The organism is Bacteroidota bacterium, assembly GCA_016720935.1.
Classification (GTDB): Bacteria; Bacteroidota; Bacteroidia; order AKYH767-A; family 2013-40CM-41-45; genus JADKJP01.
In genome coordinates this window covers 173,015-230,685 of record JADKJP010000003.1, presented here as the reverse complement: position 1 = coordinate 230,685, position 57,671 = coordinate 173,015, and the positions used below count along the sequence as shown (strand labels likewise).

General features: G+C 41.5%; 41 protein-coding genes (2 of these 41 running past the window's edge). 14 read left to right on the top strand and 27 right to left on the bottom strand.

Annotated elements, in window-relative coordinates; genetic code table 11:
• The 3 genes in view from yidD to IPP86_03430 are tightly spaced (at most 19 nt apart) and all read left to right on the top strand, a layout consistent with a single transcriptional unit that may run on beyond the window.
• Positions 1–144: the 3' portion of a membrane protein insertion efficiency factor YidD gene (yidD, locus tag IPP86_03440; protein ID MBL0137570.1), read on the top strand. It extends 81 nt beyond the left edge of the window; 144 of the gene's 225 nt are visible here — the last part of the coding sequence; the start codon falls outside the window, past its left edge; it ends in the stop codon at positions 142–144.
• Between the two features lie 18 nt (positions 145–162).
• Complete coding sequence (locus IPP86_03435) at positions 163–1,848, top strand: PDZ domain-containing protein (protein ID MBL0137569.1); 1,686 nt, start codon at positions 163–165, stop codon at positions 1,846–1,848.
• Between the two features lie 19 nt (positions 1,849–1,867).
• Positions 1,868–3,472: an O-antigen ligase family protein gene (locus tag IPP86_03430; protein MBL0137568.1), complete on the top strand. Its 1,605-nt coding sequence runs from the start codon at positions 1,868–1,870 to the stop codon at positions 3,470–3,472.
• Positions 3,473–3,478: 6 nt separating this feature from the next.
• Here the strand turns inward: IPP86_03430 and IPP86_03425 are convergent, their stop codons facing one another.
• On the bottom strand, positions 3,479–4,237 hold the full coding sequence (locus IPP86_03425; GenBank protein ID MBL0137567.1) for a glycosyltransferase family 2 protein: 759 nt from the start codon (positions 4,235–4,237) through the stop codon (positions 3,479–3,481).
• A gap of 133 nt (positions 4,238–4,370) precedes the next feature.
• Here IPP86_03425 and meaB point away from each other — a divergent pair, with 133 nt between their 5' ends.
• Genes meaB through IPP86_03410 form a run of 3 tightly spaced genes read left to right on the top strand, consistent with a single transcriptional unit; the run spans position 4,371 to position 8,427 of the window.
• A complete protein-coding gene (gene meaB, locus IPP86_03420; GenBank protein MBL0137566.1) occupies positions 4,371–5,246 on the top strand; it encodes a methylmalonyl Co-A mutase-associated GTPase MeaB in 876 nt (291 codons plus the stop codon).
• A 51-nt stretch (positions 5,247–5,297) separates the two neighbouring features.
• Positions 5,298–7,355, top strand: a complete 2,058-nt coding sequence (locus IPP86_03415; GenBank protein MBL0137565.1) for a gliding motility-associated C-terminal domain-containing protein — start codon at positions 5,298–5,300, stop codon at positions 7,353–7,355.
• A 22-nt stretch (positions 7,356–7,377) separates the two neighbouring features.
• Positions 7,378–8,427 (top strand): PorP/SprF family type IX secretion system membrane protein, encoded by a 1,050-nt coding sequence (locus IPP86_03410; GenBank protein MBL0137564.1) that lies wholly within the window; start codon positions 7,378–7,380, stop codon positions 8,425–8,427.
• Between the two features lie 6 nt (positions 8,428–8,433).
• Here the strand turns inward: IPP86_03410 and IPP86_03405 are convergent, their stop codons facing one another.
• Together IPP86_03405 and IPP86_03400 are read right to left on the bottom strand one after the other, a co-directional pair.
• Positions 8,434–10,917 (bottom strand): bifunctional UDP-N-acetylmuramoyl-tripeptide:D-alanyl-D-alanine ligase/alanine racemase, encoded by a 2,484-nt coding sequence (locus tag IPP86_03405; protein MBL0137563.1) that lies wholly within the window; start codon positions 10,915–10,917, stop codon positions 8,434–8,436.
• A 14-nt stretch (positions 10,918–10,931) separates the two neighbouring features.
• A complete protein-coding gene (locus tag IPP86_03400; protein ID MBL0137562.1) occupies positions 10,932–11,516 on the bottom strand; it encodes a thymidine kinase in 585 nt (194 codons plus the stop codon).
• Positions 11,517–11,898: 382 nt separating this feature from the next.
• Between IPP86_03400 and IPP86_03395 the strand changes: the two genes are divergently transcribed.
• The 3 genes from IPP86_03395 to IPP86_03385 all read left to right on the top strand — a co-directional run bounded on the left by IPP86_03395 (position 11,899) and on the right by IPP86_03385 (position 14,744).
• On the top strand, positions 11,899–12,735 hold the full coding sequence (locus tag IPP86_03395) for a hypothetical protein (GenBank protein MBL0137561.1): 837 nt from the start codon (positions 11,899–11,901) through the stop codon (positions 12,733–12,735).
• 9 nt (positions 12,736–12,744) lie between these two features.
• Positions 12,745–13,437, top strand: a complete 693-nt coding sequence (rsmI, locus tag IPP86_03390) for a 16S rRNA (cytidine(1402)-2'-O)-methyltransferase (protein ID MBL0137560.1) — start codon at positions 12,745–12,747, stop codon at positions 13,435–13,437.
• Positions 13,438–13,514: 77 nt separating this feature from the next.
• The gene (locus IPP86_03385) at positions 13,515–14,744 is read left to right on the top strand and encodes a T9SS type A sorting domain-containing protein (GenBank protein MBL0137559.1); all 1,230 of its coding nucleotides are present in this window, start codon (positions 13,515–13,517) and stop codon (positions 14,742–14,744) included.
• A 45-nt stretch (positions 14,745–14,789) separates the two neighbouring features.
• On the opposite strand, the gene hemW is transcribed toward IPP86_03385, so the two are convergent.
• The 9 genes from hemW to IPP86_03340 form a co-directional block, all read right to left on the bottom strand.
• Entirely contained in the window at positions 14,790–15,914 is a 1,125-nt protein-coding gene (gene hemW / locus IPP86_03380; protein ID MBL0137558.1) for a radical SAM family heme chaperone HemW, read from the bottom strand.
• A gap of 151 nt (positions 15,915–16,065) precedes the next feature.
• Positions 16,066–17,214 carry a HAMP domain-containing histidine kinase gene (locus tag IPP86_03375; GenBank protein MBL0137557.1) on the bottom strand — a complete coding sequence of 383 codons (1,149 nt, stop codon included), beginning with the start codon at positions 17,212–17,214 and terminating at the stop codon, positions 16,066–16,068.
• Positions 17,215–17,455: 241 nt separating this feature from the next.
• Positions 17,456–19,987 carry a hypothetical protein gene (locus IPP86_03370; GenBank protein MBL0137556.1) on the bottom strand — a complete coding sequence of 844 codons (2,532 nt, stop codon included), beginning with the start codon at positions 19,985–19,987 and terminating at the stop codon, positions 17,456–17,458.
• Positions 19,988–20,210: 223 nt separating this feature from the next.
• Entirely contained in the window at positions 20,211–21,212 is a 1,002-nt protein-coding gene (locus tag IPP86_03365) for a DUF288 domain-containing protein (protein ID MBL0137555.1), read from the bottom strand.
• Between the two features lie 4 nt (positions 21,213–21,216).
• Positions 21,217–21,912 (bottom strand): glycosyltransferase, encoded by a 696-nt coding sequence (locus tag IPP86_03360; GenBank protein ID MBL0137554.1) that lies wholly within the window; start codon positions 21,910–21,912, stop codon positions 21,217–21,219.
• 185 nt (positions 21,913–22,097) lie between these two features.
• A complete protein-coding gene (locus IPP86_03355; GenBank protein ID MBL0137553.1) occupies positions 22,098–22,712 on the bottom strand; it encodes a superoxide dismutase in 615 nt (204 codons plus the stop codon).
• A 79-nt stretch (positions 22,713–22,791) separates the two neighbouring features.
• Positions 22,792–23,523: a phosphatase PAP2 family protein gene (locus tag IPP86_03350; protein ID MBL0137552.1), complete on the bottom strand. Its 732-nt coding sequence runs from the start codon at positions 23,521–23,523 to the stop codon at positions 22,792–22,794.
• A gap of 34 nt (positions 23,524–23,557) precedes the next feature.
• Positions 23,558–25,183 carry a S41 family peptidase gene (locus IPP86_03345; GenBank protein ID MBL0137551.1) on the bottom strand — a complete coding sequence of 542 codons (1,626 nt, stop codon included), beginning with the start codon at positions 25,181–25,183 and terminating at the stop codon, positions 23,558–23,560.
• 136 nt (positions 25,184–25,319) lie between these two features.
• A complete protein-coding gene (locus tag IPP86_03340; GenBank protein MBL0137550.1) occupies positions 25,320–25,787 on the bottom strand; it encodes a dCMP deaminase family protein in 468 nt (155 codons plus the stop codon).
• Positions 25,788–26,100: 313 nt separating this feature from the next.
• On the opposite strand from IPP86_03340, the gene IPP86_03335 reads away from it, so the two are divergent.
• Both IPP86_03335 and IPP86_03330 read left to right on the top strand, forming a co-directional pair.
• Positions 26,101–26,961, top strand: coding sequence for a hypothetical protein (locus tag IPP86_03335; protein MBL0137549.1), 861 nt, complete (start codon positions 26,101–26,103; stop codon positions 26,959–26,961).
• Positions 26,962–27,152: 191 nt separating this feature from the next.
• Entirely contained in the window at positions 27,153–30,203 is a 3,051-nt protein-coding gene (locus IPP86_03330) for an ATP-binding cassette domain-containing protein (GenBank protein MBL0137548.1), read from the top strand.
• A 189-nt stretch (positions 30,204–30,392) separates the two neighbouring features.
• Here IPP86_03330 and IPP86_03325 read toward each other — a convergent pair whose 3' ends face one another.
• Entirely contained in the window at positions 30,393–30,770 is a 378-nt protein-coding gene (locus tag IPP86_03325) for a DUF1987 domain-containing protein (protein MBL0137547.1), read from the bottom strand.
• A gap of 15 nt (positions 30,771–30,785) precedes the next feature.
• The gene (locus IPP86_03320; protein ID MBL0137546.1) at positions 30,786–31,340 is read right to left on the bottom strand and encodes a hypothetical protein; all 555 of its coding nucleotides are present in this window, start codon (positions 31,338–31,340) and stop codon (positions 30,786–30,788) included.
• 389 nt (positions 31,341–31,729) lie between these two features.
• Between IPP86_03320 and IPP86_03315 the strand changes: the two genes are divergently transcribed.
• Entirely contained in the window at positions 31,730–32,740 is a 1,011-nt protein-coding gene (locus tag IPP86_03315) for a SpoIIE family protein phosphatase (protein ID MBL0137545.1), read from the top strand.
• 24 nt (positions 32,741–32,764) lie between these two features.
• Here IPP86_03315 and IPP86_03310 read toward each other — a convergent pair whose 3' ends face one another.
• The 6 genes from IPP86_03310 to IPP86_03285 form a co-directional block, all read right to left on the bottom strand.
• Entirely contained in the window at positions 32,765–33,406 is a 642-nt protein-coding gene (locus IPP86_03310; GenBank protein MBL0137544.1) for a hypothetical protein, read from the bottom strand.
• 352 nt (positions 33,407–33,758) lie between these two features.
• The gene (locus IPP86_03305; protein MBL0137543.1) at positions 33,759–34,214 is read right to left on the bottom strand and encodes a 3-oxoacyl-ACP synthase; all 456 of its coding nucleotides are present in this window, start codon (positions 34,212–34,214) and stop codon (positions 33,759–33,761) included.
• A 46-nt stretch (positions 34,215–34,260) separates the two neighbouring features.
• Positions 34,261–35,601: an amino acid permease gene (locus tag IPP86_03300; protein ID MBL0137542.1), complete on the bottom strand. Its 1,341-nt coding sequence runs from the start codon at positions 35,599–35,601 to the stop codon at positions 34,261–34,263.
• 162 nt (positions 35,602–35,763) lie between these two features.
• Positions 35,764–36,111 carry a hypothetical protein gene (locus IPP86_03295; protein ID MBL0137541.1) on the bottom strand — a complete coding sequence of 116 codons (348 nt, stop codon included), beginning with the start codon at positions 36,109–36,111 and terminating at the stop codon, positions 35,764–35,766.
• Complete coding sequence (locus IPP86_03290) at positions 36,112–37,302, bottom strand: molybdopterin-dependent oxidoreductase (GenBank protein MBL0137540.1); 1,191 nt, start codon at positions 37,300–37,302, stop codon at positions 36,112–36,114.
• A 148-nt stretch (positions 37,303–37,450) separates the two neighbouring features.
• The gene (locus IPP86_03285) at positions 37,451–38,944 is read right to left on the bottom strand and encodes a pyruvate kinase (GenBank protein MBL0137539.1); all 1,494 of its coding nucleotides are present in this window, start codon (positions 38,942–38,944) and stop codon (positions 37,451–37,453) included.
• Between the two features lie 640 nt (positions 38,945–39,584).
• On the opposite strand from IPP86_03285, the gene IPP86_03280 reads away from it, so the two are divergent.
• Positions 39,585–46,673, top strand: a complete 7,089-nt coding sequence (locus IPP86_03280; protein ID MBL0137538.1) for a T9SS type A sorting domain-containing protein — start codon at positions 39,585–39,587, stop codon at positions 46,671–46,673.
• Positions 46,674–46,844: 171 nt separating this feature from the next.
• The gene (locus IPP86_03275; GenBank protein MBL0137537.1) at positions 46,845–48,068 is read left to right on the top strand and encodes a DUF2029 domain-containing protein; all 1,224 of its coding nucleotides are present in this window, start codon (positions 46,845–46,847) and stop codon (positions 48,066–48,068) included.
• A gap of 44 nt (positions 48,069–48,112) precedes the next feature.
• Here the strand turns inward: IPP86_03275 and IPP86_03270 are convergent, their stop codons facing one another.
• The 7 genes from IPP86_03270 to IPP86_03240 form a co-directional block, all read right to left on the bottom strand.
• Entirely contained in the window at positions 48,113–50,476 is a 2,364-nt protein-coding gene (locus IPP86_03270) for a TonB-dependent receptor (GenBank protein ID MBL0137536.1), read from the bottom strand.
• Positions 50,477–50,603: 127 nt separating this feature from the next.
• Positions 50,604–51,317 carry a DUF2807 domain-containing protein gene (locus IPP86_03265; protein MBL0137535.1) on the bottom strand — a complete coding sequence of 238 codons (714 nt, stop codon included), beginning with the start codon at positions 51,315–51,317 and terminating at the stop codon, positions 50,604–50,606.
• 78 nt (positions 51,318–51,395) lie between these two features.
• Entirely contained in the window at positions 51,396–53,216 is a 1,821-nt protein-coding gene (locus IPP86_03260) for a hypothetical protein (protein MBL0137534.1), read from the bottom strand.
• Positions 53,203–54,207, bottom strand: coding sequence for a FecR domain-containing protein (locus tag IPP86_03255; protein MBL0137533.1), 1,005 nt, complete (start codon positions 54,205–54,207; stop codon positions 53,203–53,205). Before IPP86_03255 ends, IPP86_03260 begins: the two co-directional genes overlap by 14 nt.
• A 6-nt stretch (positions 54,208–54,213) precedes the next feature.
• Positions 54,214–54,786 carry an RNA polymerase sigma-70 factor gene (locus IPP86_03250; GenBank protein ID MBL0137532.1) on the bottom strand — a complete coding sequence of 191 codons (573 nt, stop codon included), beginning with the start codon at positions 54,784–54,786 and terminating at the stop codon, positions 54,214–54,216.
• Between the two features lie 225 nt (positions 54,787–55,011).
• Positions 55,012–55,602 carry an outer membrane beta-barrel protein gene (locus tag IPP86_03245; protein MBL0137531.1) on the bottom strand — a complete coding sequence of 197 codons (591 nt, stop codon included), beginning with the start codon at positions 55,600–55,602 and terminating at the stop codon, positions 55,012–55,014.
• 28 nt (positions 55,603–55,630) lie between these two features.
• Positions 55,631–57,671 carry the 3' portion of a T9SS type A sorting domain-containing protein gene (locus IPP86_03240; GenBank protein MBL0137530.1) on the bottom strand. Its footprint extends 161 nt past the window's final position, so the window shows 2,041 of its 2,202 coding nt (coding positions 162–2,202); its start codon lies off the right edge, out of view; it ends in the stop codon at positions 55,631–55,633.

Genomic DNA, 57,671 nt, shown 5'->3' with positions numbered 1-57,671 from the left:
TCCTGCCGTTTTACTCCTACATGTTCTGAATACGGTAAACAGGCGATTCGTAAATATGGACCCTTTAAAGGTGGCTATCTCACGCTTCGCAGAATCTCTCGTTGTCATCCCTGGGGTGGTCATGGATATGATCCTGTTCCCTGAATGATTTAAAAAAATATGATGAAAAAATTTCTGAGCAAATACAAATTAGGGCTCGTAATTGTCGGGACCGCTTTTACGACGATGATCAGCTTCAGCTTTGTTGATGATTACTTCGAAATCTCCAAAAACCTCGATATTTTCTCCGGGATTTACCGGGAAGTAAACATGTATTATGTTGATTCAACTGATCCCGGCAAGCTGATGAAAAAAGGGATAGATTCAATGCTTGAGTCACTTGATCCTTATACCAATTACATTCCGGAATCTGATATTGAAGACTATCGTTTTCTCACTACAGGACAATATGGAGGGATAGGAGCATTGATAAAGCAGCGTGGCGACAATGTTGTCATCAGTGATCCTTACGAAGGTTATCCGGCACAGAAGGCGGGTTTACTTGCGGGCGATATTATTCTTGAAATTGACGGCAAAGTGGTCAGAAATAAAAAGACCGACGACATCAGTCGTTTGTTGAAAGGTTCTCCAAAAACACAGGTGAAATTATTAATCCAAAGGGAAGGTGAACCTGCTCCTTTTGAAAAAGTACTTACACGGGAAGAGATCAAAGTAAAAAGTGTTCCATACTATGGCATGGTTACGGACAACATCGGATATGTACGTTTAAACAGTTTTACTGAAAATGCCGGTCGTGATGTTGCAAACGCGATCAAAGAATTAAAAGCGAAAAATAATTTACAGGGGTTGGTTTTTGATCTTAGAAACAATCCGGGTGGACTGTTGAACGAAGCGGTGAATATCTCGAATCTTTTTGTAGACCGGGGACAGGATATCGTGAGCACCAAGGGAAGATTAAAAGACCTCAACAAAACGTATAAAGCTTTGAACGAAGCAGTAGACGCGAACATTCCGTTGGCTGTTCTCGTGAATAGTGGCTCGGCCTCCGCTTCGGAAATTGTGTCCGGTTCGCTTCAGGATCTGGACCGTGGTGTTATTGTCGGCCAAAGAACTTTTGGTAAAGGACTTGTGCAAACCACTCGTCCATTATCCTACAATACACAACTGAAGATTACTACTTCAAAATATTACATCCCAAGTGGAAGGTGTATCCAGGCACTGGATTATTCGCATCGAAATGAAGATGGCAGTGTAGGTAAGGTACCGGATTCCCTCGTAACAGAATTCAACACACGCGCGGGTCGAAAAGTTTTTGATGGTGGCGGAATATTGCCGGACATCAAACTGGATCCCGTTAAACTCAGTAATATCAGTCAAAGTCTGATCGGTAAAAATCTCATCTTTGATTTTGCCACCCGTTATCGCAAAGAACACGCGACGATTTCAGCATCCAAAGACTTTAAATTAACCGATGCCGATTTCCAGCAGTTCGTCTCTTATATCAACGATAAAGATTACGACTATACCACGAAGAGCGAGAAAGCGATGGAAGATTTGAAAAAGAACAGTGAAGAGGAGAAATATTTCCAGGACATACACAATGAATACGATGCCCTGAAAAACAAGCTTGCACATAACAAGCAAGCTGATGTAGAGAAAAATAAAACTGAAATCCTGCAGTTGCTGGAAGAAGAAATTATTTCACGTTATTATTTTCAGAGTGGACGAATCGAAACCGCGCTACAGCACGATCCGGAATTGAAAAGAGCGATTGATGTGCTGGGAAACAAGGAAGAATATTCCTCTCTGTTAAAAGGACCTCTGAAAGCAGATGCCGGAAAAAAATAAAAAGAATCTTTCGGAATCGATGATTTCTTTTTTACGACAGCGTAATTCAAATTATCTTTTATTCTTCGGGCTTTGCCTGTTGGTTACAGGATTGCCGCTATCTTTATTTCTGACCAGTCTTTCACAATTTTTTATTGTCGGTTCATTTTTCCTGGAAGGAAATTTCAAAGAAAAAACAAGGCGATTCATTAACAGTAAAGCAGCAGTCCTGATGGTTGGCTTCTGGTTATTGCATGTGATTGGATTACTATGGACGCAGGATTTTCATGAAGGAATAAAAGATGTCCGTATCAAACTACCCATTCTGTTTTTACCAATTGTCTTGAGCGGCTCCGGGGCATTACAGCCAAAACAATTTAAAACACTCTTGTGGCTGTTTATCCTGGCAGTCTTTTCAGGTTCCCTTGTCTCCATGGCGGTATTGAAAGGATTCATTCATACTCGTGTACCGATGTATGACATCCGGGAAATTTTCATTCTGGGAGTTTCACATATTCGCTTTGCGTTGTTTACCTGTCTGGCGGTCATCGTCTCTGTCTGGTTATTGAATTCAAGAACTAATCCATTGGCTCCATGGATAAAATTCATCCTTGTATTAATGATCTTATGGCTTGTGTTGTTCTTGTTTATTATTGAGTCGGTTACCGGAATCTCCGTATTACTCTTCATCCTTATTGCATTTTTATTATCTATAGCTTTTCGCCACCACAGTGTTTTCGTTCGTACTTTATCAATTGCTCTACTCGTTGCAATACCAACAACTCTTTTCATTTTTCTAAAGGGATTCGTACAAAAATATTCCGTCACACCTATTGAGGTTTTGCAATTTGACAAAAAAACAAAATTGGGAAACTCCTATTTCTTTGATACCACCAACACACAAATTGAAAATGGATACCGGGTATATTTTTATATATGCGATTCGGAGCTGCGAACAGAATGGAACAAACGAAGTAAGATTCCATTTGATTCACTGGATGAACGCAAGCAACCTCTAAAATCTACCTTGATTCGTTTTTTAACATCAAAGGGAGAATACAAGGATGCTGAATCGGTATCCAGGTTGAAAGAGGAAGAAATTCAATCGATTGAACACGGTATCGCGAATGTATATTACCAGCATCTATCGAGTATTAAAAGCCGGATGCTCCAGATTTTATGGGAGTATAAGGAATATCAAAGAGGGGGAGATCCCAGTGGTCATTCGGTCACGCAACGTATTGAATTCTGGAAAGCCGCTCTGCAAATTATTCTTGAGCATCCTTTAACAGGAGTTGGAACAGGAGACATGCCTGCGGCTTATCGTGAGGCCTATAGGAAGATGAATACCAAGCTGATGGAGAAGTACCGGTTGCGCGCGCACAATCAATACCTGGCCATCGGTGTCGGACTCGGAATTCCTGTGCTACTGTATTTTCTTTTTACTTTGATTTACCCTCTCGCGGAAAGAATTCGTAAACGTGATATTCTGTTTCTGTCCTTCTGGCTCATTTTTTTCATTTCAATGTTTACAGAAGACACTCTCGAAACTCAAGCGGGAGCTACCTTTGCGGCATTGTTTTGGTCACTGTTTTTATTCTCAGGAGAAAATCGATTTTCACAAACTGCAAATAAAATCAGGTAAACCGGGTCAGGATTTTTTCCTGCCCAACTCTCTCAATTTGGCATATTTCAGAAAGGTAGCCTGAGCCGTTATTCGTGCAATCAGGTAACCATAATATCCATCCAGAAACCCACCCAATAAAATAAAATCACGGAAAAATCGAAATGCAGGACGCCAGATGAGGGTGAAAAATGTCGCGCTTTTCCCTTTTTCAAACGCGGCCTTTGCTCCTATTTCAGAGAATTTATTTCCCTGAGCAATATGTTCCTGAATAGCATAATAAGAATAATGAAGGATGTCGCCTTTGATGCGTTTCACTTTGTCGGGCGAAGTCGGAAGAAAGCGATCATGCGGATTCATTCCACCCCATTGTCCGGATTTTCTACTAAACAATCTTACTTTTCTGTCGGGATACCAGGCACCGTGACGAATCCAATGACCGCAGTAATTGGTCAGCCGGTTCATTTCATAGGCATCTGCCTGCCATGTTGATTTTATCTGAAGAATACTTTCTTTCAATTGAGGGCTTAGGGCTTCGTCGGCATCAAGAGATAAAATGCAATCATTTTTTGCCTGGCTTAATGCGAAATTCTTTTGTTCAATATATCCGGCAAAAGGATGCTGAATAAAACGGGCACCAAATCGTTCGCTGATGGAAGCTGTTGCATCAGTGGAATAAGAATCGACGATTACGATTTCATCGGCTATTCCGCGAATGGATTCCAGGCAACGAGCCAGGTTGCGTTCTTCATTATAGGTAATTATGACAACGGAAAGCTGTACCATAACTTTTCAACGTGTGCAAGTTAGGTATATTTCCTGTTTCCATTTTGATTCGCGTCCTGATTCTCGTTTCTTTGTTGGAACAATAACTCAATAACAGCCATTGAACGCAGGTCCTGAACTTTTACAAAAACTGATGCAAGGTGATCGCAAGGCACTTGCCCGCGCAATCACTATGGTTGAAAATGATCAGGATGGATACAGGGAATTATTATTGGCACTGCCTGCAGGAAATAAAATACCGATAACAGGTATTACAGGTCCTCCCGGTGCCGGCAAGAGTACCCTCATCAATGCTTTACTAAAGCAACTGACGGAAGCAGGAAAGAAGGTTGCAGTTATCGCTGTTGATCCTACTTCCCCTTTTAATTATGGATCACTTCTTGGTGACCGACTAAGAATGTCCGAACATTTTACAAATCCTAACGTATTTATTCGCTCTCTGGCAACACGAGGATCGCTTGGAGGACTCTCCGAGAAGATCATTGAAATTGTGGATGTCATGAGGGTTGCGGATTTCGATATGATCCTTGTAGAAACTGTAGGTGTTGGTCAGAGCGAAGTTGAAATAGCCGGTTTAGCTGATACCACCATTGTTGTTGTTGTTCCGGAATCAGGGGATGAAGTACAGACATTGAAATCGGGCATTATGGAAATAGCCGATATTTTTGTTGTGAATAAATCGGACCGTGAAGGAGCCGATCATCTCCGTCAAAATCTGAACAAGCTCATGTCCCATCCGAAACCTGGAGGATGGAATGTTCCGGTGATCAAATGTGCCGCAACAAAAAATGAAGGCATAGAAGATATCATTAGGGAAATAAGCAACCATCAGCAATCCGCTTCGTTTGACGAGAAGAAAACATACCTGCTTACTGAAAAAGCTTATCGGCTGATTCAACAAAAAAGGATGAAAAATATCCATAAAAGGGATTTATCCAAAGCTTTGTCAAAAGTGGCCACTGATCCCGGGTTCAACCTGTATCAGTTTGCAGATCAATTCAATAACTGAATAATTGCGATATTCCAAAATAGTTGTAAATTGACTCGCTTTTTAAATCGTATGACCAATCAGTACGACGACGGATTTTTAATCAAATTTACAAGACGCTTGTTCATTTCCTGCTGTCTGCTGCTCAGCATAGGGCTGCAGCATGCCAGTGCACAAGCTTTTTGGGTTGAAGACTTTGGCAATTCCGCAGCCGGAAATTGTGAACAGGGAACGCTTGCCGGAGGCTTTAATTCTGCACAGGGAACCTGGACAGTTACAGCTTTGGGTCCGGAAGATCCTGATGCGAACCGTTGGTACATCAGTCCGACAGAACCAGGACTACCTGCCGGTGATTGTTCTACTCAAGGTTGTTATATTAATTCACAATATACGGACCGGACTTTGCACATTGGAAATGTGTCCACTTCTCCGAACGCTTTAACATTATGTCCTACCGGAGATTGCGGTGCTGTGTATGATGCGGGAGGATTTCAAACTGCAGTTCAGACTAACTCAAGAGTTGAATCACCTGTAATCAATTGCACCGGACAATATGGAATCATTCTGTATTTTAATTATTTCATGAATGCGGATGACCCAAGTGGTAATGATAATCTTGCTGTTGAATATTTTGATGGGACCACATGGAATACCATTGCAGATCCTCCAATGACGGATCCAATGTGTGGACAAGGATTTGGATTGTGGACAAGATATGCTGTCGCTCTTGGATTCAGTGCCGACAACAATGCGGGAATCAAAATCGGCTTTACCTGGAAAAATGATAATGGCGGTGTGGGTGTGAATCCATCTGTCGCGATTGATAGCATTGCATTACTTGGAACATTACAGCCTGTTGCGGATTTTGAAGCAAGTGACACAGTACTTTGTACTGGTGATTGTATTGATTTCACAGACCTGAGTCAGAATTTCCCGAATGCATGGTCATGGAGTTTTATTGGCGGTACTCCTGCCACTTCCTCAACACAAGACCCAAGCAGTGTGTGTTTCCTCAATCCCGGAAGTTACACTGTTCAGCTGATCGTTTCAAATAGTTCCGGAAGTGACACACTCACAAAAGTTGACTACATCACTGTAAATGCATGTACTCCACCAACTGCAGGATTTGCAGCGGATAGCACGAATATTTGTGAGCGCACCTGTATCAATTTTACAGATCAGAGTATTAATGGAGCAAGTGGCTGGAAATGGTTGTTCCCGGGTGGTACACCTTCAACTTCCACAGATCAGAACCCACAGCAGATTTGTTACTACACTCCCGGTGTATATCCTGTCACTCAAATTGTTTACAATCAATTTGGGTCTGACACCCTGGTGCTACCGGATTACATCAAAGTAAATACCTGTCCGCTGCCCGTTGCAGATTTCGCTACTTTCACTCCGGCGATTTGTTCAAATACCTGTATTAATTTCTTTGATCAATCCACCTTTGGGCCAACCAGTTGGAGCTGGTATTTCCCCGGTGCAACACCGGATACATCCACAGCTCAAAATCCTGTTGGTATCTGTTATCCTACTGATGGTTTTTATGATGTTCAGTTAATCGTAACCAACGGATATGGTTCCGATACAACCATCAAGTATTCCTATGTGCATGTGGAGAGTGTTCCGAATTCATTTGTAAGTCCGGATACAGCCATGTATTCCGGAAGTTCATACCAGTTGATTGCCGGAGGAGGTGCTACCTATTCCTGGTCACCTGCTTATGGATTGGACACTACCGGAGGCAGCAATCCGATTGCTACGCCACAGGAAACTACGACCTATACAGTAAACATCACGGATGTTACCGGTTGTTCGGCTACCCGTCAGGTGACCGTTACCGTTTTGCACAATAACAATTTCTTTGTACCGAATAGTTTTTCACCTAACAACGACGGTTACAACGATTATTTATTTGTGAGAGGAAACAATTTGTATGGAATTCGTTTCACAGTATTTGACCGCTGGGGAGAAAAAGTTTGGGAGACGACCAACCAAACAGAAGGTTGGGACGGCCGTTACAAAGGAAAAGAATTAGATCCGGCTGTTTTCACATATGTGTTGACAATCATTTATGACGACGGTAAAAACCTTACACAGACGGGAACAATAACCCTGCTCCGTTAAGGAAATAGAGAGTATGATAGCGATGAGAAAGTGTTTACATACCTGTCTTTTAGTGCTGCTGGTTTTGAGCGGAGAATGGCTCTATTCCCAGGACGCTCATTTCTCTCAATTCTATTCTACTCCTCTGCAAGTGAACCCGGCGATGACCGGTGTTTATGATGGTAAATTACGGTTTACCAACAATTACAGAACACAATGGACTTCAATTGGAAAAGGATATAAAACAATCCATACCTCTCTGGATGTTCCTGTGGGGAAGACCGATGTAAAAAATAATTATTTCGGTGTCGGCGCGATGATTTATCAGGACAAAGCAGGCGATGCAGGTTTTACTTCGACTGTCATTGAAGGAAGTCTTTCGTATGTCACTGCAATGGATGATGTAGGTGATCATTATTTTTCCATCGGGTTTCAGGGTGGTCTGAATCAAAACAGTCTGGATCTTTCGAAAACGACCTGGGACTCACAATGGAACGGAGATACTTACGATCCGGCTCTTCCTACATTTGAGTCGATTCAGTTGCAACAGTTCGCTTACCTTGATTTCAATGCCGGTTTAATGTATTTCTATGTTCCGGATGGTAATAATTCATTGGCTCTTGGCGCAAGTATGTCGCATGTCGGAAGCCCGAACGTCAGTTTCATCATTCGTCAGGAAGCTCCATTGCGCAGTAAATTCAACATTCATGGAAGCGGAGACCTTTCAGTGAATAAGGAAAATATGACCTGGATACAACCACGGTTTCTGGTGAGCTTGCAAGGCAAACAAAAAGAGATTGTCGCTGGTGGATTTTTGAAGAACAAAGTTCAGTTCAAATCTCGTTACACGAATTACAAGAAAGAAGCATACTTCCTTATTGGTGGCTTCTATCGTTATAAAGACGCGGCAATTCTTGCTGCTCGTTTTGAATACAATACTGTAGGTCTTGGTATCAGCTATGATCTGAACACATCGAACTTGTCAAACCTTGCCGGTTCAGCGAGTGCTTTTGAAATTAATTTATCGTATGTGATGTATGTGAAACGTGGTGAGCGGGCAAAGAATTTCAACAAAATGCCACGCTTCCTCTGATCATTTCTATTCCTGATAATATATCCTTTTCACACGCTGGGATACTCCGGCAAGAACTTCATAGGGAATAGTTCCGAGTGCAGTAGCCATTTCAATCACCGGCAAATCCGTTCCAAAAACAATTACCTCATCACCTTCTCTTGCTGGAATGTCAGTAATATCGAGCATGCACATATCCATACAAACACTACCGACAATCGGTGCCCGTTTTCCGTTTACCAGCATAGAACCGGTTCCATTGCCTAAGCGACGATTGATTCCATCCGCGTAACCAATGGCAACTGTCGCAATGATAGAATCACGGGTGAGTTTGCCTCTCCGGCTATAACCGATGGTCTCATTCGCGGGGACGTTTTTAATTTGTGATATTGTGGTTTTCAGTGTGGCCACATGTTGCAATTGCTGCTGCTCATTATTTGTCGCCGCGAATCCATACAAACCGATACCGAGACGAACCATGTCAAATTGAGCCTCACTAAACCGAAGTATACCGGATGAATTCAGGATGTGCCTGTTGATAGGATATTCAAATTCCTGCTGGATATCTTTACTCATTCGGGTAAATCTATCCAACTGGATACGTGTGAAACCGTCATGTTCAGCTTCATCGCTCGCGGCCAGATGAGAAAAAACAGATTCAACACGAATGTTTTTATTATTTCTCAAACGAACAACCAGTTCGTTGATGTCTCCTTCTTCAAAACCCAGTCTCCTCATTCCGGTATCCAGTTTAATATGGATTCTGAATGGATCACCATCGTGTTTGCGCAGCACTTCATTCAGCTGATTGAGTAATCTGAAATTATAGATCTCCGGTTCCAGGCGATAACGAATCATTGCTTCAAAACTCTGTACCTCCGGGTTCATGACCATTATCGGGAGAGTGATCCCGGCTTTTCTTAATTCAACTCCTTCATCGCTATAGGCGACTGCGAGGTAATCCACATGGTGGAACTGCAGGATATTCGCGATTTCAAAGCTGCCGCTTCCATAAGACATGGCTTTGACCATGGCCATCATCTTGGTTGTAGGCTTCACCCTCGACCGATAATAATTCAGGTTGTGAACAAGTGCATTCAGATTGATTTCCATCACCGTTTCATGCGCCTTTTGCTGGAGCATTTTCCCTATTTTCTCAAAGCCAAATGGACGGGCTCCTTTGAGCAAAATAGTTTCATCACGAAAATCGGAGATGGATGCTTCCCTGAGAAAGTCATCTGTCGTGGCATAAAATTTTGCAGGGATGCCGAAAAGTTGTTGTTGTCTGTGAATAGCGTCACCGATACCGATCATTTTATCGACACCTTTTGCAAGCAGCAGCTGAGCTACTTCCCGGTAGAGACTTTCTTCGTTCCTTCCGCTTTGAAGGATATCTGAAAGGATCACTGTTCTGGTGTTATGCTGTTTTTGCTGATTCAGAAAATCCAGGGCGATGGTTAGTGAGCCTACATCGGAATTATAACTGTCGTTTATTACAGAAGTATTGTTGATTCCGTTTTTCATCTCCAGCCGCATGGCGACAGGATTGAGGAAATGCATGCGTTCACTGATGATGTCCTGTGCATATCCAAGCACGATCATCAGTGACCAGCAATGAATGGCATTGTCAACAGACGCATCATCAGTAAATGGAATTCGGATTTTATGGAACTGATTATTGTATACGGCCTGAATTTCTGTTTCGTCAGTGCCTTTGGTAATTCTTCCTATCTGGAGATCCGCCTTTGCTTTTCGTGACCAGGTGAAACAACGAATTTTTTCATGGTCGAATAAAGTTCGTTGAACTGTATCGTGAATGATCGCGAAGTCCCTGCAGTAAATAAGATTCTCGACCCCGAGAAAAAGTTTCATCTTCTCATCTACCTTCTGCTGAGGTCCCTGAAAATTTTCATCGTGAGCGGTTCCAATATTTGTGAATATTCCGATGGTCGGACGAATCATGTTTTGCAATTTCTCCATTTCACCCGGGCGCGAGATTCCGGCTTCAATCAGAGCCAGCTGATGTTCTTCATTCATCAGCCATAATGAGAGTGGAACACCGACCTGGGAATTAAAACTTTTCGGACTTCGAACGATGTTTTTGTCGGCACGGAGTAATTGATACAACCATTCTTTGACAATGGTTTTACCATTACTTCCTGTTATTCCCAGCACCGGGAAATGGAAACGTTGTCTGTGAAACGCTGCAAGCATTTGCATTGCAACCAGTGCTTCAGGAACTATAATAAAATTTGCTCTGAGGGCTGAAAAACTTTCCGGATAATCCGAAACAATAAAATTCCTGACACCCTGAACAATTAATTCGGGAATGAACCGATGTCCATCGTGACGTTCTCCTTTAATTGCAAAAAAGAGAGATGTTTCAGGATGAATGATTTTACGGCTGTCGGTAAGGAGGTCAACAATCCGGTGATCATCAGGATCGTTGATGACAAGTTTTCCGCCGACAATTTCAGCGATTTGTTCAATGGAATAAACAGATTCAGCCATTTTGGAATCGTGGATCACGATGATTTTTCTCTCTCTTCATTGAAGCATGCACGACAAAGCGGAACATAGCTTTCCTGTTCACCTAAAAGTATTCTTGATGAGTTTGCTACTGTACGGTGGGAATAATTCGCCAGGTTGCCACATTTCATGCAGATGGCATGAACTTTCGTAACGAACTCCGCAATTGCAACCAGACCGGGAATCGGACCAAAAGGTTTTCCAAGATAATCCATGTCCAGTCCGGCAACCATTACACGAATTCCGCGGTTGGCAAGTTTTTCGCAAACCGATGGCAATTCCTCATCAAAGAATTGCGCTTCGTCAATTCCAACAACCTCCACATCATTCGCTAACAAAAGAATTTGCGAAGCTGAATCAACAGGCGTACTTGGAATAAAATTGGCATCATGAGAAACAACATTTTCTTCATGATAGCGGGTATCTACTTTGGGTTTGAATATCTCAACTTTCTGCTTTGCGATACGTGCACGTTTTAAACGACGGATCAATTCTTCCGTTTTACCTGAAAACATGGACCCACAAATTACTTCGATATGTCCACGATGGGGATCATTGGAAGCTAAATTCTCTAAAAACATACGGGATTCAATTTCTAAAGCAAAGTTATGAGTTTTGAAGGGATTTGAAACCCTGAAAACAGGTCAATAATCCATGAAGATGAGAATAATGTCATTCATTTTCAAATTCATCCATTTTAGCTGTTTTGAATTTAAATTTCGAAGAATTGGGATGGTATTGAGTTCTAAATGCACTCCGGTTTTCAGGTAAAAAAGCCCGGGCAAGACGAGAACATTAATGGGCTTTTTCTCAGAACCGAAAAGCAATAATTTTATTGGTTAAAGGGTGTTGATTTCTTACAACATTTTTACAGAAGCTCCGTTGAAAGAGCATATGGCAACCCACGAATTACACCAACAAATTGATTCCCGATTAAAACAGCTGCTTGATTTGCACCGGGAAATGCAACAGCATTCGTCATCTGTACCTTATGCTGAAATTGATCTTTTTTTACAAAAAGTCCGACAGTTGTATGAGGCTTCCCTCCTGCTCCATCATCACAATGCCCTGAAGACGATGGAAGAACTGGAAGCTGCCATTGCCGAACGTTACGCGAAGTCTGAGCCAAGAATGTATGTTCCTTCCCCTGAAGCCATAAAATCAGTCGTGTCGGAAAATCCTTTGCAAACTTCACCTGTTGCTGAGACTCCGGTTTCCACTACTGAATCTTCTGTACCTGAAATTCCTGTGATTGCAGAACAAAAAAATGAAGCGGTTCAGGCAGAAAAGGAAATTCCATCTGTTGAGAAAATACAAGAACCATCGCAGGAACCGGTTCGGCATTCTTTCGAAGAGTTGCTTGCCCAAACATCTGTCAGAACAGAAAATTCAGTGCAGCCTAACACAATGGCTAAACCGAAAAAAGGAAGCGGAGATCTTCATGAAATGTTTGACGAAGTTCCAACGCTTGCAGGAAAATTTGAAGAAATCGAAACTCTGGGGGAACGCATTGCCACGCATCAATCACCGACACGTATCGGAGAAAAACTTCAGCGTAAACCGGTAAAGGATTTGAAAGTTGCGATTGGTATCAATGAAAAATTCCAATTCATTAATCAACTATTCAGCGGAGATTCCTCCACTTACCACAGTGCAGTGGAACATTTAAATAACTGCCAAAGTTATGAAGCAGCTTCCGGTTATGTGAACAATAATCTTGTTCCAAAATACAATTGGGATCTCACATCCACTCCTGCTGCAATATTCATTGACCTCGTGGAGCGCAGGTTCATCGCCTAATTTCTGATCATGTCTCATCTTTACCTGGTTCCAACTCCTATCGGAAATCTGGAGGACATCACTTTACGTGCTATCCGGATCCTGAAGGAAGTTGATCTGATCCTGGCTGAAGATACCCGCACCAGTGGTTTTCTGCTCAAACACCTCGGCATCGAGAAACGTATGCAATCCTACCATGCTCATAATGAGCATAAGGTTGTAGAAGATATTGTAGCCCGAATCGCCGCAGGTGAAAAAATTGCCCTGATCACTGATGCCGGCACCCCGGGAATTTCCGATCCCGGCTTTTTGATTGTCCGGGAGTGTGTCAGGAACAATGTTCCTATCGAAACACTTCCCGGAGCAACAGCATTGATTCCGGCTCTGGTCAATTCAGGTTTACCCTGCGACCGTTTTTGCTTCGAAGGCTTTTTACCCCAGAAAAAAGGCCGTCACACACGGTTGACAAACCTGAAAGAAGAAACCAGAACCATGATTTTTTATGAATCTCCTTTCAGATTGGTCAAAACGCTGGAACAGTTTAGCGAGTATTTCGGGGCAGACCGTCAGGCTTCGGTTTCCAGGGAATTGAGTAAACTCCATGAGGAGAATTTTCATGGAACGCTGAAGGAATGTCACTTACATTTCTCCTCCAAAACAGTAAAAGGAGAAATTGTCATTGTTCTTGCCGGAAAAGGAAATGATGTTCCAGAGGAAGAATAAGAATCATCAGCTTTTTTCTTCGTTTCTTCACAGCATGTCCAATATTATTTCTGATCTTCATGGGTCAATTTTGATCCATGAGATTTCTGGCCGGACTTCTTTTCCTTATGAATTTCATTTCCTTCCCGGGGATTTCGCAGAACCTATGTACCAACGGAAATTTTGACTCCTTCACAACATTACCCAACAATTACGCGCAAGTATGTTATGCCAATGGCTGGACCAGCCCCAGCGGAGTCTGTGCGTTGGTAGTCGGCACAGGTAGCCCTGATTACTACAATACTGGAGGAACCGGAGGTTGCAAACCACCTGCCACCTGGTGGGCGACTGTTTCTCCTCACAGTGGAGCCGGTATGGAAGGTTTCGCCGCCTGGTATTCGGGAAATTACAGGGAATACATTTCCAGACAGCTTAGCAACCCTCTTACAGTTGGTCAGGTATATACAATTTCCTTATGGTATACCAATGGAGTGAGCACTATTCACGGATATGGATGTAATAACCTGGGAATCGCGTTTTCTTCCGCTCCATTGACTCAAACAGGCGGAGCACCGATTTCCTATGTCCCGCAGCTTGAATCAAGTGCCGTGCTTTATTCGACCACCTGGCAACAACTTAGTTTTGTCTACACACCTACCAGTCCTGATCAGTACATTACCATTGGTAATTTTCGCAACAATGCTGCAACTACTATCACCCTACTTGGAACAGGTACAACTGGCGCATATTATTATGTTGACGATATTTCTGTTACTCCCGGTACCACTTTGCCGGTAGAATTGATTTCATTTACTGCTGAAGAAAAGGAAAATCAGATCGAATTGAAATGGACTACCGAATCAGAAACAAACAATGCGTATTTCTCTATTCAACATGCCGACAATGAATACAATTTTCATGAAATTGGAAGAATTGAAGGCGCCGGGAACAGCACCGTGCTGAACGAATACAAGTTCACTGACGAACACCCGGCGAATGACATCAACTATTATCGTTTGCAACAAAATGATTTTGATGGAACATTAACCTACAGTCAGACCATTGCTTGCAGGAAAAACAAAAGATCCGATTTTAACTGGCTTTATAACAGTGGATCCAATAAACTGACAGTTATTTTTAAAGATACTCCCGGACCACATCAAGTGATTCATTTACATTCGATGGAGGGAAGAACTATTTTTCAATCAGATAATATTCGCGAAAAAGAAGTGGATATTTCCACAGAGAATATTCCGGATGGAATTTATGCTTTGGAAATTGAAGACGATGATTCCCGATCCACCATTAAAGTAGCTTTGTTCCACTGATCATGGAAAAGGGTTGTTAATTGGAAAGAATTAATTCTTGTCCTTTCAGAGAAAAAGATCGGAAGCAATTCGATCTGCGAAAAATTTTCCTCTTCTGGTAAGCACAAGATTTTCTCCCTGCAGCTCGATTTGTTCATCATCGAGAAGAGGAATAATATTTCGTTGAAATTCCATGGCAGACTTTTCACCAAATTCAAGAAAGAGTTTTCGCAAACTAATTCCCCAAATTGTTCTCAAAGATGTGAGTACATACTCATTGAATTTCTCCTCATTACTCAGGTCTTCTCGCTCGAAAGGAACAATATTCTCATCAATGGAGCGGATGTACTGTGGATTATTTGAGATATTCCACTGACGGCTGACTTTATTGTAAGAATGAGCGGAAGGCCCGATCCCTAGGTACGGCTCTCCACTCCAGTAAGAGGTATTGTGTTTGGAATAATTGCCGGGTTTGGCAAAATTCGAAATTTCGTAATGTTCAAAACCGGCCCAGGCAGCGCGATCCATCAGCATTGCAAAATGAATGGCTGACATTTCCTCATCCACTTCCTGAACTTTACGGTCACGGATTAATTTGGCCAAAGCTGTTCTGGGCTCAACTGTAAGCGAGTAACAGGAAAGATGTTTAACGCCTAAAGTAAAAGCCGTTTCCATATTTTTTTCCCATTGTTCCTCAGAGAGTGTAGGAATACCGTAGATGAGATCGATGGAGATATTGTCAAAGCCTTTGTCCTGAGCAAGACGAACAGCATCATAGGCTTGCATTGCATTGTGCGCACGATTCATGTATTTAAGATCCTCATCGGAGAAACTCTGGATACCAATACTCAAACGATTGACACCGGCTGCACGAATTTCATCAAGTCGTTCGGCTGTCAGGTCGTCCGGGTTTGCTTCGAGAGTGATTTCCGCATCCGAATCGACAGAAAAATTTCTGTTGATGGTTTCAAAGATTCCTTTGAGTTCATCACCTGTCAGCAATGAAGGTGTTCCGCCGCCAAAATAAATTGTACTGAGCTGGTTGGTACCGAGATAATCACTCCGAAGTCCGATTTCCTTCCGCATCGCTTCCAGCATTGCGGATTTTGTGTTGTGAGTAGTGGAAAAATGAAAATCGCAGTAATTGCAAGCTTGCTTGCAGAATGGGATGTGAAGATAGAGACCGGGCATGGTTGCAGTGTTTCTTGCTCGTTTACTTTGATAAAGATAATATTTATCCCCAATTGGCAAGATGAAATACGGAGGATTCTGTTCGCAGCAGGTAATCCACCTTGCTTTTGGGCGTAATGGTGTATGTCAAACCGGAGAGAGAGGCCCCGGGTTATTTCTTTAAAACGATGCGGAATGTCGTTCCTTTGCCAATTTCCGAGCTTTTTACGAAAATCTGGCCGTCATGGTAATCTTCGATAATCCGCTTGCTGAGTGACAATCCGAGGCCCCATCCCCTGCTTTTGGTGGTGTAACCGGGCTTGAAGATGGTCTTATAAGACGACTTCGGAATGCCTTTTCCGGAGTCTGTAATGTCCATGTATACGAATTGTTGCTGATCTGTAATTGCAATGCTAATGGCACCTGCTCCACTCATCGCGTCCAATGCATTCTTCAGGATATTTTCAATTACCCATTCAAACAGCGGAACGTTCATCGGAGCAAAAATCTCGTGATGTGGTTTATCGATGTGAAAATTCACCTGATCAGAAGTGCGGTTACGAATATAATCTACCGAATGTCGGAGCACATCGTACACATCTTCTTTTTTCAAGGCCGGTGCAGCTCCAATTTTTGAGAACCTGTCTGTTATGGTTTGAAGCCGGTGCAAATCCTTTTCTATTTCACTGGTATATTCCGGATTTGTCCCTTTCATTTTTAACAATTCCAACCAGGCAAGCAGACTAGATAAAGGAGTTCCAAGTTGATGCGCGGTTTCTTTTGCCATACCAACCCATACCTGATTTTGTTCCGCCTTCCGTGATGTACTGAATGCGAGGTAAGAAACAAAGAGGAACAATGCGATAACTGCCAGCTGGAAATAAGGATAATAACGGAGCCTTACCAGTAATTCAGAATCCTTGTAGAGGATGTATTGCTTAAAATTCTGGGCTATCTTTATTTCGATCGGCTCATGCTGGGAGCGCATGATTGCAACCTGGTTTTTCAGATACGTTGAATCCAAAGCGCGGAGAGAATCCAGGTTTCGGGATGAAATGACTTTAAAATTTTCATCCGCCCAGATTACAGGGATAGTGTTGTTATTACTGATGACACTGGAGAGAAAATTAATATCGGTATTGACTTCCGAAACATCCGCAAGCCTTTTTGTCGCCTCCGCCCAGAGTTCAATCTTTTTATGCTCTTCATCAGCCAGCTTGTTCACCAGTTTATTGGTATACCACAGCGAAGCTGCTCCTATCAACAAGGCTGCAAGCAGGAGCAGAAGTTTCCAACGTTGTTTTTGGGTGTAAATATTCACCTCAGGTTGTGTGTTTTAGGAAAAATGCAGGATTTCAATAAAATTTCCTGCTCTGATGAGTACAAAGATGGAAGATTTCCTTGAAATGGGAAATTAGATTCTGTACTAATTTGGAAAATTTTCCGGCAGATGGTCTAAAAAAGAAGAGCATCCCGGAGGATGCCCAAAATCATCGGAAAAGCCTAATTGCCAGGTGATTTCAACTTTCCGATTTGATGGATCGGAAAGCCCTGTCAGGTGCTTATTCACTACTGCTCCAATCAATTTGCAGTTCTTCCTTTTTCTTTCTGGTTTCAATACGGTTTGTGTCCTTTTTGAACATCCCGAATTCTTCCTTCAATATTCCTTTCAGATTTTGCTTTTCACGGACTATATCTGTTTTAATTTTTTCCTTCACTCCATTATGGTCATAACTAAATTTAGGATTATCAACAGGTCCTTTCATGCTCAGCAACAATTGTGTCCTGCCCAGTCCATCGTCTTCGATTTCTCCAAACTCCGAATTGGTTTGAACCTTCTTTCCCAAAACATCTGTAAGCAAAAGCTTGAGACGATAATCAACGATGTTGTCGAAATTATGTGTACCACTTGCAGTGATATTCATCGCTGAAGAATTGATCGCCATGCTTGGAATGGAGATCAACTCATTGGCAATATAAATTTGATTTTTCAGCGTAGAGAAGCGGATATGATTCAGGTCCGGAACTTTCAGGTAGCGTGACAAAGCAAGAATCGGTGTGAAATTGATTAACTCACCGTTTTCAATGGTGATATCACAGGTAGATCTGACTTTACGTGAATCAATATTCAGATCAATCGACCATGCTGAATTGAACTGAACATCCGCACTCACCCGACCCTTTACGTTTTTATCCGTCATGGTAGTCTGACCGAAATTTTCCATTTGTGTGAATAATTTGGTCACATCCAGACGGGCAATTTTAGAATCAAAATTCATGAAGACGCTGTCCTTGCGTGACGCATTGATCGTCGCATCCATATACACCATCCCATCCATGGCAGCGAAAGTCAGTCCGCGTCCGGTGATAACCTGGTGATCAAGGTGAATTTGTCCCTGCATACGTGATGCTCTGAATTGACGGAAACGGATGTTGCCAACTGTCACATCCAGATTGCTCACCAATCGCGGATTGAATTTCAGAATATACGATGTGTCCCCTTGTGTGGTCGCGACTTTGTTCGACATCAATTCATCCAGATCAAGAAGTGAGCTGTTCAATTTCGCGTCAAACAAAGCAGGCTGATTTGGTATCAGAATAAAATTGACAAAATTGTTGAATCGGCCGCTCAGGCGAAGGTCACTGGAAGAAATATTTCCGGTCAGGAGGTTTACAGCAATATCGTTGTCCTGCAAAGTGAAATTCCCGTTGATATTTTTAAACTCCAGGGGATTTCTTTTCAACTGGAAAGCCACATTTTTTAAATCAATGGTACCGGATGCCTGCACTTTGTATAGCTGTCCTGAATTCAGACTCGGCAGATCCTTGACTTTGCCGGCGAAGGCAATTTTCAGATTCATACTCCCTGAAAGTGATTCCAGTGTATCTTTCTTGATGAAATGCTGTAATTGAGACAAATCCAGATCGGCAGCGGCACGGAGTGAAAGAAATGGATTTGCAAGATCCGTCAGTCTTAAATCACCTTTCACTGCATGTCCTCCGAGTGAAGCTGAAATCGAGGGAATCACCAGTTCATCTTTGCCATTTGCAGCATGATTGAGATAAGTACCGGTAAGATTCAGGCTTTGAAGGGAGATATCCTGATCTTTGGGTGTTACAGATCCATCTCTGACTGAAAAGGCGATCGCTACTTCCGGATTTTTTGTGTGACTGACAGGCCCTTTTATTGTTGATTTGAAAATAAATTTTCCTGTGCTTTTAAATGACTCCAGATAATGGACATAAGACGGTGGCAGCATGCTGATGAATGAAGCCAAATCGGCTTCATGCGAAGCAATGCTGAGATCAAGTCCTGTCGATGTTTTTGTGCTGCTGACATTTCCTTCCACGTCAAAAAGGAAATCCGCGACCTGAACGGTGCTTTTCCCAAACCGGTATAAACCGTTAGCATTATCAACCGCCAGTCCTGAGTGAATAAGAACTTTCTTACCGTTAACATAATTGATCTTGTTCACGAAAAAATGATCGACGAACAAATCCGCATTTGTATTCAGTGTGAATTGTCCTGCTGAAAATTTCCCGCTGAGTACAGAAGTATTGGATGTAAAAAGATAATCCTGATTATCGTGTTCATTGAAATACCTGATCCGGACATTCTTCAGGCTGATCAGATGAACGTCAACCGTTGATGATTCCGCAGTGGTATCTTCAGAAGTTTTCCAGAAATGATAGTTATTCTTTCCGTTGGCATCAATATGAATATTGGCCATTCCGTCTTTCACCAACACTTTTTTGATGGAAATATTTTTGTCAAATACTCCCATGATGTTAAAGAGGAAAGAAATATTTTTCGCATACAATAAAGTGTCTTTTTCTTCCCGATCACAAACTTCTTTGGTCATCACTTCTTCCATGTCGAAGGATGCATACGGAAAATGACGGAGTACAGAAAAGTTGAATTCTTTGACTTTGATTTCAGTGGCGAGATGCTGATTGAGCTGGGCCAACATCATCTTCTTAATTTCAGAACCGTAAAAAAAACCGATGATTAGTCCAAGGGAAACAAAACCAAGCAAAACCACTCCTGTTATTTTCAGGAAAAACAATAAAGTACGTTTGACTTGGGATGACATGGTTCTGGTTAACGGGAGAAGCATTTCATTTATTGCAAGACTGAAAGAATTCAATCATTCAGTTGATTTGCAGATATATTTACGTGTAAGAAAGCCGATATGTTGCTGAACCAAAAGATTGTTTTTTTGGCTGTCAGAATGAAAAAAATCGAAATGACCGCGCTTAACGCAGAATCACAAAACAGGTTCCGTCAAATGAAAAATAAAATATAAAACAGTGTGTTTATTGTCCCAGATCCCTGAGCCAGGCTTCCACCAGAGGAATTTCTTTCGCGTCAACAAGGTTCAGTCCGACCATGGCTTCATAACACCGGTGCAAATTTCCACCGAGATTATTGAGTCCGGATTTCAGATCCAGCTTTTCGAGAGTTTCGGCGATACGGAGGTTGTTGGTGTAACCTGAAATTTCATCAGCAAAATCCCGCATCAGGTTGTGCATATTCCTTTCCTGCCAAACGGTTGCAGGATGAAAAAGAATGCTCCAGTTATTTTCCCAGGCGATACGTTGGGCGATAAAACTTCTCCAAATATCGGTCATCCGGAAACTGCAATAAGAGGGAAGATACATTAATGGAAAAGCATCTTTGAACCAGGTTGTGTTCTGGCTATTGAACGGGCACCAGGTTTTATTTCCCAATGCAATTTTCGCATCACCTTCAAAATTCAAAGGCAAAGGAAGGATCAGACGATAAATCGCGTCCACATCCGGGTTTTCATTGGCTAATCCCTGCTGAATGGGACAATCACAATCTTTTACATTGAAATCACTGAGTGGAGGCAATGCATCCTGCAATTTTTCGAGGGCAAATCCTCTTGGCCAGATCCGCGCCTTGGTGTAGTATTCATAGACATTCACCCAACCTTTTTCCTGAAGCGGGTGGGCTGGAACAATTCTGTTTCTTTCTGCCCAGAACTCGGGATGAGCATAATTGTCATCATCTGTTTCAAGAATTTGTTTTGCACCATTTCGTATTGCCAGGAGATATCCGATATTTTTTCTTCCATAATGTTTTTCGGGCAATAGTTTAACGATGGATAAATCAAGCTGACGCTGGCGTTCGAGGCTGTAAAAATCACAGCCTTCCAGGATAAAATCAGATGGAGAAGCTTTGTCGCCAATCATGTAAAAAGGAATGCCGGCTTTTTTACAATGGGAAGCATAAGCATTCAGGACAGGATGGCCGGAAGCAGCGATTGAAGTGATTACCAAAGCAGTATCCATCATGAACTCAAAGAGATTTGGCCTGAAAAGTCAGGCGTTGAACAAAATAAAACCAAAGCACCTGGATCGAATTCAGGATTGCTTTCCGAGAGACACTTGGAGAGGGTGCCCTGTAGTGTATTGGAACTTCAATGTATCTTTTTTTACGAAGTAAATAACGGACTTCTGTCTGATAAAAATGAGCCTTCGACTTTAAAGGATAAGCAAGAAGTTCTTTGACAACGGAACTGTGAAATCCCTGAAATCCGGATGTCATGTCTTTCATGCGTGAACCCAGAAGAATATTGGACAAAATTGTTCCCATCCGGGAAAGAAATATTCTTTTAAAAGAAGATTGCCAGATGGAACCACCGTTCATAAACCGGCTTCCGAACGCGCATTCATTTCCTTCGTTAAGTACTCTCAGGAACATGGGTATGGCCCGTGGGTCATGAGACAATCCGGCATCCATTTCAATTACAAAATCATGATGGGGACAAGCCTCACGGTATCCGCGAATATAGGCGTCGACAACATTTTTATTTTCAGGAGCCCAGACTGTAACAAACCGAGCGTCTTTTTCGGAAAGTGCTGTACACAAATCTCTCGTTTTATCTTTTGAAACCTCATCCACCACAAAATAGACTTTCCCGGATTGCAAAAAGTCAAGTACTTGTGTAAGAGCTTCAACAAATGGAAAAAAATCAGGTTCTTCATTCGCCATCGGAATAACAACAGCGAAGTTGTATGCTCTTAAATAATATAAATTCGGATGCGTACTGATTTTATCCGTCCCGAATGATTCCATGAGGGGCAAGATACGAAGCGAAAAGGTTATGGCAAAAAATTGAAACAAAGCCCGGATATGAAAACATACCCGGGCTCTGCTCAATAGAAAAAGCTTGTTCCTTATTTGATCGCGGCTGCATACAACCGGGAAACTTCATCCCAATTGACAAGATTCCACCAGGCAGCGATATAATCAGGGCGACGGTTTTGATAGTTCAGATAATAAGCATGTTCCCAAACATCCAGTGCCATGATCGGACTGCCTTTCACTTCAGCAATGTCCATCAGGGGATTGTCCTGATTTGGAGTAGAGCTTACAACCAGTTTTTTATCTGCACCAACGGTGAGCCATGCCCAACCGCTTCCGAAACGAGTAGTTCCTGCGGCATTGAATTTTGTTTTCAGTTCATCGAAATTCCCAAACGCGGAATTGATGGCTTCAGCAAGAGCTCCTGTCGGAGTGCCGCCGCCACCCTGCTTCATGAGTGTCCAGAACAGACTGTGGTTATAGTGACCACCTCCGTTGTTACGAACAGGCATTGGGTATTTGGAAATATTTTTACAAATATCTTCAATAGACATCTTCTCGGCATCTGTACCTGCAATGGCATTGTTCAGATTGGTAACATAAGCCTGGTGATGTTTGGTATGATGGATTTCCATCGTGCGCGCATCAATATGCGGTTCCAACGCATTGTATGCGTAGAGTAGTTTTGGGAGTTCGAATGACATGATATGTAGATTTAAATAGTAAAACTGTGCAAAGTTAGGGTTTTATTTTTTGCACAAAAAAAACAGGTTAATCCTGTCAGTTTCATCGTTTATGCAATTGTGGAATCAGGATACCATTCAAACTGCCAATTAAAAGGCCTGCAAGGACATCAGATGGAAAATGTTTACCGGCTCTGTAACGAAAATAACCGGTAGCAATTGGTAGTGCTGCCGCGCCTGCCCAAATCCAGGGATCACGAGAGCGGTTTGGATGGGTAGAGGTGTAAACTGATGCCGTATACATCGCGGCTGTGGCTGTTAATGCAGTATGTCCTGAGAAAAATGACGCGGTTGCATCAGGTTTTCTCTTTTCTGAAAGTGGGGCTGATGGATTGTAGACAAAAGGCCGTTTGCGCTTTACCAGACCTTTGACAAGTTGAACTTCTGCAGCAGTGAGCAGAATGGACTCAATGGCCATCACCGAAACGGCAAGATCATCATGACGAAATTCTTTTCCGAAAAATAAAGTTGTCGGAGTCACGAGACCCAGAAAAAGCAGGTCATCACTTATCTGCGCGGATGTTCTACTATAACGAAGTGTCGCAGGACGGTCGAAAGTATTTATCGATGAATTGTTCAGTCTGGAAATTTCATCAGGCGATAAACCGGATTTGTGTTTGTACAGAATGTTTCCGCCAATATTAAAACCGATTAAACCTCCGGCGGTAATGTACTCTTCGGGCGAATGAAGACGGTATGGGATCTGAGCAAGACAGTTGTGATGACCATCAATCAGCAACAGTAAAAGCAAGGGTGCAAAAATTCTTTTCACCATTGTTCCCGTCAAATATCGGCGCGAAAGAAAACCATCAATCACCTTTGACTGCCACTTGTTTGTGCTCGACCATGTCAATGGCTTTTTTCAATGCTACATCCAGTGTATGTACCACAGGATAAAAACCATCGTTCTTCCAGATCTGTCTTGCAATTAAGGCTTTAATCTGAACACGAATAATTCCACCGGAAATGCGAGAACCTTTTTCATCGACAGGAACACCGCTCTTTACAGCAAATTCAAGGAACTGATTGTATATCTGGTCAGTCGTATTGAATGCTGCATTAAACGCTTCGAATGATTTGAATTTTTCAAAATCAGCCCGGTTTTTATCAAGGTAATTGTATGCAAACTGATTGATTAATCCTTTGCTATTTACATCACCATAATAGGCTGAACTTCCGGTAGTATCCATTGCTACAAATTCATCGGGCATGATACCACCACCACCATAGACAATTTTCCCGCCCGGAGTTTTGAATTTGAGAGAATCGGTAAAATGAATGCTGTCGGAAGAAAGCAACTCTCCTTTTTTCAGGCGCTCATAAAGTTCGTTCTCGTAATTTTCATATCCTCCTTCGTATGATTTCTGGATACATCTTCCTGTAGGAGTATAATAGCGGGCAATGGTTAAACGGATAGCAGAACCATCGGGAAACTCGCTTTGTTCCTGCACCAGTCCTTTACCGAAAGATCTTCGTCCGATAAGTGTAGCACGATCCCAATCCTGCAATGCTCCCGCTACAATTTCACTCGCGGAGGCGCTTCCTTCATCGATCATAACAACCAGGGCACCCGTTTCAAAGAATCCTCTTTCGCTGGCATAAAATGGTTCTTTTGGACGTGATCTTCCCTGAGTATATACAACAAGTTTTTTATCAGGAAGAAATTCATCCGCGATTTGTATCGCTGTTTTCAGATATCCACCCGGATTTCCGCGCAAATCAAGAACAAGGTTTTTCATTCCTTTCTCTTTCAGCTTCATAAATCCATCGAGATATTCTTCATAAGTCCGGTCAGCAAAATGACTCACCTTGATGTATCCCGTTTCTTTATTCAGCATGTAAGCTACATCCACACTATAAATCGGAATTTTTCCCCGCGTGATGAGGTAGTCTCTTGTCTGCCCATTGGTTTTTCTGAAAATGGTCACCTTTACTTTCGTTCCACTCGGACCACGGAGAGATTGCATGACCTGATTGCTTGTGATGTTGATACCGGCCACATTTTTCCCATCCACTTTGATAATTCTGTCGCCCGGTTGAATCCCGAGTTGTTCAGACGGACCTCCGGCTACTGCGGAAACCACCATGATTGTATCTTCTTGTATGTGAAATTCAACACCGATACCATCGAAGTTTCCTTCAAGAGGTTCGTTCATGGCCTGCAATTCATCCGATGGAATATAGGCTGAATGAGGATCCAGCTGGTGCAACATATCTTCAATTGTTGACTCAACCAGCTTTTTTTGATTGACTGTATCTACATATTCACTGTTGATGTAATTGATTACATCATTCAGCTTGTTGAACTGTCCTGTCCGAAAAGAGAAAAGCGAACGATTGTTTTTGAACGGTTCATTAAGTCGCATTCCAATATAAATTCCACCGGCAAGGAGTGCCGCGAAAACGAAGGGTAACCAGAGCTTTATTTTATTCACGGAAGATGATAAGATACGTAAGGATTAATGTATGCTGTAAGTTCTTTAAACTCCGAATGCCAAAAAATGTTTTGGGCTGAAGGCAGATAAATCGGGCTTTTTAAGAGAAATTAACACGGCTTTTCCGGCTTCAATTTCAAACCGTTGCCGGAAGCTGATAATGAATTACCTCCACGCCAAAACGGCGAAGAAAATCAACACCTTCATCACTTTGAATGCCCTTGTAACTGGCATAGGATTCCAGGTAAAGTACTTTTTTTATTCCCATTGTAAAGATGATCCTGGCGCAGGCAAGACACGGGGACAGCGTAACATAGAGCGTCGACCCATCCATTGGTACACCATTTTTTGATGCATATAGGATAGCATTCTGCTCCGCATGGAGGGCAAGGGAACAGCTTCCTTTGCTGTCGCGTGGACAACCGGTTTCAGGCCATTCCTGATCACAATTGTGAGTTCCTGCCGGAGGGCCGTTATAACCCAGAGAAACGATACGGGTGTCTTTGGTGAGTACTGCTCCTACTTTTATTTTAACACAGTGAGACTTATTTGCCAGATTACTGGCCAGTCCCATGTATATTTCGTCGAAGGTTGGTCGATGCATTGTCATAAAGTATACAAAGATACGAGAAAGTGCTTCCTTTTTCCTGTTTAGACCTGAATTCAGGCAATAGTATCAGGTCCACCTATTTCTTCTCAAATTGAAAAACAGAAGATTACGAGCTTCTGAAAACCAAAATTCCCTTTAGGAATTGTCATGGAAGGTCAAAAGTAGGTAGGAATGCGTTACTGAACCTTGATAATAGCTGCAAAGAGATTGTCACTAACCCGGTATCAAGTGACTATAAATGAGTCCAAATTCTTCAAAAACTTTGAAATATGGCATTCATTATTATTTTTGCATCAAATCTCTATCCATGAAAAAGGTACTCTTCCCGATTGCCCTGTCCGGCTTATTATTCTTTTCTTCCTGCAGCAATGAACCAAAAAAGTCTGAATCTGAATCAACACAAATGCCTGATTCAACAACTCTGGTAGAAGATTCAGCTACAAAAAAATCAAAAGAAATTCTCGACTTCAAATTCTTCTATACTATCGCCAATCTTCCTTCACCAATGGAAATGATAAACGCGATTTATCAGAATGATGTTCCTTTCAATAAAGAAATGTTGAACTCTCCTTCCAACGAGGAGAAATACAATACTGCCTATAAAAAAGCGATCAACTACGGCGTGTACGGAATTGATATGGCGTATGCCGCTTTCTATGGACAAAATCAGGACCTGTTAGAGTACTACTCTACAACAAGAAAATTATCAGAGAAACTGAATGTTCAGGAGACATTCGACACTTTCACTCAACGTTTCCGTGAAAATGCTGACAACAAAGATTCACTCGTATCTATGATTGACCGCGCTTATTCTGAGACTGATGCTTATCTCCGCAGCAATCACCGTCTCGAAGTTGCAGCACATGTACTTGCAGGAAGTATCATGGAAGTTCAATACCTGAGTATCGAACTGATGAAAAATCAGGATCAGACAAAAGCCAATGCCGGTATCTTTGAAAAAATTTACAATCAGAAACTCTATCTCGAAAACCTCATCAGTTTGTTTGATGAATTAAAGAAATATCAAAGCTCAAAGAATTTGCAGGATCAGCTTATTACTTTGAAAAAGTCATTCGACGCGGTGAAATCACCAGCTGACCTTACTAAACCTACCATGGCCGGTTTGTCTGCTGCTGTCACCAAGGTGAGAGCGGAAATGATTCAATAGTCTGTTGTCCGTCTAAAACATTCCTGCTCATCTGATTCAGGAAAAAACCATGAACCCACAGGTTCATGGTTTTTTTTATGACTTATTAAAAGTTTATTTTTACTTTCAACGCTGCAGAATGGAGAGACCGGAAGGCCAGGAAAATGCACATCCACTCTTCTATTCACTATTTATTACATCCTGATCATTTTATGTCTGAGCGAATATTAAGGGCTTTAATGCAATTGTTTGCAATTGGTGCAAGTCTCGAACGATTGACGCAGCAAAGCCGGTCTGTTGTTGAATCATTTCTGAGACAACAAATCAGTCTTCAAAGAATTCCTGAATACCTCACCCTGTTTGATGAACAATTGCATCTGCTCGAAGGTGTGGCAGATCCGACCAAAGTCAGAAAAAAACTCGCGGTCAGCTCAGTCAAAGCGTTGAGGATATGTACTGAGATCAACAAGGAACTAAATACCCGTCAGAAATATATTGTCTTTATTCGTCTTGCAGAATTCATGTACAGCTCTCCTGAAGAAATCACAGAGCCTGAACGTGAGTTCCTGGAAACAGTAGCGAATGTATTCACGATTGAGCCGGATGATCATGCGTATTGCATGGCGATCACCGAACCTCAGACTTCTGCAGAAAAACTGGACGCTCATCAGATCCTGCTTGTTCAACACGATAAAAATCCGGAAGTACGACACGGTCTTCAGTTGCATCATCATGATCTGGAAGGCTCACTCTGGTTTTTGCATTTGCGTCGCGCGGGAATTTTTATTCTCCGCTATTCAGGCAAAGATTCACTTACTGTAAACGGACAACCGGTAGATCCTCAAAGAGTATCCGTATTCACGCAAGGAGCTGTATTGCGCGGACAAAAAATTCAACCGCTTTATTACAGTGATGTGCTGCGTCCCTTTCTTGAAACGAAAGAAGAAAGCAGACTCATCATGCAGGCAAAGGAACTTGAATACAAGTTTAAGAGTGGTGCCAAAGGTTTGCATTCTTTGAATTTCACAGCTCAGTCGGGACAACTTGTTGGAATTATGGGAGGCAGCGGTGCGGGAAAATCAACTTTGCTAAGTGTGCTGAACGGCACAGCGAAACCTTCTGCAGGTGCATTGCTGGTCAATGGTACTGACGTTTATTCTGATCCTGCTCACCTTGAAGGAGTGATTGGCAATATCCCACAGGATGATTTGCTCATTGAAGAATTGAGTGTTTTTCAGAACCTTTTTTACAATACTAAACTGGTCTACGGTAACCTCCCGGATTCTGAGATCAGTATGAAAGTGATGAACACTCTTGAATCTCTTGGTTTGACTGAAATCAAAGATTTGAAAGTTGGAAATCCTTTGAACAAAACGATCAGTGGTGGTCAGCGGAAACGACTGAACATCGCTCTGGAGCTTGTGCGTGAACCCGGAATTCTTTTTGTGGATGAACCTACTTCCGGACTTTCATCAAGAGATGCTGAAAATGTGATGGATCTGCTGAAACAACTGGCTTTGACAGGTAAATTGGTATTTGTGGTTATTCACCAGCCAAGCTCTGACATTTTCAGAATGTTTGATAAGTTATTATTACTTGACGTAGGTGGATTTCCCATATTCTTCGGCAATCCATCTGATTCACTTATTTATTTCAAACGTCAGGCTAACCTTGCGGATGCTGAAGAAGGAGAATGTCCTGCCTGCGGAAATATTAACCCTGAACAACTGTTCAATATTGTTGAGCTGAAAGAGCTTGACGAATTCGGAAATCAAACCCGCAACAGGAAAGTTACACCTTCGGAATGGAATACGTTGTATAAGGAAAAGGGCAATTCCAATGGCTTCAACGAAGAGGTTCCTCCATTGCCGGAACAAACAAATAAAAAAGCGGGCCCATTCAAACAATGGAGAATCTTTTTTACTCGTGATTATCTGAGCAAACTGAGTAATACACAATACCTGATGATCAATTTGCTGGAGGCTCCGGTGCTGGCGATCATCCTTGGTTTTATTCTGCGTTACAAACGACCTGAGTCAGATTATTTTTTCAGCGACAATCCAAATATACCTGCCTATTTATTTATTTGTGTTATTGTTTCCCTCTTCCTGGGATTATCCGTGAGTGCTGAAGAAATCATTCGTGACCGCAAAATACTTCAGCGGGAAAAATTCCTGAACCTTTCAAAGCAAAGTTATCTGTTCTCTAAAATTGCCTTGCTATTTATCCTTTCCGCCATTCAAACGGTTTCCTTTCTTGTCATTGGCAATTTGATTCTTGGTATTCACGATATGTGGGGAACTTATTTCCTCGTGTTGTTTACGACTTCCTGTTTTGCCAATCTGCTCGGACTGAATATTTCCTCGGCATTAGATTCGGTAGTTACAATTTACATTCTCATTCCATTTTTGATTATTCCACAAATTTTATTGAGTGGAGTGATTGTTCGTTTTGAAAAACTGAACCCCGTTATCACTACTCAGAAAGAAGTCCCTCTGGTCGGAGACATTATGGCTTCGCGCTGGGCCTTCGAAGCACTCGCTGTGAATCAATTCAGGAATAACGAATACGAAAAGAACTTTTTTGATCTGGAAGCAGAAGTGAGTCAGTTGTATTTCAGAAAAGATTTATGGATTTCTGAAATGAGAAAAAGCCTTGACAAAACCGAAAGATTATTGCAAGCCGGAAAAAGCAAGGAGGAGATTGAAAACGGAATTCGTTTGATGCGGAATGAATTGAGCGATTATGGGGAGAGCCATCCCGACAAACGCTTCCCGCAGATTCAATCACTGAACGGCAACAACCTGAACGCGGAAGTTATTCAGGCCGCACGTACATTTCTAAATACTTTGCATGATCAGCTGATCGATGAATTCAACGATGCCAACAACCGCAAGGATGAATTGATCACGGTCATGACGAATACAGAAGAAAAGAACGAAGCATTTCTTTCCCTGAAAAAGAATTATCGCAACGAAGAGCTCGATGAAGTTGTGCGGAACAACCGTTCACTGGAGAAGGTTGCAGTTTATAAGGATCACATCATACAACGCTATGAACCTGTTTTCATCCTGGAGCCCAATAAAAAATTCCTGCGCAGCCAGTTTTTTGCTCCTGTGAAAAATGTCTTTGGAAAAGCTGGCGATACGTATTGGGTGAATTTGATGGTAATCTGGTCGATGACAGTATTTCTGTATTTCGCGCTGAGCTTCGACTGGTTCAGGAAACTGCTTTCTGTCGGGAAAAGATTCAGGAAAAAATAAAAGCTGTTTTTAAGCTAAGGGATCTGGTTGAGGAACTGTTATAGAAACAATTTTTCAACTCGAAGATAATTGTGATCACACAAATGATACAAGGTGGCAGTACATATCAACTTATAGTGCACTTTGTGAAAAGCTTTGAGCACTTTACGTTGCAAGACTGTTCAATTCCCGGGATAATTTAAAATTGAATTATACTTTAATCAGGGTGAACGGTAATTTCACCAAAGCCTGGTAATCATCCCCTGCTTCCATCATGTCTTCATCGTCACTTTCATAAAACCAATGAACTTTTACAGATGTAGCACCACCGCTATTGGCAGGTTCAAGACGGCGGAAAATATCAAGCAGGCATTTTGAAGAGCTGGTATTGAAATAATCGAGGCGTATATGAACTTCAGTAGCAGGCGCAGGAGATTTTGAATAAGCATCCAGCCATTCAAAAACGGGCTTGTAAAACTCCAGAGAATTTTCAGGAATTGATTTTCCTTTCAATTCCAACACACCTGTATTCGGATTGAATGTGATCGATGGTGTTTTAACGCTTTCTTCGATAATGAGGGGATCCATGTGATAAATTATTTTTTAATGAACTGTAACTCCAAGACTGAAGAACGAATGTGAATCTGAAACAGGGTAAAATTTATATTCCAGTTTTTGTCCGGATTTTCGGGCCATGTCAATCAAACCCAGACCTGCTCCACCTTTTTCAGAAAGTTCCGTTGTGCTGAGTTGCTGAAGGTATTCTGTTCTTAATTCTTCGGGTGATAATGTATTAATGTATTCGAGTTTCTTTTGCAATCCGTCAACGTATTCCTTTGCGATAAAATTACCGGTAACGATACGGTAACTATTTTGAGGTCCGTATCCGATCATAAATATCGCTGTACTTTCCATTGCATCCGGACCATGCTCCTCCTTTAGATCAACCATGTGATGGTATACATTCTGAAGGCATTCGACCAGGATGTGGTAGAATTTTTTCTTTCGTTTTGGCTCCTCCTTTTCACTTTCCAGACGAGCTTCCATAATCTGATAAACAGATGCAAGCAATTCCTGGGTGATATCACCCTTGAAGGACAAAATAATATCGTCCTCCTCCATCTTTAGAAAGAGCTCATAAATGTTTAAGTCGGCCATAAACGGTCAAAAACCAAATGTAGAGGATTGAAGCAGGTTTTGCAAGAGGGGTCGGGTTATTTTGTTGGTGCATTTTGGTTAGTGCTTAGTGGTTGGTGCTTAGTGGTTGGTGCTTAGTGCTTCGTGGTTAGAGGTTCGTTATTGGATGGATTCCGGACCATCCGGAAAGGCTTGAGATTTGGAAATGAGTGTTTTTTTTCATTTTTGATATAGAAATAAAAGAGTGGAATTCAACTGATTCTTAAACAAGCCCATCCTGTGCTTTCCTAAGGCAAGAAGATTTCGGTCAAACTATCAAATATTGATTCTCTTGAGTATTTTGCGATGGTGGAAAGGAGTGCCTGTATTTTTTGATTCAATCCTTTTCACGCTCTAATATCCGCAAGAAGGTGTCAATTCTGCTTCAGCTTTATACTTCAGTTCCGAATGGTCCGGACCCTCAAATTTTCAGTGATGACATCACCTGGTTCCTTATTTTTCTGATAATATTTATTTTGACAGGCGGGATTTTGTATTTCCGATGGGTGAACAAACGATTCAGGGAAGAAAATAAAAATCTCACGGACAAGCTTAGTGAACGTGCACATCAGGTCATGATTCAAAAATGGGAACTCGAAAGAAGGAACCTTACCGTTTCCCAGCAAAATGCGGAGATTATTGACAGCCTGCACTATGCACGAAATATTCAAACGGCTATCCTCCCGAAAACAGATTCCATTCTCGAGAGTTTCAAAGATGCTTTTATCCTTTACAAACCGAAAGATATTGTGAGCGGTGATTTTTATTTTTTCGAAAAAATGGAAAACACCGTCATCCTTGCTATAGCAGATTGCACCGGCCACGGTGTTGCCGGTGCCTTTATGAGTATGGTGGGAAGTTCATTGCTCCATCAGATCATCGGACAAAAACAGGTTAAAGAGCCTGCACGTATCCTTGAATTACTGAACGATGGAATTGTAGAAGCGCTGAAACAAAAAGAAAGCGATTCACATGCGGGAATGGACATCGCACTTTGCAGCATTGATTTGCAAACCATGGTGCTGACCTATGCCGGCGCGAACAGGCCTTTGTATTACATCCGAAATTTCATCGCGGATTCACTGAAACCCGACAAACTTCCGATCGGAGGTTTTCGTCCGGATGAAGATCGTGTTTTTACCCAGCAAACCTTGAAGATAGAAGAGAATGATGTGATCTACCTGTATTCTGATGGCTATGCTGATCAGTTCGGTGGTGTTCAGGGGAAAAAAATCATGACCAGGAAATTCAAAGATCTTCTCTTGTCCATTCATAGCAGTCCGATGAAGGATCAGGAAAAAACTCTGGATGAATATTTTGAATCCTGGCGTGGCCGCTACGAGCAGGTTGACGATGTACTTGTAGCAGGAATCCGGATCTGATCCATCCAGAGCTTTTCAAACCACTCAGGATCGGTTCCACAATTTACCGAATTTGTAATTGACACTTGCAGTCATCAGGAGATGACCATCCGGTGAGGAATATTGATTCCGTTCGAGAACCAAATTTCCTTCCTCCTGACTGACTTCTATTTCTTTTCCGAAATGCATCATGTATTGTCCTGACAAAGTAATGTCCAGACTTTTAGTAATGTTAATGTGCATCCCAAGTCCTCCCTGAGTAGCCAGACTTACACGATCGCTATAATAATCTCTGTTATTTTTATCGAAAACTTTTGTGTAATCGAAGCAATGACCCAGGATTATATATGGCTGAAGAACATTCGTGAAATCAACTGTTTTCCCGGGGTAATACATTACAGACCATCCAATGTGATAATCATTTCGTATAGCCTTGTTGAAAATAGACGATGTGATGTAATCGAAGTACCATTCTGTATTGATGCGTTCCGCAAACTGAATACGGTATTGTCCGCCCACTCCCAATCCACGGGTTTCTTCCGGGATATCATTAAACATACTGAAAGTATTCCGGGTTCCAAGAGAGAAATTACCGGAACCGGGCTGCTTCATAAAATCAAGCAACTTCGCATTTGCGGTAGAAATAAAACAAAGCAAAACAGGCAGAAGGATGATGGATCGTTTCATACGGTTTTTGTTTTTTGTGTGAGCAATGAAAAAAGTAGAAATTGTCCATCAGATAGTGTAACGGATGGGTTACATATTTATTGTGTGGTGCTTAGTGCTTAGTGCTTAGTGCTTAGTGCTTAGTGCTTAGTGCTTAGTGCTTAGTGCTTAGAAATAATAAAAAATAATTCACAGCATAAAATTGAAAATGGATCATCACGCCTCCAATAAAATCTGAGGCGGTGCTTTATAAATTTTGAGAGGAGAGTAAGTGTAAGTGGAAGTGCAGGTTTTAAGAAATAAACCTGACACCTGGTACTTTGTAGCTAATACCTAAAATCTAACAACTAACAACTAACAACTAACAACTAAATTAAACCAATTCCTCAATTTTCCACGGCTGGCCCTGGAATTGAAAAGTGTCACCAACAGCTTTGCCAAGCAGAGGAATAGCAAGAGGAGATTTCACTGACAGAAAACCAATCTTTTTACCTTCAACAGTATGGATACCCAGTCCGGACGAAATAAAAAAATCTCCTTTATTCGTTTTTACAAATGATCCGGGAATAACTACAGGTGAACTTTCGAGAACATACAATTGCTGAAGTGCAGCCAGTTCACGTTTTGCTTCTTCGAATTGTTTGGCATTCATTTCACGATCAAGCTGACCCATGGCCCTTGCTGTTTCATATTTATCACCTGCAGAACTTTTATCTTCCGAATTGGCAGCATCCTGTGCATTCAACATCGCCTGTTTAGCTGCATCTATACGTTGCTGAAGAATATCTTCAGCATATTTTTTCAATTTCACTTTATATTTTGGATTCATAATTCATTATAAAAATCTGGTGCAAAAACTATAATTCTTCCTCCCCTTATCTTACCTCTCCGGAGTTATTTTTTTTTCCAAAAGCAGGCATCAACAAGTAGACTATAATTCCCAAAGAAATTACTGTAAGGCCTGAAAGTACAAATTTCCATCCGGTTGAGACGAAAATAAAAATCCAGATGAGAATTGCCAGTACAACGGGCAAAGGATAAAGAACCATTTTATACGGCAGATGTGCGGTTCCGTTTCGTTTTCGTAAAAGAACAACTCCAATTGCCTGACCTATAAACTGTACGAGAATCCTCATGGCCAGGATAGCGCTGATCACATCACTCAATTTGAAAAGCAGACTGAATATAAATGCTGCCCCACCAAGGAATAACAATGAAATGTGAGGGAAGTTTTTCGTGGGATGAAGTTTTGCAAAAACCGGAAAGAATTGCCCATCCACTGCCGCGGCATAGGGGATCCGGGAGTATCCCAGGAGAACAGCAAATAAAGACGAGAATGCAACCAACAACACCAGTCCGGTCGCTATCACAGCTGCCTGATGGCCGTAGATCTTTTCAATGAATGTACTCACGATAAAACTGGAGTTCTGAGCTTCCTGCCAGGGAATTACACTGACCACACTGATATTCATTGCCAGATAAAGAAAAGCTATTCCGAAAACGGAAATAAATATACTGCGTGGAATGTTCCTGCCGGGATTTCTTATTTCGCCTCCAAGATGACAAACATTATAATATCCCAAATAACTATAGATTGTTTTTACGGAAGCTTGTCCAAGAGCAACAAAAAACAAACTACTAAACAAATCCGAATGATTATCAGGAATCCAGTTGTTGGAAATCGTGTGCGAAGTTATTCCGCCAAAGATCATCCAGGAAATGGTTACCAAAACAGCGACCCAAAGCATGACACTGATTTTACCAATTGTTTCAATTTTCCTGTACAAAAGAAATACAAGAAGAAGAACGATACCCCCGGAAAGCATCTTTTGCTGTAACGGCGTGAATGGATACAAATAGGTGCAATACTGTGAGAATCCAATGGCTCCACTCGCGGCAACCAAGGGTGCCTGAATTAATGTTTGCCACACGTATAAAAAGGAAAGCATCTTTCCTCCTTTCTTTCCGTACGCTTCTTTCAGAAAATTATAGCTCCCTCCTGCTTTGGGATAAGCAGCTCCGAGTTCTGCCCAAACCATGCCGTCTACGAGTGAAATCACGGCGCCAACTATCCATGCAAAAATAAAATGTGGCCCACCGATCATCTTGATTACTAGCGGCAGCACAATAAATGGCCCGATCCCGACCATATCGATCATGTTGATCGCGGTAGCCTGTACAAGGGATAATTCACGTTTGAGGCCTGTTGATGACATAGAGGGGGATTGGGGATTGGGGATTGTTGATTGTTGATTGTTGATTGTTGATTGTTGATTGATGATTTTGAATTGATGATTTTGAATTGATGAATGAAAAAGCTTGAATATTTTCCTAAAACAAACAAGGGCGCTTCACCATTCACTCTTCACCTTAAAATTTTATTTCTCACCACGAACGGAAACAAGGTAGTCTACAATTGGTGCAACGGATGAGTCCGGAATTGGTGCTCCAAAATTTTTAACCATTTTTTCGACAGTTTTTTCCCAGGTCTTTCTGGGAAAAGGTGGTTGCATTTGTATATATCGATAAGAATGACAAATACCACAATTTGCCAGAAACAAATCACTGCCCGGTCGATCCGGCAAATGGTAGCCGGCATCACTCAGTGTAAGAATTTTTGTGCTTTCAATTGGAACTTCGTTTTGTTTCTTCGAGTCAGAACAGGAGACCATCAAATACTGGATGAAACAAAACAAAGTGATGAGAAGTGTAGATCTGGATTTCATTTATTTGACCTCCAGTTTTAATTCTTCAATTTCATTTCTCATATACCCGCTTCTGTTCCAATGATGCTCAGGTTGTGTTTCTCCCAGTATATTGGTAGCTTTTACTTTGAATGAATAAGATCCTGCTGCCAATGGCTTCCAGGAATAGCGCCATCTCCTCCAGGAATACTTCCCGATTTCAGGGTCGAGTTTTGCTTCTTTCCAGCTCTTTCCATTGTCCTCTGACAATTCAACTTTATTTATTCCATCACCTCCGTCGAATGCCAGCCCTTGTATTTCAATTGGCGAACCAGATGAAATGATACTATCCGGCTCAGGTGTAACAAAAAGACTTCGCACATTCATTTTATTGATGGGCTCCATGTCCTTCGACAGACTATCTTTTTGCTCATTCGCGTCACGATTGTTCTTTGGAATGAGGTATGATTTTTTCATCCAGTAACCACCAAATGTATCCGGATGAACCGTGATTTGATTTAACATTCCAATCCAATAAGTAGCATACCAACCGGGAACAATCAACTTCAATGGATATCCATTTAGCAAAGGCAAAGGTTTACCATTCATTTCGTAGGCAACAAAGACTTCGGGGTCCATTGCCTTTGCAGCACGTAATGATTTCACAAAATCGGGAGTTCCAGGTAATGGAGGGTCATCGATTCCGTTAAATGAAATATCAAATGCATTTTTATTTAGTCCTGCTTCATTTAGTAAATCGGATAATCTTACACCGGTCCATTTAGCATTCCCCATCGCGCCGTTTTTCCATTGCCCGCCCGGAACATAAGGATCATTAAAGCTTCTGGAATTGCCTGCACATTGAGCCAGGGCGACCATTGAAACCGGCTTGAACTTTGTTTTCAAATCCTTCAACGAAAGTTCAAGAGTATGTTTTACGTCTCCCCCAATCCTTAACCGAAATGTATCCTCCGAAATTTCAGGAGGAAGGTTGGACATATGCCAACGAACAAAAAACACATCGTTCGGTGTGTAATCCAGTAAGAAGTATTTCAAGGGAGTTTCAAGGTTGGGTGGCCTGTCGGTCAGAAGACGCATAGCGGATTTTCCCGGTGCCACCACCAATTCATCCTCGCTTGCCGAAGAAACAGGCTTCTCTTCTTCATGCTGAGTATTCCTGCTGCAGGAGATCGTGAAGCAATAAATTATTAAGAGGAATGAAATTCTTCTCATGAAAATAAAATACGGAATTGGGTATTACTTCAGGTTAATTTGAGATCCTGAATGCTTAAAGATACTGGAATTCCTGTCTTAATTCCAAATATAAAAGCCTATTTCAGCTATCCTTATAAGAACCAAATTGAAAAGTGAAATTGTCAGATTATCCGGCGGAGATTTTTATTGGGAATCCGGAACCCAATTCATCAAAAAATCTTTTGGCGATACGCATTGGTCGAAAAGTATATCTCTTCTTCACATGATGGCCACCACTCCGGTGCAAAATATCACGTAAAGTTTCGACAACCTGGATAATATGTTCACCCTTATTGACCATTACACATTCTGCCATCGCCGCATGAGCAGCATCTGTCACTTCTGATCTTGTCGCGATTCCGGATTTGTTTAATGTCTCCAAAACTTGTGTCGCCCAGATCACAGGAACATGCGCAGCTTCACAGATCCAGAGAATCTCCTCCTGAATTTCGCTCATGCGTTCAAAACCGATTTCAACAGCAAGATCACCACGGGCGATCATGACACCAAAGAACGGGCGTTTCATTCCCTGCAACAACAGAGCGGGAAGATTGTCCACAGCTTCAGGTGTTTCAATCTTCAGAATGAGAGAACCTTCACCGCCATTTTTATCCACTTCATCCTGCAATAACTTTATATCCTCCGCACTGCGAACAAATGAATAACCAATCAAGTCGGCATTTTTGCATACAAAGGGAAGAATTTCCAAATCCTGTAGTGTAAGGGAAGGCAATTTGAGATGAGAGTCGGGAAAATTCATTCCTTTCTCCGCCTTCAACATGGATTTTTTTGTAGAGACTCTTTGGATCTGTAAAGTGGCTATGTTGTTGTCCACAATCAGCACACTTGCGGCAATGAGTCCGTCGTCAAACATTACTCTTTGACCGGTCTTCAATTGTGATACAACACCTTTTTCAGAACAACCAATGACAGTAGTCAGGGGATCAAAATCAGCATCACTCTCCGCAAAGGAGATGAACTCTCCTTCATGCAGCATTACTTTTCCGTCCTTCTTTCCCTTGCCCAATAAAACAGTTCTCATCTTAGGACCTGCGAGATCCATATAAATTTTACATGGAAGTTGTAATTCATCGGATGAGTTACGCAATAAAGTAATCATTTTCGTCCACGTCTCCTGATCATCATGAGCACAATTAATGCGGGCTACATTCATCCCGCTTTTCAAAAGTTTTTTAATCAGATGATTGTTTTCAGCAAAATCCGTGTCGAATGTGACCATAATATACGGGATCAAAGGATCGGATTTTGACCCGAATAATTGCACGCATCGTTCCGCAATAATTTTTTTTCCCTGAATGTAATCACACTTTGCTCGGTTGTCAGCAGCATTTTGTTGCCCCAGAACCTGAAGAATTGCCAGGATCTGACTGTGAATATGGCTCTCACTGCTTGCCAGGGAGGATAGACCGAGAACATGCAGTTCATCTTGCAAACTGCGAATATCTTCACTTCGTAATGACAGGTAGTGTAGTAAATTTTCAGCACTCAACTCCTGCTTTGCATCAACTTCCTTTATTATGCTTTCGTTATCTATTGAAACAATCCGCATTTTTTGGTTTAACGCTTCAAGATTTGAAATTACGTTATTGGTGGTTTCCATAAATTAAGAATATTAATAATAAAATATTGCATTGCTCAATTTGTTTTCAACTATCAGAATTTGTCTTTTAACACTATTCAAAATTATCTCATTCGCAAAAAAGAATACATGACATCGGTGGGTTCAACAAGAGAATTCTTAAAATTTTATTTCAAAATCTTTAATAATTCGGTGCAAAAAAGATGATAAACAACTAATCCCTTGAAGGTCAAAATAAATCATAACAATTTCGTAGTCGTTTCATTAAAACTGCGAAAAAGCAGTTTTTAGCATCTGCATTTATTTGCTGATTTTATAATGTAACAATCTATTTACATACTCCATTAACATTTGAAAAACTACGAAAAGCTTGCCCAGAGCTACTTTCCGAGAGTTTCTACCAAGCAAATTCGTCGATTCGTCAAAATTCCATCTTTCTTAACAGTTGAATAATCCAGAAAGATAGCGCTTCTCCTATCTTCGTACCGTTAGCCGGAGAGATCACTCTTCAGTGATTTTTTTAGCCTGCAAAAAAATTAATTTACCATCCGATGGTAGCCTTTTATTTTATCCTTTTACCTTCTTTTTCAATTAATTTTTTTAGAATTCATAGTTTCAACAGAACCAATTTTCCCCCAATAACAATTCATACCAAACCAACATGAAAACAAATTGTACAACACAAAAAAACGATTCAGGTTTCAAGAGAATTTTACATTCCATGATACTTGTAATGTGTTTATCAATGGTCAATGCAACATATCTGCGTGCCGGAGATTTGAATGCATCGCTTGGATCCGCAAATGCGGATATTCAGGAACTTTTGAAATACTATGATCAAAAAATTTATTTTACACAAAACCAGGGCCAATTCAGTTCAGGGGTTCTGTACAAAGCGGAATTTCATTTAGGACAAGCGATTGCCACCAAAGATGGAATGATCATTTCTACATATGATCCAACATCTGTCGCGGCTCGTGAATCCGAGGGCATCCAACTTGAAGAAGACATTCGCAATGGCATGCCATGGCGCCCGATGTCATCTATACTGAAAGGGCACACCTGGAAGATGGATTTTGTGAACAGATCTTCAGCTATGACAATTGACAACAAAGATCATCATGCTGATGTTTACAATTATTTTACAGGCAACACTGCTATCACCAATGTCAATAATTATGGTGAGATCTGGTATAACAATGTGTACAATCAGGTAGACGTAAGATACTATCCATCAGAAACCGGAACGCTTGAATATGATATAATTTGTAAACCGGGCTTCAAAAAAGAAAATATTTCAATCCGTTTTGAAGGTATTGATCAAATGGCCGTTCAGGAAAATGGACATTTGGTCATGCATACAAGTGCGGGCGATGTTGATTTTCCTTCACCTGTTGTTTATCAAAAAATTAATGGCGTTCAGAAACCCGTGACAGCAAGATATGTTGTTTCTAATAACAATCTTTTAAAATTTGAATTGGGTGAATTTGATGCAAGTCTACCTCTGATCATCGATCCTATCGCTTTACGTTGGGCGACATGGGTAAATACTGCTTCAACAGGTGACAACCATGGTCACTGTATTTGGGTTGACCAAAATGAAAAATCCATTTACATGGTAGCGCGGGTGGTTGGTACTACCGATCAGATGACACCCGGCACTTGGGCTGCAGCCGGTAACCTTGAAATGATTATCGGTAAGTATAAAGAGCCAGATGCAGTGGGCGGCACGGGAACACGTGTTTGGCAAACCTATGTTGGTGGAGGTGGTGACGATAACCCCTATGCTATGGAACAAGGTCCGGATGGAAATTTGTATATAACCGGATACACTGCAAGCACTAATTTCCCGTTGCTTCTCGGAAGCGCGTTTAGTGGATCAAGTATAAACCAGGGAAATCAGGCTACTGACAATATTTTCATTACCAAAATCGATCCATCTGGAACATCATTGAAAAGTTCAGTTATTGGAGGTAATGGTGATGATGGCGGATTTGATTTACGTATCAATGAAGCCGGAGATATTTTGATTTGTGGCAATGTTGCCAGTAGCAATCTTGGAACTCTTTATTCAGGCACAGGGGCTTCCAATACCGTGAATGGAATTGATGTTGTTGTATTTAAAATTAACCAGGACTTATCGACCATTTCCTGGATGAAAAATTATGGCGGCACCGGAACGGATCAAGCAACGATTATGCTTCAAAATGTTTCCAATGGTGATATTTACGTAGCTGGATATACCACATCCAGTAACTTCCCTACTCTCCTCCCACGTCAGGGAACAATTGGTGGAAGTCAAAGTGGCTTCATCCAAAAACTCACTGCTTCCGGAAACTTTGCATGGTCTTCCTATTTCCAATCAGCAAACTCAAAGTCAACTTCAATTTTGTGCATGGAGTTCAATACACTCCAAACACAATTGTATTTTGGTGGTATTACCACCGGTTTAGCTTCTACCAACATTTCAGCTTCCGGTACTTTCGATAATTCATACAATGGTGGCTCCAATGACTTTTTTGTATGCAGAATGGATACAGATCAGAATTTTGTGGCTTCAACATATCTTGGAGGAGGTGCTAATGAAGTAAATATGATGGGACTCAATACAGATCTGAATAATGACGTATATATCTTCGGTTATACGAATAGTACAGATTTCCCAATGTCTGCATTTCCTAACACACCACTTCAGAGTTCGAATCAGGGAAATAATGATAAAACTTTCTCTAAATTAAATTCAACACTCTCGACACTTAATTTCAGTACATACTACGGAGGTACAGGAGATGATTATGATCCGGTGGGTGAACGAGGAATTAAATTTTCGAATTGCCGGATCTACACTATTGTAACATCTAAATCAAACAATATTCCTCTGACACAGGGAGCATTGAACACTTCCCGCACAGGAAGTGTTTACGAACCAGGAATGGTAATCTGGGCAAACCCACCAGATTTATTAGGTAACACAATCACCGGCAACCAAACAATTTGCGCAGGAACTGTTCCTGGAGATCTGACAGGTTCTGAACCAGCTTACGTCTTACCTACTATTTTACGTGGACCCAATTCTTCAGCTTACCCTTCCATCGGATCTGCCACAACGTATCAATGGCAAATCAGTACGGACAGCACAAACTGGACAGATATTTCAGGAGCAAATGCTCAAAATCTCCCCGGAACAACAATTGGCGCATTGTACCAAAAAACATTCTTCCGCAGAATTATTGGCGGGGATGCTTGTATTCTTGCCGGTGCTGCTGACCAGGTTGTAACTGTACGAATTGTGACTGTTACAGCTGATGTTTCGAATGTTTCCTGCAATGGTGCCGCTGATGGTTCAATTACTGCTAATTCTGACGGCGTTGCTCCTTTTACATATGACTGGAGCACAGGTGAGCATACACAAACTATTTCTGGTCTGGCACCAGGTACTTATTCAGTAACAGTAACGGACAACGGAAACTGCACTGCCAGCAATTCCTTTACAATTTCAGAGCCTGCTGTGGTTGATGCTGATGCAGGCGCAGATAAAGAATTCCTTTGCGTTGCGGGTTCTGTCGTGCTTAATGGATCATCATCCATAGTGAACGCACAATTCGCATGGACTAGTCCGGACGGAAATATTTCTCAAAATGCGAATACAGCAAATCCAACAGTGAATGCTGTAGGTATGTATGTACTTACAGTTACTAATCCTGCGAACGGATGTATAGGAAGAGACACTGCCTATGTAACACTCACTACACAAAATAGTAGTAGTACTGCGAACATCGAGATCTGTGATGGTCAAAGCTATACTCCTCCGGGAGGTACAGCACAAACTACCGGTGGAACTTATGTAACGCATATACCCAATAATGCCGGTTGTGACAGTACAATAACCACACATCTTACTGTAAACCCGGTTTTCTCTACAGGTGAAACACATGCGATCTGTCAGGGTGGTTCGTATTCATTGCCATGGGGCGGTTCTGCTACTTCAGGCGGTGATTACACGCATACTTATCCTTCTCGGGCTGGTTGCGACAGTTTGGTTACAATTCATATCGATGTTAACCAGACTTATTCGACTTCTGAATCTCATGCAATCTGTCAGGGTGGCTCGTATTCATTGCCTTGGGGCGGAACTGCAACCACAGGTGGTGATTACACACACACTTATTCTTCTGTTGCAGGTTGCGACAGTCTGGTTACAATTCATATAGATGTAAACCAGACTTATTCTACTTCTGAATCTCACGCAATCTGTGTGGGTGGCTCGTATTCATTGCCTTGGGGCGGAACTGCAACCACAGGCGGTGATTACACACACACTTATTCTTCTGTTGCAGGTTGCGACAGTCTTGTTACAATTCATATCGACGTAAACCAGACTTATTCTACTTCTGAATCTCATGCGATCTGTCAAGGTGGTTCGTATTCATTGCCATGGGGCGGAACTGCAACTACAGGCGGTGATTATACACACACGTATTCTTCTCAGGCTGGTTGTGATAGTCTTGTTACAATTCATATCGATGTAAACCAGACTTATTCTACTTCTGAAACTCATGCGATCTGTCAGGGTGGATCGTATTCATTGCCATGGGGTGGTTCAGCAACTACTGGTGGTGATTATACACACACTTACCCTTCTCAGGTTGGTTGTGATAGTCTTGTTACAATTCATATTGATGTAAACCAGACTTATTCTACTTCTGAAACTCATGCGATCTGTCAGGGTGGATCGTATTCATTGCCATGGGGTGGTTCAGCAACTACTGGTGGTGATTATACACACACTTACCCTTCTCAGGTTGGTTGTGATAGTCTTGTTACAATTCATATTGATGTAAACCAGACTTATTCAACATCTGAAACTCATGCGATCTGTCAGGGTGGTTCATATTCTCTGCCATGGGGCGGTTCTGCAACTTCAGGTGGTGATTATACACACACTTACCCTTCTCTGGCTGGTTGTGATAGTCTCGTTACAATTCATATCGATGTAAACCAGACTTATTCTACTTCTGAAACTCATGCGATCTGTCAGGGTGGTTCATATTCTCTGCCATGGGGTGGTTCTGCAACTTCAGGTGGTGATTACACACACACTTATCCTTCTCAGGTTGGTTGTGACAGTCTTGTTACAATTCATATCGATGTAAACCAGACTTATTCAACTTCTGAAACTCATGCGATCTGTCAGGGTGGTTCATATTCTCTGCCATGGGGTGGTTCTGCAACTTCAGGTGGTGATTACACACACACTTATCCTTCTCAGGTTGGTTGTGACAGTCTTGTTACAATTCATATCGATGTAAACCAGACTTATTCTACTTCTGAAACTCACGCGATCTGTCAGGGTGGTTCATATTCTCTTCCTTGGGGTGGTTCTGCAACTTCAGGTGGTGATTACACACACACTTATCCTTCTCAGGTTGGTTGTGACAGTCTTGTTACAATTCATATCGATGTAAACCAGACTTATTCTACTTCTGAAACTCACGCGATCTGTCAGGGTGGTTCATATTCTCTTCCTTGGGGTGGTTCAGCAACTACAGGTGGTGATTACACACATACTTATTCTTCTGTTGCAGGATGCGACAGTCTCGTGACGATCCATATTGATCTAAATCCTGTTCCTCATACAGATCAAAATGCAAGTATTTGTCAGGGTGGAACATTTAATTTCCCATGGGGTGGTTCAACTACTCAAGCCGGAAATTACTCCCACACTTACCAAACAAATGCCGGATGCGATAGTGTTGCAACCATTCACTTGTCCGTAAGTCCTGCATATCACACTAGCAGTAATGCTTCAATTTGTCAGGGTTCGTCCTATACTCTTCCTTGGGGTCAGGTTGTAAACAGTAGTGGTACTTATACGCATACTTATACTACTGCTCAACAATGCGACAGTATTGTTTCTGTAGTTGTAACCTGCAGCCCTGGTCCTTCCTGCAATATCACTACAACAGGATGCGGAAACAACAATTCTATTTGTCAGGGACAAACAGTAAGACTTTGCGCACCAACAGGAAATGGATATACTTATACCTGGAGCACAGGCGAACACACTTCCTGCATCAATGTCACAACTGCAGGAACTTATACTGTAACTGTTTCCAACGGTAGTGGTTGCTCAAGCACATGCAGTAAAATCATTACAGTAAATCCTGGCCCTTCCTGCGCAATTTCAGTAAGTGGTTGTGGAAACAACAATACAATTTGCCAGGGACGTGCTGCACAACTTTGCGGACCATCAGGTTTTGGATATTCCTATACCTGGAGTAATGGAATGCACAGCCAGTGCATCAGTGTAAGTACCAGCGGAACATATACTCTCACGGTAACAAACAGCAGCGGATGCAGCAGCACATGCACTAAAACGATTACTGTGAGTCAGTCTCCTTCCTGCAATATCACTGTTACGGGATGTGGAAGCAATAATACGATTTGTCAGGGACAAATGGTTGAGCTGTGTGCACCGGCAGGACAGGGATATACATACACCTGGAGCAATGGAATGCATACAAGGTGTATTTCTGTCAATAGCGGAGGAACATATAGCGTAACTGTAACAAATGCCGCAGGCTGCAGCAGTACCTGCAGCAAAACTATTTATTCAAGTCCTGCTCCTTCCTGTTCTATTACAGTTTCAGGTTGCGGAGCCAACAATTCAATTTGCCAGGGACAATCGGTAACCTTGTGCGCACCGGCAGGAAATGGATATTCTTACACCTGGAGCAATGGAATGCACAGTCGTTGCATCACTGTCAATACAGGAGGCACATACTCTGTTACAGTTAGTAACGCGAATGGATGTTCAAGTACCTGCAGTAAAACGATTATCCAAAGCCCAACTCCAAGCAGTACTATAACAGCCGGAACCACTTCGCTTTGCTCCGGTCAAAGTACTACACTTTGCGTGAATGGAGGCACCGGATATTCATATACTTGGAGCAACGGTTCACATAATCGTTGTATCACAATAAATTGTCCGGGAACGTATTCCGTAACAGTAACCAATAGCAATGGTTGCAGCAGCACTTCAAGTATTTGTATAACATCCGGACATGCTCCATCCAGCAATATCTCCGGTAGTCTTTGTTTCAACCAGGGTTCATCTACTACTCTTTGTGCTCCTGCAGGGACGAATTATTCATATACCTGGAGTAACGGATCACACAGCAGGTGCATCAATGTATCCTGTGCAGGATCATATTCAGTGACGGTATCCAATGGTTGTGGTACCCGTAGCAGCTGTGTTTATGTGTCTAAGTGCAGGTCTCATTGCAACTGGAGATTAAATCCTTCCGGCAAAACCCTCACTGTTGAACCACAGGAAGGAAACGGACCATATTCATTTGACTGGATTAATGAGCCTTCTCAAACCACTTCCACTATCAACGTGAATAATCCGGGTCTATATGAAGTTACTATCACCGATAGAAATGGAAACAAAACAACGGAATCCTACTTCGTAACACTTCCATCGCTTATCGTTACGGCATATCCAAATCCGTTCCACTCTGAAACAACTATTGAATTCACGAATTCAGGCAACACAAAAACCGGTTCAATTGAAATCTATTCGTTGGAAGGCAGAAAAGTTGCTGTGTTGTATGAAGGTGAGATGGAAAATGAAAAAACCTATCTGGTTAAATGGGATGCAAGAGAAAATGAAGACGGAATTTATATCTATAAAATTATTTGTGGCGATGCTGTCCAAACCGGCAGACTCACTTTAATGAAAGAATAAATTCATCACCTTAAACCGAAAGGGTTGCCTGATTCTCAGGCAACCCTTTTTTATTATTATCTTTCCCAAAAAGTATAAACAACCAAGCAGGAATTTCGATTTTTATCAATCCCGCGGATTTTCTACTTTTAGCACGCAAGTAAACATAGTTTTAAATAAATAAAATCATCGGTGAAAGAACGTCTGGCTTATTTCCTGGATAAAATAACTTCCCGTCCAATTTTGATTGCAGCCATTGTCTCCCTTTTCGCGATAGCTGCCGGGGTTCAGTCCATCCTCAAAAAAAGTGAATACTATCCGGAAGTTCAAAAAACATACACCCATTACAACAACTACATTATTTTTAAAAATTCATTTGAACATCTGAAGGAAAACAAAGATCTCTATCAAACCTACCCGGAAGAACATTGGGATTTATACAAATATTCTCCAACCTTTTCCTTGTTCATGGGACTTTTCGCCATTTTTCCGGACGCCATCGGTTTGACTTTGTGGAACCTTCTCAATGCATTGGTACTATTCCTGGCTGTTTATTCGCTTCCAAAACTATCTGTTAAACAAAAAGGAGTGACGATACTGCTTTGCATTTTTGAACTGATGACTTCCATGCAAAATTCCCAATCAAATGCTTTGATGGCCGGTTTGCTCATATTCAGTTTCGCATTGATGGAAAAAGATAAAATCTTCCTGGCAGCCTTTTGTATTGTTGCCTCCATGTACATTAAAATTTTCGGAATTGTTGGAATGGCCATGTTTCTCTTTTACCCCGAAAAATTGAAAGCAGCACTCTACTCAGCATTTTGGATTTGTATTCTGTTTTTTTTCCCCATGTTGCTCATCAGCTTCAATCAATTAATTTTACTTTATCAAAGCTGGGGAAATATGCTCTCGCATGATTATCAGAGTGCTTACAGTCTTTCTGTAATGGGCATTGTCAATACCTGGTTCAACCTGGACATCAACAAAAACATTATTCTGGTTCCTGGTGCTATTCTATTCATGATTCCCTTTCTTTTTATCCGCAACTATAAAGAACTTTCTTTCCGAATTCATGCACTTGCTTCGACATTGATCTGGATAATTATTTTTAATCACAAAGCGGAATCACCAACATTCATTATTGCAATGATCGGAGCATGTATCTGGTATTTTGCTTCGCCACCGTCCAGAATAAACCTTTACCTGCTCATTTTTGCTTTTATTCTTACTTCACTTTCGCCAACTGATATTTTTCCTAAAATCATACGGGACACTTTTGTAAAACCCTATGCACTGAAAGCTCTCCCATGTATCCTGATCTGGATTAAGATAATTTACGACATGATCTTTTTCGACAAAAGAAATGCGATGAATAACAAGTCAGGTAATTCATCGCAGCCCTCTTCACTTAATTAAATTTGTTTCTTAAGATCCAGCTCTGCCAATTCTCTTATCTCAATTTAAAAATCCACTTTGTAACTAAGTATTGGAATTAAAGGTGCCTGGTAACTGGTTTTTGTAGTCCCTGAAAGCGGATCAAAATAATCGCCAAAGATATTTTTGGCATTGCTCACATTCTGAATATCTACACTCCAGGTCACAGTGCTTTTTGGTCTGTTTCTTTTCAAACTGAATTTCACATCTGTTCTGAAGTAATCCTTTGCCTGAAGTGAAAAGGCTTCAGAATCACGATACACAGTTTCACCCTTTGTTTTAGAAGCATCCACATCAATAGGAGTATTCCTTAATCCTCCGGCATAAATCGTTTTTACATTTATCCCAACAATTCTGTTTTTAAATCCTGACCCTGTTTTAAATTCCTTTCCTGAAGTGAATGTAGTAGCAAAATTACCATTGAAGCGGGTATTGTACCATTCTCCATTAGCCGCTTTGTATTTCGAATCATACAAGGAAGAAGAAAGCAGAAAATAAAAATCATGATGCAGGAATTGTTCAAATGTAAGCTCCACACCATAGTTTTTTCCTTTGCCATTATTGACAAGCGGATCACTTGTATAACCACCTTCACTATTCAGAATTGAAAATGTACTATTGACATCCGTGCTGACAGGAACATTATACAACTGCTGATAATATCCTTCCAGTTTCAAACGAAGATAATCTGTAAGGGAACGGTCATAACTCACAACATAATGCAATGCCTTTGTAAGCTCCAGATTTTTATTAGGCTGATAAACGGTTCCATCCGCTTTGGTGCTCCTTGCGAAATAAATACCTATAGGTTGAAGCTGACTATGTAACCCGAAACCGAAACTCAGCGATTGCTTGGAATTCAAATCCACTTTCAATGAAGCACGTGGCTCCAAAGAAGCAGTCTTATTGTATGCCAGCATGAAGTAATGCAGCCCTGCATTGAATGTTAGTTTATCGGTAGCGCGATAATTCCACTGTGCAAAAGACTGCAAGGTCATTGTTTCTCCTTTTTGATTAATCCACGTTTCAATTTTACCTGTTTCTTTTACCAATTCGGTATTCAACAGATTATAGAAAATCTCTGTCCCGATCACACCCACTTTAAAACTATGTTTTGAATTAATCTTTCTTGTAAGAATTGAATTCAAAGCAATCTTGTTTTGGCCATAATTCAATTCACCCTGGGGAATGCCTTCATAATTTGTATCCAGCTCCTCCTCTTTGTATGTCTTTCCAGTACCGGAGGCAACGAGAGAGGTTTTTAAATACGTTCTGCTATCAAGCTGAATAAAATGGGTAAGACCTGTAGCTCCGGTATTGGCAGTAAAATCCCAGTTATATTTATCATAGTAACTTGTCCACTTCAAAGAATCCTTCTCCGCATTCGATGATTGAGAACTTAGTCCGCCAAATCCAAACAATGTAAACGTTCCTGATTTCTTTGTAGGCAAATAAAAGTTGTAGGAAAGATCCTGAAAATTAGTTGCTGCTGTACCTACATTAACTCCCAATTTCCCGAGGATGGAAAGTGTGGAATACCTGTAATTCACGAGGTAAGATCCATCATATCCCTTTTTGAACGGACCTTCCAACGCGAGATCTGTCCCGAGAAATCCAACCTGGATAGTCTGCTCACTTTTCTGATTATTGCCACGACGGAGTTTCAGATCAAAAACACCGGAAAGCGCGTTGCCATACTCCGCCGGAAAAGCACCGGTCATAAAATCGGAATTGGTAAGGACCTGTGAACTCAGGATGGAAATACCTCCTCCCGATGTACCGACATTGCTGAAATGATTTGGGTTTGGAATTTCTACGCCTTCCATCCTCCACAACAATCCGTTCGGAGAATTCCCGCGAATGGTAATCGCGTTATTGCCATCGTCCGTTGAGACAACACCTGCATAGGAAGTCGACATTCGTGCGGGATCATTCACGGCTGCCGCGTATTTCTGGGTTTCTTCTACCGAAAATGTTCGAGCACTTACTGTGCTGTATTCATTCAGCGGTTTGTTTTTTTCAATCTTGTCTGTTATGGTGACTTCTTTCCCCATCACTACATTTTCTTCCAATGCAATTGATAACACCACTTCCTTCCCGCTGGTAACAGTAATATTTGGAAGAATATATTCCTTGTAACCGAGAAATGTAATCCTCAGATTTTGTTTTCCCACCGGAACGTTTTTCAGTTGAAAATTTCCATCCATGTCTGTTGCAGTTCCATTAAATGGTTCTGAATTCAGTAACACCACATTGGCGCCCGGCAAGGGAGATTGTGAAACAAGATCAACCACAGTACCCCGAATGGTTTGTGTGAGTGATTGTGCAAATGTGAATTGTGTACTTGTAAAACACAGAATTAAAAAAGTAATGCGAAGAATGTATTTCATTTTGTTTTCTTTTAATGATGAGACAACAGTGAAGCTTCATACCCCTATACTCTTGTAAATATTTTCATCAAAAAAAATGCGGATCAGTTGATGATCCGCATTCACAAATAATTAACAAGCCGGGTATTCAGTAGTGTACAATCTCTCCTGATCCTGAAATGTGAGAGGTTACAGCAGGATTACCCCTGTAGCGAATGGTACCGCTGCCAGAGATCGTACCCACCAATGTCGCATTTGTTGTCGTTTCAATTGTACCTGAACCGGAAATGGTGGCTTCGTTGCTTTCGCATGGCATTCCATAGGCATGTATGCTTCCGGAGCCGCTCATGGTCATCGTGCCTGCCTGCGCAGATCCTGTCAATAATATATTTCCTGATCCCGACATATTTGCTCTGATCGATTGACCATTTCCATAATAATCAATTGTACCGGAACCGCTCATCTGAACAGACATTCCACCGCCTGTGAATTGCCCGATAGTACTCATCTTTCCCGAACCAGCCATGCTCATGGATTCCAACAAAGGCATGTGAACTTCAATCGTGATTTCATCGTCACGTAATGTTTTGTTGGAATTCACTATCAATTTTCCTCCGGAAACGTAAGTATGTACCAGGGATTGATAGTTTCCGTAAGTGGTTACAAGTACAAATGTGTTAGAGTCTCGGACAATATTGACACGGCCATCCAAATGGTAGTCAACTCCGGTAAAACCATTTATGGCTCTGTTTTCCGTAATGATCGGACCTTCACCGCGAACACCTAACCAGTCTTTTTTACAAGAGGTTCCAAACATCAGAATCATCACAGCAAGAAGTAAAGAATTTTGAATCGCTTTCATGGGGATTATATTTCTATTGGTTGTATACTGAAAAGACAACCCATGGAAAGTCTCCCCCTATTCAGGATGAAAAATATTTTAGAAAAATCTCAACGCAGCCTTTGCTCCCAGCCAGACGCTTCTTTTATAGTCACCGGAAATATCTGAACTTGAAAAACTTCCGGGAGGAATACGACTCAAATAACCATCATAATCCGCGTCATTAACATTTGCATACAAAACATTTAACGATGGGCCGAAGGCCACAGCAAATCCTTTACTCAATCGTTTTTCCGCGGTAATGTTAAACTTTGTTAAAGGATTAAATTCCGCCAAACGATTCGCCCGCATCGGCTGGTTCATTGTCAGATCGAAATTCAATTGCCAGGAAGGACCAAGTATTACAGAGGAACCCACACCGTATCCATAATACCATGTATGCTCCTCAGGAGTTTTAAATTGCATGCCGGCTTCAAAAATATTATAGAACTGCCGGACGCCGGTGCGGAAAGAAAGATTTACCGGATAAATTTCATTGGATGATATTTCCAGTTCGTGATAACCCTTTCTGACAAAACTCAAAAAGCCAACCGGAATTCCTGTACAGGTATCGGCAATGTTCAGGAAACCGATTTGTGAACCATGAATCGAACGGGCAATATTGATCAGACCTGCTATCTGTACACCTTTGATATCATCAAGAGCCACATTCATTAATCCTGCTATTTGCGCGCCTTCCATGTTCTTTACAGCGATATTCAATAAGCCGGAGGCTTGCGCATTGCTGCAGGTTTTCAGATTGAAATTAAGCAAGCCGGCACCCTGTACTCCCTGCGATGGGGCGAGATTCACATTCACTAAACCTGCTATGGAAGCAGCTTTGGAGGAATCCATATTTGTATTCACAAGTCCTGCTACCTGTACACCTTTTACCGGACGGATATTGTAATTCACCAGACCTGCAATTTGCGCTCCCTGCACCGGACCACCCGTGATGTTGACAAGTCCTGCGATTTGCGCGTACTTCACGGAGTCCCTGTCGACGTTTACTAATCCCGCGATCTCCAGCTTCCTTGTTCCCATCGAATACCCTGCAAGTACATTCAGTGAATAGTCGTTAACAGTGTTTCCACTCAGCTTCAGATTTGTTCCCAGATAAGGAAGAAATGAAAACTGAAATTTCCGATATAAAGTATCTTTTATGTTCCGTGTGTTGGCTTGTTCCTGTTCGCTGAGAATCATATTTACCAGCGCCAGACGGTTCACAGTAAAAATGCTATCGTTGATGGCAGATGAATCTACATAAGAAACAATTTTCTGATCCGGATAAATGGTGAGATTTAAAATGCTCCGACCGGATTGATTAATATAAACGATAGTGTCTTTGTATTTTTCTTTGTTTACATAAAGCGTAATGGTCTTCAGATTTTCCTGCTGACTGATTTTTAAATTAAAATAGCCATATTGATTCGTCACTGCCGAAACACGGCTGCTCTTATCATAAATACTTGCTGAGGGAACCTCATTTCCGGTTTGCCCATCGGTCACATATCCGCTTACGATGAAATATTCCTGTTGCTTTTCTTCAGATTTCGGAGGCGTTTTCTGAAGAATGACATGTTTGCCTTTTTCCTTATAAGAAACCTGTCCTGAAAAGAGATTGTCCAATACTTCCCTTACAGCTTTGTTCCTGTATTGAAATGTCTGTGGTTTTACATCGCTGATAACCTGTTGTCCATAGGAAAAAGTAAATCCACCCTGATCCGAAATTTGTTTCAAAGCCTGATCAACCGGAGTTTCTTTGAAGTTCCCGGAAATTTTTCTTTCCAAATAAGGAACCTGTGCAATTACACTATATCCTCCTGAAAAAAGGAGGATCATCAACAACAATCCAGGCAAAGTAATTTTAGTTGCACGCATTGCCTTTGAATAATATTGCTCCATTTTCTTTTTGCAAAGTGAGACCCAATGTCTCTGCAATTACATTCGCGATGTCATCAATACTCTCGTTATTGAAAGTAGCCGTTATTCTGCATTCCGAAAGTTTTTCATTCTCCAGAACAAGGTTGGATCCATAGATATCATTCAATGTCCTGATCACACGTGACAGCTCGGCATTTTCGAAAATGAATATTTTGTCTTTATAAGCGGAAACGTTTTTGTCCATCGTTTCTGTTTTTTCAAACACCCTGGTATCGGGATGATACGAAGCTTCTTCACCTGCCGAAAGCAGTATGGAACGGTCTTCCGCTGCCTGAACTTTTACTTCTCCTGAAACCACGGAAACAATTACAATTCCATTGCTCTCATTAGTTCTCACATTAAAAGATGTACCGATATCCTGAATCACAAGGGAACCTGTTTCAACGGTAAATGGATTTTGTTCATCGTGTTTCACATCAAAGAAAGCTTCGCCTTTTAATTTCACCACGCGCTTTCTCGAATATCCTTTTGTCGCGTATTGAACGGAGCTGTGTTTGTTGAGGGTGATTTCGGATCCATCGGGTAAAGTAGTAGAATGAATAGAATCACCGGCAGCAATTTCCTGCTGTGTGCCTGCAATCGGTTGAACACCAAAATAAATCAGCGAACCCAGAAAGCCTGTGAGGATCAGAATAGCTGCGATCCGCATTACCCATTGCAGATTGCTTTTCTTATGGAGAGGAATAATCTTTCCCTGATCAGTATGTATTGCTTTCTTAACATTTCTCCAGGCTCTGTCTGTATCCACATCCAGATTTTGCTTAAGAGCTGCGCTGGCTGAAAACAAATGCGACATCTGGTCGAACTCCTTTTGATGATCGGGGTGGGCAGACTTCCACGCCTCAAGAGTTTTCATCTCTTCAGGACTCGCTTCACCGGCAAGGAATTTGGCGATAATGTCTTCGATATGTTCGAAATTGTTTTCCAAAAGTTTTTAGTTACAGAATGAAAGAAAGAAAATCAAGAATGGGAGATAGTCTTTTAATTTCTCTCGCATTATTTTCAAGGCTTTCCCCATTTGGTTCTCTACTGTTTTGATTGACAATCCAAGATGATCCGCGATTTCAGCGTATTTCAACTCTTCAAACCGACTTAATTTAAAAATGATCCGGCATTGTTCCGGAAGACTTTCGATGGCATGATGAATCTGTTCCTGCAATTCATTCTGAAAGGTCATCTGCGTTGCAGGTTCCGATTTTGAAGAAAGCGCGTTGACTTCCGCCGCGTACAATTGCCGTACTTTTCCGTGTTTAATTTTATTCAAAGAAGAATTGCGGACGGCTTTGAACAGATAAGCCTGGAGACTCAAATTAATTTCCAAACTCTCCCTCCTTTCCCAAACATGAATAAATACCTGTTGAACAATTTCTTCTGATTCATCCGGATCATCTACAAGGGTGTTCGCATAAGAACAAAGTCTACGGTAATAGCTTTTGAATAAGGATTCATACGCCTTCCCGTCACCTTGTCTCAAGGCCAATAATAGTTCTGGCTCGTTCGTTATCACCGTTTTATCTGATTCCGGTGGCAAGTTACAAAAGCCTGTTTAATGAATAGACAAGTGAGGGGTGATTTACCCCTATGTTGGTTGGAAAAAAGATTTGGGTTCCGCGTTTCGGGTTCGAGGTTTGAAATTCGAGGTTCAAGGTTTGAGGTTCGACTTTAGTCACTCGTCCCCAGTCCCCCGTCCCTATTTTGTTCGTCCCTCGTCCCCAGTCCCTCGTCCCTCCTTTTAATCAAATCCCACACACACCACAAGAGAAAACCCACTAACATGTGATGATTTCAAAGGATTGACGCTTTTTGAAATTTCGACATCGCCATCGCGGGTTAAGAGGGTAAGGCTTTGATCGTAACGGATGGAAAAAATCCAGAGGCCGGCATTCAGGGAAGCTGCAGCATTAAATCCGACGCCAAAAGGTGAGTACCATGATTTGGGGACGATCACTTTACTTTGACTGGCCTTGATCATGTATGAAAAATAGGGCCCGGCTCCTAGAGCAAATCTTTCATTGAAAAGATAGGAAACGATAAACCGGACATTCGCGCTCTGAAGATGCACGGTACAGGCTGTATCTTCAAAAGTAACTTTCCCACCTTTATCAGAATAATCTATCTCGGGTTGAAGTGTTAAGTGTTCGGATAAATCCGCGACCGAAAAAAATCCCGCTTCCCAGGATGGGATGGCCTCACTCTTCAATGAAGATTTGATGTTGAATAAACCGCCACCGGCTTTGATACCGAGGGAAGCCTGGGAGAAAGCAAAGTCACAGGAAAAAAGAATGAGAATGTGTATAAATAGAAATCTGAACCTCGCCTTCATTTACTAAAGGTACGAATATTTCTTTTTGTCAGTGCTGAACAATAATTTTCCTGACAAAGTCTGATTCGTAACCTGTAAATTTTATGAAGTATATACCATTGGTGTAATTTGATAAATCCAAAGAGATTGAGTTATCAGAATTTATTACCCTGATTTTTGCATCCGGCATTTTTACTCCAAGTAAATCCGTCAATTCAATTTGATCGGATTTTATTTCAGAAGGAATGCCGGAGATAGTTAGTTTAGAATTAACGGGATTGGGATAAACCCTTGTGTTCTGAGTCAACATCGATTCTATTCCTGAACCAATCGGAAAAACAACAACAGAATCAATGATTACATTTAAATTAACAAGGCTCTCATCAAATTTAACAGCTTTTAATTCAACAACTCGAAGATTCAAAGACGTTATGGTAGTCCAGGTTGGATCCGTTGAAATTTTAAGAATGCCCAATGTATCATTGATCACATTGTAGACATCGTGACGATCTGTTCTGCACCAGACAGCTGCCAAATTAGTTTGAGATGGATCATGAGCAGGAAAACTAGTGAATAAATCCAAACCGGCTGAACCCAAGTGCCCGTTGATAAAATCCAAACTTGTTTCTGAATCTTGAAAATCATAGGCGTAATTCGTATGAAAAGCCAGGCCATAAATAGTATCAACAGGAATTAAGCCGGAACCCAGAATTATATAGTACCGGATAGTATCCCCGGCTTGAACAGAATTACTAAGAGCGCTGAATTTCAAATCTGGAATGAAAGCTGATTGGTTTTTATCATTTTTCATTCTCCAATTTGGAATCGTACAAGGCATTGGATAATCAATTCCATACATCAACATATCAGTTGTATCTATTCTTCCATCCCCATTAAAATCCGCATGTTTATGATTAACAGCATTATTAAAAGAAGTAGCCCAGTCAATCGCATAATCACTATGAATACCCGTAAAAGGAAAGGAAGTAAAAGGCGTTAACAAAGTATCTCTGTGTGGCCCGGAATAACCAAGTGCTATTCCGGTATTCAAAACGTCGTCCACCAAACTAACATATTGATTATTGTTCGCGTCTCCCGGCCACGTATAAGAAATTGAATCCAAAACACTATTCCCTGAAGAATCCAATGTTGCTATAAAGGAGGAATAATCCCTTGGATAATTATAAAAGCAATTCGTAAACATGAATGCTCCTCCGGTTACAATGTTCCCTGAATTCAATCTTTTCACACAACTCAAACCATACTTCGGAAAATCATATTGTTTCGTCCATATAATATTTCCTGAAGAATCAACCCGGGAAATCGAACCTGGTATTTGTGAATTTTGCAAATAATATGGAACCGGTGATATATCAAATACACCTCGTGGTATTTTTCCACTGCAACCGATGAAGCCACCATCAGCTAAAACCACCACAGAGGACAATCCAAATGGAAAAGATTTTGTCCAGAGAATTTGTCCTGTGGAAAGCTGAACTTTTTGAATTCCGGATTGAGTGAGAATATAGGCTATCGTTGAATCAGCCCCTAAAACACCCTGACAAGGCAGGGACCAATAAATAAAACCTGTAGAATCAATTCGGTCTATTGTCTGATGTTGTGTAAATACAAGCAATTCTCCATCACTCACTCTAAATAAATTATAACCCACGACATTTCCAGTCTGGAATATGATATTCCCGTTTTTATCAAATTCGAATAGTGTATCAATATATCCATCCCCTACCATTGCAAAAATATTTCCATAAGAATTTTCCGCTACATCAACAGCTGCATTTGTATAGGCAACAGTAGAATTTGTGATATCGAAATCATGCGACCACTGTAGGAATCCATTCCTGGAATATTTTTCAATTTTCCCAAAAACCTGAGGGAAACCTACAAAGCCCCAATCATTCTTCGTAATTACACAACCGGAATCCCGAGTTGACGAAACTGCACTTACCATATGACCCGTTATACCTCCATGTCCTCCAACAAAATTTTCCCATAGTAAAGTGCCACTATCCGGTTCAAATTTCATTAATCTTTCATCTGCGTCCTGATTACAAAAAGCCAATACATAAATT

Coding starts and splice junctions, on each gene's coding strand:
- IPP86_03435 (MBL0137569.1), top strand. CDS start 163: ATGAAAAAATTTCTGAGCAAATACAAATTAGGGCTCGTAATTGTCGGG.
- IPP86_03430 (MBL0137568.1), top strand. CDS start 1,868: ATGATTTCTTTTTTACGACAGCGTAATTCAAATTATCTTTTATTCTTC.
- IPP86_03425 (MBL0137567.1), bottom strand. CDS start 4,237: ATGGTACAGCTTTCCGTTGTCATAATTACCTATAATGAAGAACGCAAC.
- meaB (MBL0137566.1), top strand. CDS start 4,371: ATGCAAGGTGATCGCAAGGCACTTGCCCGCGCAATCACTATGGTTGAA.
- IPP86_03415 (MBL0137565.1), top strand. CDS start 5,298: ATGACCAATCAGTACGACGACGGATTTTTAATCAAATTTACAAGACGC.
- IPP86_03410 (MBL0137564.1), top strand. CDS start 7,378: ATGAGAAAGTGTTTACATACCTGTCTTTTAGTGCTGCTGGTTTTGAGC.
- IPP86_03405 (MBL0137563.1), bottom strand. CDS start 10,917: ATGGCTGAATCTGTTTATTCCATTGAACAAATCGCTGAAATTGTCGGC.
- IPP86_03400 (MBL0137562.1), bottom strand. CDS start 11,516: ATGTTTTTAGAGAATTTAGCTTCCAATGATCCCCATCGTGGACATATC.
- IPP86_03395 (MBL0137561.1), top strand. CDS start 11,899: ATGCAACAGCATTCGTCATCTGTACCTTATGCTGAAATTGATCTTTTT.
- rsmI (MBL0137560.1), top strand. CDS start 12,745: ATGTCTCATCTTTACCTGGTTCCAACTCCTATCGGAAATCTGGAGGAC.
- IPP86_03385 (MBL0137559.1), top strand. CDS start 13,515: ATGAGATTTCTGGCCGGACTTCTTTTCCTTATGAATTTCATTTCCTTC.
- hemW (MBL0137558.1), bottom strand. CDS start 15,914: ATGCCCGGTCTCTATCTTCACATCCCATTCTGCAAGCAAGCTTGCAAT.
- IPP86_03370 (MBL0137556.1), bottom strand. CDS start 19,987: ATGTCATCCCAAGTCAAACGTACTTTATTGTTTTTCCTGAAAATAACA.
- IPP86_03365 (MBL0137555.1), bottom strand. CDS start 21,212: ATGATGGATACTGCTTTGGTAATCACTTCAATCGCTGCTTCCGGCCAT.
- IPP86_03360 (MBL0137554.1), bottom strand. CDS start 21,912: ATGGCGAATGAAGAACCTGATTTTTTTCCATTTGTTGAAGCTCTTACA.
- IPP86_03350 (MBL0137552.1), bottom strand. CDS start 23,523: ATGGTGAAAAGAATTTTTGCACCCTTGCTTTTACTGTTGCTGATTGAT.
- IPP86_03340 (MBL0137550.1), bottom strand. CDS start 25,787: ATGCATCGACCAACCTTCGACGAAATATACATGGGACTGGCCAGTAAT.
- IPP86_03335 (MBL0137549.1), top strand. CDS start 26,101: ATGAAAAAGGTACTCTTCCCGATTGCCCTGTCCGGCTTATTATTCTTT.
- IPP86_03330 (MBL0137548.1), top strand. CDS start 27,153: ATGTCTGAGCGAATATTAAGGGCTTTAATGCAATTGTTTGCAATTGGT.
- IPP86_03325 (MBL0137547.1), bottom strand. CDS start 30,770: ATGGATCCCCTCATTATCGAAGAAAGCGTTAAAACACCATCGATCACA.
- IPP86_03320 (MBL0137546.1), bottom strand. CDS start 31,340: ATGGCCGACTTAAACATTTATGAGCTCTTTCTAAAGATGGAGGAGGAC.
- IPP86_03310 (MBL0137544.1), bottom strand. CDS start 33,406: ATGAAACGATCCATCATCCTTCTGCCTGTTTTGCTTTGTTTTATTTCT.
- IPP86_03305 (MBL0137543.1), bottom strand. CDS start 34,214: ATGAATCCAAAATATAAAGTGAAATTGAAAAAATATGCTGAAGATATT.
- IPP86_03300 (MBL0137542.1), bottom strand. CDS start 35,601: ATGTCATCAACAGGCCTCAAACGTGAATTATCCCTTGTACAGGCTACC.
- IPP86_03295 (MBL0137541.1), bottom strand. CDS start 36,111: ATGAAATCCAGATCTACACTTCTCATCACTTTGTTTTGTTTCATCCAG.
- IPP86_03290 (MBL0137540.1), bottom strand. CDS start 37,302: ATGAGAAGAATTTCATTCCTCTTAATAATTTATTGCTTCACGATCTCC.
- IPP86_03285 (MBL0137539.1), bottom strand. CDS start 38,944: ATGGAAACCACCAATAACGTAATTTCAAATCTTGAAGCGTTAAACCAA.
- IPP86_03280 (MBL0137538.1), top strand. CDS start 39,585: ATGAAAACAAATTGTACAACACAAAAAAACGATTCAGGTTTCAAGAGA.
- IPP86_03270 (MBL0137536.1), bottom strand. CDS start 50,476: ATGAAATACATTCTTCGCATTACTTTTTTAATTCTGTGTTTTACAAGT.
- IPP86_03265 (MBL0137535.1), bottom strand. CDS start 51,317: ATGAAAGCGATTCAAAATTCTTTACTTCTTGCTGTGATGATTCTGATG.
- IPP86_03260 (MBL0137534.1), bottom strand. CDS start 53,216: ATGCGTGCAACTAAAATTACTTTGCCTGGATTGTTGTTGATGATCCTC.
- IPP86_03245 (MBL0137531.1), bottom strand. CDS start 55,602: ATGAAGGCGAGGTTCAGATTTCTATTTATACACATTCTCATTCTTTTT.